This is a genomic window from Aliivibrio sp. SR45-2, assembly GCF_963890165.1.
GTDB lineage: Bacteria > Pseudomonadota > Gammaproteobacteria > Enterobacterales > Vibrionaceae > Aliivibrio > Aliivibrio salmonicida.
The window spans coordinates 115,343-173,013 of the sequence record NZ_CAWPRC010000172.1 but is presented as its reverse complement, the minus strand read 5'-3'; the positions used below and the strand labels follow the sequence as shown (position 1 = coordinate 173,013).

The following is a 57,671-nucleotide window of genomic DNA, read 5'->3' as shown; positions in this document are numbered from 1 at the left end:
ACAAAGATAGCCTTTGTTTCAGAATCGATCGCTGGAACCTTGCTGAACGGACGAGTACGTAATGCAGTCCATGCACCAGAATCAATAAGCTGTTGCTTGATCGCATCACGATCAAGAGAAGCCAACTGATTTGCTGCATAGCTATTAAAAGTAACCTGCTCTTCGCCTTCAACTGCAATTACTACAGATTGAAGTACACGTTTAGCACCACGGTTAATTTCAACAACTTTACCACTTACTGGAGATGTAAAAATAACACCAGGATTCTTTTTATCAGCAAAAAGAATCTGACCTTTTTTAACTACATCTTCAACGCGAGCATGCATCGTAGGACGCATACCAACATACTCTTCGCCAAGCAAGGCGACTTTAGTGATGGAATTACCATCATTAATCACCTGAGTTGGAACTCCTGCTATAGGAAGATCCAAACCCTTTTTTATTGTAATCATACGCACTTGCACTAATTTAATTGGGAAAAAGGATTCTATATAAGACACGACATTACTAATTCATGTTCAGTGTTAATAATTAAAACTATCAACACAATAACAATCTAGTAATATGCTTTTTACATAAAGACGAAAAAAGCTATTTTAAGGCGGAAGATTCTAGCATTTTTTATAGTGTGCATGCCACGCTCAATAGCCAGATTCCCACAATTTTTTGCTCTTCATTGTTAGAAATCATTGAAATGCTTTACGCATTTTAGATCCAGTGCACAATTATTGCTCAAAAATTACAAATACCACCTTAGTGGCAATGACATGGGTAACACGTAAAAAATCAACAAGAAAAAGTAACAATTGTTTACTTAATGTTAAGGAATAAACAATCTTGTTTCATCATTAACTTTTTGATCCACCCATACAATTAGGTGAGCTCGGAACCAATTCAGAATCCAATGCCTGCCATTCTGATTCCGTGTAAGTATGAATGGCTAATGCATGAATATGATTCGCCAATTCATCCGCTAATATTGCATTAATCATTCGATGACGAGCTAATAAGCGCTTATCATTAAACTGATCACTAACCACTATGACTTTAAAATGGCTCTCAGATCCTTCTGGTACATTGTGCATATAACTCTCATTCAATACTTTTAAGTATGATGAAGACAGCTCTGAGTGTAATTTTTGCTCTATTTGTTGCTGAATCATATAAATCCCTTCTTTATTTCAATTCTTCTATTTCCACTTTATACACCATTTGCGACAATAGCCAGAAGCGTTCCTTATTTGAAGATCCTATATATGAAAACTGAATTATGTTTGTTTGATCGTACTCTCAATCTACAGCGTTACCCAAAACGTGCTCAAGAATTATTGCAAGCATGGGATGCCGGTGATGAGTTCATCATTAAGCATGTAGAAGAAGAGCTAAACCTAGAAGACAATAAAAACATCCTTATCTTAAATGATAATTTTGGTGCTTTATCTTGCTGGTTCTCTGAAAAGCACAATGTCACCATGATGACCGATTCGTTTGTTTCTCAACGAGGTACATTAAAAAACCTACAACGTAATCAATGTAACCGCGTACAGTTGATCTCTTCAACGGAGGAAATGCCTCAAGGTTTCGACCTTGTGATAATGCAAATTCCAAAAAACAATCGAATGCTCGCTTGGCAACTTCAACAGCTTCGCCAATCAATGACGGCTGAATGCCCAATTATTGCCGTAAATAAAGCGAAAGAAATACACAGCTCAACACTTGAAGTTTTTGAAGACTATTTAGGGGAAACCAAGACATCATTAGCTTGGAAAAAACACCGCCTAGTTTTCTCAAATGCAAATGCAACCAATCCACTAACCATTGCAGAAGCCGTGTGTTGGAGTGTTGATAATGAAGATATCGATCTGCTAAATTACCCTAATGTGTATTCAGGTGAGCGTTTAGATCAAGGCGCTCGTTTTATGCTTGAACATATTCCAGTTGATGCAGAATTGCGTCATATCATCGACTTAGGTTGTGGCAATGGTGTTTTGAGTGTTAAAGCTGCTCAACTAAACCCAGAAGCACGAATTACCTGCATAGATGAAAGCTTTATGGCTGTAGAATCAGCTCGTCGTAATTTAGAAGTCAATCTAGGTAAAGAACGTCAATTTCAGTTTATTGCGAATAACTGCTTGGATGGATTTAAAAAACACAGTAGTTACTTAGTATTATGTAATCCTCCTTTTCATCAAGGCCAAGCCGTTACTGACCATATTGCATGGCAAATGTTCTGTGATGCTAAGCACATCTTATGCAAAGAAGGGAAATTATTAGTTATTGGAAACCGTCATCTTGATTATGATGATAAATTATGTCGCTTGTTCGGTGAAGAAAACGTCACCACCATTGCTAGCAATTCCAAATTCGTTATTTTAGAAGCCGTTAAAGCTGAAAAATCAAAATAAAAAGGATTCCCCAATGAAAAAGGCCATTATTGCCCTTTCTGCTCTATTTTTAGCAGCATGTAGTGCTCCTTCTGATCCTCAACTGGATATTAAGCCAGTTCCATCATCAAATGCACATCAAATTGTTGATGGCACGACGCTTACTTTGGATAGTAGCGATCTTAGAACTGCACAATACGTCGCTGTTATTGATAACGGGCGCCAGAACGTACAGCCTATTCACGCTAAGCAAAATTTACGTGTAACACTAGAAGATGCGTTATCTACTCAATTGAAAGCTCAAGGGTTTGTAATTACCGTAGACAGTGATAACACCTTACGTTTAGACATCATTGAAGCATTAGTCAGTGTTCAACACTCTCTAATGAGCAATGACATGAAAACAGAAGTGAAACTTCAAATAACCGCTGAAACTCCACAAGGTAAATTTGTTAAAACCTACACTGGTGTTTCTGAGAAAACGGGCGCGATGAGTGCAGATAATGAAGCAATTGAAGGCGTACTTAACGATCTTATCAATGCAGTGTTAGATAAGATTGCCGTTGATGAAGAACTTCAAACCTACATTAAAGGTAATTTTTAATCATGAAACTAACTTCAAAAGTGGCTCTTTTAATTGCCGCACTTGGCTTCACTCAATCAGCATTGGCTGAATCCGTAAAATTTGATACCACACTAGGTAGCTTTACTATTGAGCTCAATGCAGAGAAAGCGCCAATATCTGTCGCTAACTTTATTCGCTATGTCGAAGACGGAAGCTACGTAGGAACGCAATTCCACCGAGTGATCCCTGGCTTCATGGCTCAAGGCGGCGGTTTTGATAAAGACATGCTGAAAAAATCGAATTATGGCCCAATTAAAAACGAAGGTTATAACGGTTTAGGTAATGATACCACTACGGTTGCAATGGCTCGTGCCAATAATCCGGATTCAGCCACTCGTCAGTTTTACATTAACTTAAATGACAACGATTTCTTAAACGCAAATCAACGTCCACCAGGTTATGCTGTTTTTGGTAAAGTAACCCAAGGTTTTGACATTATTCAAAAAATGGCCTCAAAACCAACCAAAGCCCTTGCCAATGGGATGCGTGATATTCCCGTTGAGCCAATTATCATAACTAAAGCAACATTGATTAAATAATCAAGTTAAGATAATCCAATTACAGAGCAGCTTTCGAGCTGCTCTGTTGTTTATGCTGAATTATTTCCCTCTTTTATTCCTATTATAAGAATAACAAGGAGCGTTACATGTCCCATTCGATGCAATGGAAAACCGCAATTAAAAGTTACATGGATAAACGCCTACTTTGGGTTTTTATGCTTGGTTGTTCAAGTGGTTTCCCGTGGGTTCTTATCGGCTCAAATATGTCAGGTTGGCTCCAAGATGCAGGGTTAACTCGTGCTGCTATTGGCTATTTCGGTTCAGTATTTGCAGTTTATGCCATTAATTTTATGTGGGCACCTTTGGTTGACCGTGTAAAATTACCCTTCCTTAATAAAAAATTAGGGCAACGTAAAAGTTGGATTTTCCTCTGCCAAGGTATTGTATTAGTCTCAACCTTCCAAATTGCAGGTTTAAACCCTACCGATAACCTGGTGCTTATCTCAATGTTTGCACTCGTTATTTCAATCGCTTCTTCTACTCAAGACATTGCCATTGATGCCTTCCGTATAGACACATTTCCTAAATCAGAGTCAACCAAAATGCCACAAGCTTCTGCAATGGCGGTTATTGGCTGGTGGACTGGTTACTCCCTTCCTGGGTATCTTGCTTTTGTTAATGCAGATACTATCGGATGGAATAATGTCTACTACGGTATGACCGCGATTGTGGCTCTATTGATGGTCTTCACTTTATTAGTTGGAGAACCAAAAACTAAACGTGATGAACTGCAACATGAAGCAGAAGAACGATACAATAAAGTCATTGGCTCAAAAACGGCTACTTGGTTTTCCGTAACGATCATCGAACCATTTTATGATTTCTTTAAACGTAATGGCGTAAAAACCGCTTGTACCCTGTTGTTATTCGTTTTCTTATTTAAAATTGGCGAAGCCTTTTTAGGAAGAATGTCGATTACATTTTACAAAGAAATTGGATTCAGTAATGAACAGATTGGTTATTACTCAAAATTAATTGGTTGGGGAGCGACCATCTTCTTTACTCTTTTAGGCAGTTTAATTAATGTCCGTTTTGGTGTTATTAAAGGTCTAATGATTGGTGGGGTCGCGATGGCAGCAAGTAATTTGATGTTTGCATTGATTGCAAATGTTGGCCCTAACGAACACTTATTCTTAGCAACCATCATTGTTGATAATTTCACAACGGCTTTTTCTACCGTTGCCTTTGTGTCCTTCTTAACTATTTTAACTGGCGAAGCTTTCTCTGCAACGCAGTACGCCTTACTTGCCTCTTTAGGGAACTTAGGTCGGACGACATTAGCCTCTTTCAGTGGAGAGCTTGCCGACTATCTAAATAGTTGGCCTCTATTCTTCATATTGACAGCGGTAATGGTTATCCCAAGCCTAATTATGTTGCTTATGCTTAAAGATCACTTTAAAGCCCTACTTGATAAGTCTCAAGGTTCTTAAACCAGAGAAGTCATAACAAGTTTGCTACCAAAGCCCCCCTAACCCGGGGGCTTTATTGTTTCCAGATCACAAAATCATGTCAAATTAACGTCAAGTAAGTGATTTTGATCACTGTTTATTTAAAGTTAAATTTATAAACAAGATCAAGATCTACATATAACATCAACATTACATTTTTTGCATTTAAAAAAGTGAACTTTATCTATATTATGTGCACAACTTAAGGGCAAGAATTAAACCTACTTGCTGATTATTAGTAATACATAACTATAGAGATGCCATTATGCGTAAACCCCTTTTAGCTCTATCTGTTCTTGCTACTCTTTCTGCGCCTACTTTCGCTGCAGATTACAGCGACGGTGACATTCATAAGAATGATTTTAAGTTTATGCAGTTTAACTTAATGGGGGCATTCAATGAAAAACCAGGTGATTCTAACCATGATTATCTAGAAATGGAATTTGGCGGCCGCTCAGGTATCTTTGATCTTTATGGTTATGTTGATGTGTTTAACTTAACAAGCAACCCTAGCAGCGACAAAGCAAGCTCTCAAGCTAAAATGTTCATGAAATTTGCACCACGTATGTCTATAGATGGTTTAACAGGTAAAGACCTTTCTTTTGGTCCTGTAAAAGAGTTATATGTTGCATCAGAAATGACTTGGGATGGCGTAAATACAATCGCTCCCGATGAAAATGGTGAAAACGGTACTTTTGGTGTAAATCAACAAAAAATCGGTTTAGGCTCTGATATCATGGTTCCATGGTTTGGTAAAATGGGATTAAACCTATACGGAAATTATGATTCAAACCTTAAAGACTGGAACGGTTTCCAAATTTCAACTAACTGGTTCAAACCGTTCTATAACTTTGATAATGGTTCATTTATTTCTTACCAAGGTTACATCGATTGGCAATTTGGTATGAAAGAAGAATATAGTTCAGCAAGTAATGGTGGTGCTATGTACAATGGTATCTACTGGCACTCAAATCAATTTGCTGTTGGTTATGGTTTAAAATTATATAAAGACATTTACGGAATCAAAGATACTGACTCATTTGAATCATCAGGTGTAGGTCATTACATCGCTGTTACTTACAAATTCTAATCTAAGCTAGAATCTCGATTTTATTAAGGCGCTCATCATGAGCGCCTTTGTTTTTTGTAGTAAACCCATTACACTACTTCCATTATTTATCTTCGACGGATATGAGTGTGAATATCACCATTCTTGGCCCTGGAGCTGTAGGTTCATTGTGGGCATGTTATTTTCAAAAAGCAGGTCATAACGTCTCTTTATGGACAAGAAATACCGTCCCTTCAGATATATCACTGTCTTTGTCTGCACAAGAAAACTCATCTCATCAATTCTCTTGTGACAATCCTGAATCATTACCCCATTGTGATTTACTTTTTATTACAGTCAAAGCATGGCAAGTTAACCTCGCCCTTCTTCCGTTACTTCCTCTTTTATCAAAAGAGACCATATTGCTTTTCATGCATAATGGTATGGGTGCAATTGATACTATGGGAAATGAACTAACGCATCACCCTATACTGCAAGCCACAACGACGCACGCGGCACTAAAACACAATAAAAACCACGTAGAGCATACTGGTGTAGGTGCAACGGTTATTGGTCCATTTAACTCATTAGGTAAGCAATGCTTATTTATGAAAGAGGTGCTCGAACACTCTCTTACTAATGTTGAATGGAATGAATCAATCCAAACCGCACTTTGGAAAAAGCTCGCCATTAACTGCGCAATAAACCCATTAACCGCAATCCATCAATGTAAAAATGGCGATCTACTGCATCCTAAATTGCATAGTGATGTTTTAACTATCTGTAATGAAGTCTATCTGGTGCTTGAAAAAAATCACATTGATTGGTCTTTAAAGGAATTAATCACCACCGTTAATCAAGTGATTACCGCAACGTCTGTAAATTACTCGTCAATGAATCGAGATTGTTTTTATCAACGAAAAAGTGAAATCGACTTCATTACTGGTTATCTTTTACAGCAAGCCAAGAAACATCGTATTTCAATCCCAACCAACCAAGCCTTGTATAATAAAATTAAACAATTAGAAGAGTACTTATTATGACCACCAATATTCTAGTCTGTCTTGCTCCCGGAACGGAAGAACTTGAAGCCATTACCGTTATTGATATTTTAGAGCGCGCTAAATTTAAGGTCACCATTGCTAGTACTGCCTTTGATGGCTCATTAACAATGAAAGCAGCTCAACGAATGACACTAACGGCAGACGTAAAATTAGTCGATGTGGCTGATGAAGAATTTGACTGTATTGTCCTTCCTGGTGGATTAAAAGGCTCTGAAAACTTCCGCGACAGTACATTATTAATTGAGCTACTAAAACAACAAAAAGACGATGGTAAATGGGTTGCAGCAATTTGCGCAGCGCCTGCCATCGTACTCCAACATCATAATATTTATCCTGCCGCTTTAATGACGTGTTACCCAACACTAATGCACCACATCCCAGAACAAAATCGCCGAGTAAAACGTGTGTTTACTGATGTGCTAAATAACCTAATTACAAGTCAAGGCCCGGGTTCTGCACTGGAGTTTGCAATGGAAATTGTGACGCAATTTGGTGGTAAAGAACTGACTGCTCAATTAGCGACAGACTTAGTAACACTACCAACATTAAATTACCATCAAGCCTAATCGGATGCTTGAAATCCCAATGCCAAATAAAATTTCCATTGGGATTTCCTTCTTTTTTCTTTCTCTACACTATGATGCGGCTTCTTTTCTCGTCACTATGAAGGTTACGATAAAAATAAGACTTGCTCCCATTATTTGAATAATCGTAAAACTTTCACTCAACCATAAAAAAGCAAACAGAGCACCGAATATAGGCTCACTTCCCATTAAGATAGAAACCCTAGTCGGCGACATCTTCTTCACGCTGTAATTTTGAGCATAGAAAGCAAATACGGTACAAAATAAAACAAGATAAAGAGCTAACAACCAGAAAGAGAACTCCATTGGAATGGTGTCAATAAATTCAGTACCATGAATAAACAACAATAAAATAATAGAAAGAATCGAGACAACACTTGATTGAACGCTTGTCACCATAATAGGATCAACCTCTTTATCAACCATCACTTTTTTAGTAAATACGACCATAAACCCTCTTAATACGGCCGCCATTAACATTAAAACATCGCCAATATTTATATTAATTTGATGAACGTTAGCATTGGTTAATAAAAACACACCAATGACAGACATAATAGATAAAAAGAAGAGCTTATTCGTGGGTCTATTTTTATTTATAAGCCATTCAACAAATGGAGTAAAAACGACAAACAAACTAATAAGAAAAGCAGCATTAGACGCTGTTGTGTTTTTTATTCCATACGTTTCACACACGAAGATTAAAAATAAAATAAACCCTGTTGGAATAACCGATTTCCAATGCGCTATATTTTTTCGATAAATAACGATGGGTAATAAAATGAGTGTTGTCATAACAAACCGAATCACTAAAAAAACCAACACTCCAGTAAATAAAAGGGCTTCTTTCGCAATCCCATAGCTTGTCCCCCAAAAGATAGCAACAAGTAATAACATCAAAGGAGGAAGGTATTGATTAAGGGGGCCTTGTTGCTCTCTAGTTACACAGCTTTCCATCGCTATTCTCTTTTTTCCTTGTGAGATAACATAACTCACATCCTTATTTGCACTAACATACTGGAAACTGATAGGTTAAATAATCCCCTCTTAAATCAAATCTTTTGTGACTGATGGACATAAATAAGCTAATTACCCTACTACCAGATATGGCTGCCTTTGTAACCGTAGTGGACTCAGGAAGTTTCAGTAAAGCTGCGATCATTCTTGATATGACACCATCAGGGGTAAGTCGTCAGGTTTCTCGACTTGAAAAAGCACTACAAGTGAAGCTATTAGAAAGAACGACTAGAAAACAAATTCTGACCGTTGCTGGACAAGATACTTATAATTATTGTAAAAACATTGTCGATAACGCTCAAGAGGTTGTAAACGTATCTGACAGTAATAACAATAAAATTGAAGGTGAATTAAGGATTGCCACACCGAAAGCCTTTGGTAATAAAGTGCTGCAACCTCTTCTTCGTATCTTTGTTCATCACTACCCACACATTACTCTCAAGATAAAAGTAACCGATCAACCTTGCGATCCTATTCATGACAATCTTGACCTAATTTTCAAACTTACAAACAGTCCTCAAGAAAACTTAGTCGCTAAAAAACTAGGGGATGTAGATTTGCTCCTTTGTGCTTCTCCAGAGTATTTAAAACAAAAAGGAATCCCCAACCATCCTATAGAATTAAGTGCTCACGATTGTTTATACCTTGGTGAAACTCAACATGATAACCAATGGCAATTTGAGAAAGGTAATGAGTGCTTAACCATGACGGTTAATGGCCAATTTATTGTTAACCACACAGGAATGCGATTGGATGCAGTCAAACACCATCTTGGTATCGGTGTCTTTCCTGACTTTGTTGTAAGAGAAGATCTTACTCATGGAAAGTTAATAGAAGTACTGCCAGATTGGAAACTTCAGGGAAATTACACAGGTGAGATAATTATGCAGTTCTTAAGAAGTAATCATATGCCTAATAGGTTGAGAGTATTTATTGATTTTATGGTTCAACAATTTAAAACGCAGACATAAAAAAAGAGAGCTAATTATTCAGCTCTCTTTATCTCATTCTACATAATTAATACGTCGCAAGTTACGGACGGTAAACTTTCACATTTTTGTAGCCATTTTCAATCAACAATAACGCTTGAAGTCGGCTCATTACACCGCGATCACAGTACAATAGGTACTCTTTAGATTGGTCTAAATCACCAAACTGAGTCGCAATTCTAAAGAAAGGCAAGTGTTTAACTTCAACACCTTCTATTTCCAATGGATTTTCATCTTCTTCTTCCGCACTACGGATATCAAGAACAACCACATCAGAACCTAGCTCAGACACCATTTCAACTTCAGGTGCTTGCTCTTGGCTTTCTTTTTCAATCGCACGAATATCCATCACGCGAGCATCGTAAATCACTTGCTCAAGAATAGAGAAATCAAACTTAGCTTCTTCTTTCTCTAATTTGAATTTTTCAGCTTTGATGGTTGGTTTCTTAGAAATAACACCACAATACTCAGGCATTGTTTTAGCAAAATCTTCCGTTCCAATTTCACGAGCAACATTAATGATGTCTTCTTTATCCCAGTTGATTAGCGGGCGAAGGATCAATGTATCAGTGACATTATCAATGTGACGTAAGTTAGTCAGTGTTTGGCTTGATACTTGACCTAGCGCTTCACCAGTAACCATACCTTGGATACCTAACTTCTCAGCAACCATGCCACCTGCACGCATAAACATACGCTTTAGGATAACACCCATTTGACCATCATCAACTTTCTCAAGGATCTCAGCAACCACAGGTTCAAAATCGACCGCAATGAATTTTACTTTTGCAGATGAACCGTATTTCTTCCATAAGAAATGAGAAACTTGTTTAACACCAATTTCGTGAGCAGGGCCACCTAGGTTAAAGAACATGTAATGCACTTTTGAACCACGTTTGATGTGTAAGTAACTCGAAACGCCTGAATCAAAGCCACCAGAGATCAAACTTAATACATCTTCTTGAGTTCCAAGAGGGAAACCACCAAGACCTTTATGGCGAGCAATCACTAAGTTTAGTTTTTCATTTTCAACTTCAAACTTAACGGTAACGTCAGGATTTTTTAATTTTACTTTTGCAGATTCAACCGCCTGATTTAAACCGCCACCTACGTAACGCTCTAGTTCAATCGATGTAAATGGATGAGTACCACGACGCTTCACACGAACACAGAATGTTTTTCCTTCAATGATCTCACGGTTCATCTCTAAACATTGTTCATAGATGTCGTGCATATCAGCAAATGCTGTTTGTTTTACTTCTAACGTATGGTGAATACCCGGAGTATGCGTTACAGCCGTAAGTACTTGATTACGGTATGTGCCATCAAGACCTGAAACTTCAATGTAATCACGACGGTTAATCACTTCAACGCCTTTGGTATCACGTTGAATGATGCTACGTAAATTCGTTTCAAGAATACGAATAAAACGCTTACGTACTGAATCACTTTTAACAAAAACTTCTGGATGTGGCTTAACGATAAACTTCATAAATAGGCTTCACTGGTGTGGTGTAACGATCAAATAAATACGATTAGATTAGATTGGCGATGCCCTAATCTGAGGCGCAAGATTATACCCAAAAAAAAGGCAGGTTGCTAATTCAACCCGCCTTTCCTGTTTAATATCCCTAATTACGTTACGTAATTAGTCTTGTTTAGTTTTGCGCTACAGGTACTTCATCACTTTCATACGGTTTGCCTTGCATGATACTAATTTCAACTCTACGGTTTCTAGCCCGTTGCGCTGCTGTTTTATTAGGACCTAATGGCTCTGTTGATGCCATACCACGAACTCGTAAACGATCGCTATTAAACCCTTTAACTCGCAGCATTTCATGCCCAACCGATACCGCTCTCTGAGCTGATAGATCCCAATTCGAACGGTATAATTCCGACTCTAATGGTTGGTTATCAGTGTGACCAGAAACACGAATAATGCCGGGAACATCTTTAACTAGCTCACCAATCTGACGAATCAACGGGCGAAATTTAGGTTGTAAAAATGCGGACCCCGCAGGGAATGCACCTTTTTCACGAATACGAATAACAAGTTGCTGACCTAAGTTTTCAACTTCTACTGCACCTTCCGCAATTTCACGCTCTAACGCTTTTTTAATTGTCTCTTCTAACTCTTGCTGGCTCTGGTTTTGACTTTGAGATTCAGCGTCACTTTGCGCATTAGTCTGCGTCGATGTAGACGATGATTCTCCACCAGTTAAATTACCAGCTTCGCGTTTTGAACCACCCGCACGATCCGATTCTCCATCATGAAAATCCAATGTTTTCTGAGGAATATCGATCGTTTGCTGCATAATCACTTCAATCGGTGTCGGCTCTGGTCGCCCAGGTCTAAACTCTTGCGCAATCACACTTGTCCCTTTTGGAATGTCTTTTACTTCAAGCACATTCTGAACGCCGAACGCGAATTTCATGGAGCCTGCAATTTGTTTAAATTTCAGTACATCCATTTCCGAAAAAGAAAGCAATAAAACAAAGAAACACATTAATAGCGTTGCTAAATCCGCAAATGTTGCCATCCATATAGGGGAACCAGGAGGACATTTACACTTATCTTCATCTTCCATCATGAGCTCCTAATCTATTCTTCGCCAGTATCAACAACGCGTTTTTTCTCGTTTAAATAATTACGTAGATAACTATCAATAACACGAGGATTTTGACCATCTTGAATCGCAAGAATGCCATCAAGGATCAAACGACGGTTTAGTTTTTCTTGTTCTTTACGTAATTCCAATTTATGTGCAATAGGGAATGCAATCATATTTGAAATAACTGAACCATAAAGCGTCGTTAAAAGTGCGACAGCCATGGCAGGACCAATTGACTTAGGATCATCCATGTTTGATAACATACCGACCAAGCCGATTAGTGTACCAATCATACCCATCGCAGGGGCTACATCACCAAAGGCGGTAAAAACACCAATGCCTTTTTCATGTCGCTCATTCGTCAATGCGATGTCTTTTTGCAGTGTCGCTTTAACGACTTCCGCGTCATGGCCATCAACCAACAAATCAATGCCTTTTTGCATAAATGAATTGCTGATCTCTTTTTCTTCTAATGCAAGAAAACCACCCTTTCGAGCAGCATCAGCCATTTCAACAATGGTGACAATTAAATCAACGGGTTCATCGGTTTTAAAAATAAAAGCTTTAGCCGCAATTTTACCTGCGCCAAAAAATTGACCTACCGTAAACTTCATTAGTACAACAAATATTGAACCACCAAATACAATAAGAACTGATGTAACATCCATAAAGATGGCTAAGCCACCCGCTAGTACCATTGCCATGATGATAAATGCAAAACTACCAACTAAGCCTATTAACGTTGCTAAATCCACAGAGCGCTCCCCTATCTTGCTGCTTGTGTTTATGTATAGTGTGCTAAGCAAAAATTAAGCCACTAATATATGGCAGATTTTTACCGCTTCTTTTTATATCGACCACAATGCAAGATGGTTTAATTTTATTTGTGAAAAAACATGCTTTAAAGCGCGTTAGATTAAAAAGTAACCCTTTATTACTAAATTTTACCTTTATCCTACACTTTCTCATCAGTTCAATTGACCCTCTCCCCTCTCTGAGTTACCTTTCTTGGATCATTTTAAGAGTGAATCATTATGGCTGTAAAAAAACCGGAAAATTTGACATTTGAAGCGGCAATTGAAGAATTGGATTCTGTCGTGAATCAGTTAGAAAGTGGCGACTTGCCCCTTGAAGATGCCTTAAAGAAATTTGAGCGTGGCATTTCATTAGCACGAGCAGGTCAAGAAAAACTGACTCAAGCTGAACAACGTGTCGATATTCTCCTTCAAGCTGATGATAATGCAGAACTAACCCCTTTTGATGCCAATGATGACTGATTCACTAAAACAACAACTGCCTATTTTTCAACAGCGTAACATTGAACATTTAAATCAATGGCTTGAAAAGATTGAAATTCAGCAACAACCGCTTACTGATGCAATGAAATACGCATTATTATTAGGTGGCAAACGCGCACGTCCTTATCTCGTCTATATTACGGCTAAAATGTTAGGCATAGATAGTGAGCATGCAGATGCGCCTGCGGCGGCAGTTGAATGTATTCATTCTTACTCATTAATTCATGATGACTTACCAGCTATGGATAATGACGATTTACGTCGTGGTCATGCAACTTGTCATATTAAATTCGATGAAGCAACAGCCATTCTCGCTGGCGATGCATTGCAAACTTTAGCCTTTGAAATTTTGGCTAACGGTACCCTAGCAGAAGAAGCTGAATCCTCGCGTATTGATATGATACGAGTATTATCTAAAGCATCAGGGGCATCAGGGATGTGTATGGGTCAATCACTTGACCTACAAGCCGAAGGGCAGCGAGTAGATTTAGCCTCTTTAGAGCAAATCCATGCCAACAAAACCGGTGCATTAATGAAAAGTGCCATTCAACTTGGTGCGTTATGTGCTGGTGAAAAAGGCAAACAAATACTTCCACAACTTGAAAAATACGCAGACGCTATTGGTCTCGCCTTTCAAGTTCAAGATGATATCTTAGATATCACAAGTGACACCGAAACATTAGGAAAACCTCAAGGCTCTGATATAGCCTTAGAGAAAAGTACCTATCCTGCTTTATTAGGCCTTGATGGTGCTAAACTGAAAGCAGAACAATTATACCAAACGGCTATCACTGCATTAGATGATATTCCATATAACACGGATGCAATGCAAGCGTTCGCTCAATACGTCATCGAGCGTAAAAACTAAAACAGATAAGCGCTGAATAATTATGTCACTTGATATTTCAAAATACCCAATTCTGGCTTTGGCAAACACACCAGATGAACTACGTTCTTTGCCAAAAGAAAGCCTACCTGCTTTATGTGATGAGCTTCGTGCTTATCTTTTAAAGTCTGTCAGTAAATCGAGTGGCCATTTAGCTTCTGGGCTTGGTGTAGTTGAACTGACTGTCGCTTTACATTACGTCTACAATACCCCATTTGATCAACTTATTTGGGATGTAGGCCATCAAGCTTACCCTCATAAGATCTTAACGGGTCGCCGTGAAAAACTGTCTACCATTCGTCAAAAAGATGGATTACACCCTTTCCCATGGCGCGATGAAAGCGAATATGATGTGCTTTCTGTTGGTCACTCTTCAACCTCGATAAGCGCCGCTCTGGGTTTAGCTATCTGTGCTGAAAAAGAGCAAGCCAATAGAAAAGTCATTAGTGTTATTGGTGATGGTGCTATTACGGCAGGCATGGCGTTTGAAGCATTAAACCACGCCGGTGACATACACCCAGATATGTTAGTTGTCTTAAATGACAATGAGATGTCAATTTCAGAAAATGTTGGCGCACTTAATAATCAATTAGCTCGCGTATTATCAGGCAGTTTATACACCTCCATTCGTGAAGGTGGTAAAAAAGTACTCTCTGGTACCCCTACGATTAAAGAATTACTTAAGCGTACTGAAGAACATATCAAAGGGATGGTCATTCCTGGAACGATGTTCGAAGAGCTAGGCTTTAATTATATTGGTCCTGTCGATGGTCATGATGTAAACGAATTAGTTCGTACTCTTAAGAATATGCGCAACCTAAAAGGTCCGCAGTTCTTACACATTATGACGAAAAAAGGCAAAGGCTATGAGCCTGCAGAAAAAGATCCTATTAGCTATCATGGCGTACCTAAATTTGATCCAAGCAATCACTCATTACCGAAGTCATCAGGTGGAAAACCAACGTTCTCAAACATTTTTGGTGATTTTCTTTGCGATATGGCAAAAGACGATGACAAATTAATGGCCATCACACCTGCAATGCGTGAAGGGTCTGGCATGGTTCGCTTTTCAAAAGAATTCCCAGGTCAATATTTTGATACTGCAATTGCAGAACAACACGCAGTAACGCTAGCCAGTGGTATGGCTATCGCAGGTTATAACCCTATTGTCGCCATTTATTCAACGTTCTTACAACGTGGTTATGATCAATTGATTCATGATGTTGCCATTATGAATTTGCCTGTAATGTTTGCTATCGACCGTGCTGGTCTGGTTGGTGCCGATGGTCAAACCCATCAAGGTGCTTTTGACATCAGCTTTATGCGCTGTATTCCAAACATGGTAATTATGACCCCAAGCGATGAAAATGAATGTCGCCAGATGCTTTATACCGGACATAAACATACTGGACCAAGTGCTGTTCGCTATCCTCGAGGAAGTGCGACTGGTATTGAGGTTAATAAAGAAATGCAAGCGTTAAAAATAGGTAAAGGTCGATTAATCCGTGAAACTAAAATCACAGAAAAAGGCGAACGTGTTGCTATCTTAAACTTCGGCACTTTTTTATCGAACAGTGTAGAAGCGGCAGAAAAACTAGACGCAACGGTTGCCGATATGCGTTTTGCTAAACCGTTAGATGAAGCCTTACTTTGTGAGTTAGTTACAAGCCATGATGTATTAGTGACTATTGAAGAGAATGCAATTTCAGGTGGTGCCGGCTCAGGCGTTATTGAGTTCTTAATGAAAAACCGTCTAATCAAACCAGTACTTCAACTTGGCTTACCTGACCAATTTATTGCTCAAGGAACACAAGAAGAAATGCATGCTGAGTTAATGTTAGATGCAACAGGTATTGAAAAACAAATCCGAGATTATCTGGATTTATAATTCATATCATTTCATAAAAAAATGCCACAACGTTGTGGCATTTTTTATCACTGTAATAAGTACGATTATCTAATTTAATTTCGGTGCATCAAAATCATTTGGTTCATCGCTATAAATACATACATTCCACTTATCGACCAACCCATCTTCAGCAATGCATTGCTGCTCAAAAAATTGTTTAATTTCTTCACGTTGGCAATGAGCTTCAAATACATCGTTATTAGCCCAAATCTCATTGAATGCAATAGGATAGCTTTCTCCTTCAGCAAATGGACTCTGTAACTGACGAGTCACTATATATTGCTGACAACCATCTTCTCGCATAGTGTTAGGTTCTAACGCTTGAAGCACACGAAATAGCTCATTCAATTTACCTTCTTTTGGTAAAAATTGAGCAATGCAATAGACTTTCTTAGACATGGTAATTTCCCTATATTATGGTTGAATAGTAACAATGCGTTGAAAATAAGATTATCATGGTTCTGTGTATATATTACTGGTGAGCCCAATGAAATCAGACGTAGATAAAATGTTGAATAAACATCAAGACCTAACTCATAGTACGGATATGAAAGTAACCTCTCACACTCAACGTGAAGTTGGAGATTGGGTGCTGCATACCGTTATGATTGAAAACTGCAATACTCCGTTTAAATTTAAACGAAGCCAAGCGTACAAATCACTTAAAGGCGCGAATGTAAACATGACTTACTATCCTAGTACTGAGTCTCTTGCCGGTTTTGAACTTGAAATAATGAAAGTCGTTCGAATTAAACGCAGTTAATTTTTTCGTTTTAGCTCTGCTTTATAAAAAACCAAAGCATCTAAAATCGATTTTTCTTTAATTGGCTTAGTTATAATGTAATCCGCACCTGCCGATAAGAATTCGTTTGTCGCGTCTTCTAAAACATCCGCAGTATAAGCATAAATTGGCAGACTCAAATTAAGTGTTTTTCTTATGTATCTTGTGGCTTCTATCCCACTCATTTCTGGCATTTGGTTATCCATCAAAACCAAATCAAATGAGTGCTCTTTAATCATTTGAATCCCTTCAGCCGCAGAAGTTACCCACGTTACATCTAAGCTGTATTTTTGACAGTATGCTTTTGCGATATACGCATTCGATTTATTATCTTCTACCAATAATACTTTCAAATTTATTGGCAATAAATATTCATGATGGCTTGATGCTTCAGAAGGCAGTGCTTTTTTATACTCGATCACTTCAACAGGCAACCTAATCGTAAATGACGTCCCTAAACCCGGCGAGCTAACAACCGTAATCGACCCATTAAGCAAATGCAGTAATTGCTTAACGATCGCCAAACCGAGACCACTGCCACCAAATTTTCTTGTTCCAGTCGATTCCACTTGTATAAATGGGTCAAACACCGATGCTTGGTTTTCAATACCAATACCAACCCCGGTATCCTCGACATCAAAACATAAAAATATTTGTCCATTTTTTGATTCAAGATTTAAGCTCAGGGTGACCTGTCCAAGCTCAGTAAATTTCACACCATTGCTCAATAAATTAAATAGAATTTGAGTTAATCGTACTTTATCAGTATATAAAATCACGTCGGTATCAATTTTATTATTTAGATTAAACGTAATGTTTTTTCCCATACAAAGTGGTGTGTATATCGCACTAATCGTATCGAGTACGTCATCAAGAACAAACTCTTCAAAATTAATATTTAACTTATCTTGCTCTATCTGAGAGAAATCTAAAATATCGTTTAATACCGCTAATAAATGCTCTCCACCTTGATGAATGATTTGAATTTGTTTTTTCTGCTCTAAAGGAAGTTGAGCTTGTTTTAATAAACTAGAGATCCCTAGAATACCATTCAATGGCGTGCGGATTTCATGGCTCATTCTTGCAAGAAAATCAGACTTAACTTGAGTTAATTTTTCAGCGGCTGCTTGCGCTTTATGACTCTCTTCTTTTGCCTCAATGAGCTCAATAAAGATATCTTCAAGTTTTGCGCCTATTTGATCAAATTCAAGGATCCCACTGCCAAGATAATGCTTATTTCCATTTTTTTTCGATACACTTTTTGCGTAAGAAAGAAGCGCGTTTAATGCTAATAAAATTCGGTGTTCAAATAGGCCACGGACTAATACCGCAATAGCAATCAATACAAAAAAAGAAAGAACAACACTATAAATAAAACGCTGTTCAAGTAACGTCACGTTCTCTTTATTTTTTAATGATACGATCGATAAAGAACCATTTAATGATTTTATTTTTAGCGGGGTATAATTTAAGATCTTACCAGCAAAGGTCTCAACACCATTTCCAATACATTCTTCAACCTCTGCATACCTGGCGGTACTTTTCTTTATCGTTGATGAGATTAATTTTTTATTATTAACGATAAAGATTTCTTGGCTACGACTCACCCTCTTTAAACTATGAACAAACGAAATGTTATTATTTAATATTGCGGCATTGTATAAATAACTTCTAACTTCGCCAGTAAAAGAACTAACAACCGGTGTTCGTCTAATGAGGAGATGGGTTATCTTTTTGTCCGTGGTTACCGTTAAATAATACCATGTATTAATATAAATATTTTTATCTATAATATATTTTAAATTTTCAGAGTTCATACCAAGAAACAAGTGATTATCATCACTCCAAAAAACATGATTGTTCGCTTCAAGAAAACGAAAGTCAGGTGAGTTTGAGGGTTCTTTTGCTTCTATATCTGAAAAATACTGTTCTAAATTTAAAATTCGATCATTACCATAATGATCTTTTAATCCGAGACTGCCTGCATCTGTATCTTGCCTAATTTGTAAAATAGCTAGACGATGATTAAAATAATTTTCTAATAGTGCCGATGTTTGTTCTAAATTCCGTTTAACTTCTTCATTAATGGTATTCACGCTTAATTGATAAGTATGAATAGTAATACCTACGGTCAAAATAGAAAATATAATAAAAATAGCACGAAATATTAAATCTGCTAACGACGCTTTTTTCAGTACTTTCCTTTTATCATTCATGCGATCAATCAATTCCTGAGTAACGGAATGCGCATTCTTTAAATTGACGTAACTCTTCTTCTGTCGTTTCTGATGTTACCACTTCAAAATCGCCAGAAAATACAGTTGGTACTTCCTTTCCCTCTAAATCCAGCTTTATCGCTTCAGCCATTGCTACTCCGGTATCGTCATTCATACGCATAACGGTTGCATCTAATCTTCCATCTTCAATCGCCTCTAACTCTAAAGAGCCGCCTCCCCATCCATTAACAAGGGGATTCAAACTCGGCATTTCCCCTAACGCTTCAATTGCACCAAGAGCGATATCTGTTGATGATGCATAAATGAAATCAACATCACTGTTATTTTTCATGATATTTTGAGTCGCTTTATAGGCACTCTCTGCCGTCGCTTCCGTATAATATGACGACGTTAATGTATATTTATTATTATCCATTGATTGTACAAAAACATCACCTCTTGCCGTACTTAAATAACCATACGAATAATAAAGCATTCCGTATTTAGCACCATCAGGAAATCGATTTTTAAAGTAATCAGCAATTAACTTCGTACCAATAATATGGTCAAACCCAACATACAACAATGGTTGGCTATCAGCCCATGCTTTTACTGGTGTCGTTATATTTTGAAGTATTATTTTAATATCAGGGCTTTGAATTACATGCTCCACAAACTTACGATGTCGACTTGTATTTAATGTAAAAATTAAATAATCAGATTTATTATTTATGGCTTCATATAATGATCGACTCTGTTCTTTAAAATCAACATTGAGGCGTGTCGATACTTGTATTAATTCATAATTAATACCTAAAGATTTTAATCGAGATTCAAATGCGACAATATTTCGAGTCCAATAATCAGATGACTGCTCACCTGGATAAATAAAGGAAATTTTAATTGGTCTTTCTTGTTTAATCGTCAATGGAATAGGTTCATTATTAACCATGACTCTTAACTCATTTGTAAGCACTTTTTCTTTTGGGTGCTCTGCTAAATACTCATCATATCCCCAATAACCAACAAGCACTGGGTCAGCGTGAGCAAAACTCACGCTACTTAAACAATAAAAAGTAACAACAAATAGAGTTCTTAACGTTAAACAAGTGTTACTCATTTACAACCAACCAGAATATTTACCAATTAACCACAAGCTAATTAGAGCCATAAATCCAGCGACAATATCATCAATCATAATACCAACGCCGCCATGAACTTTACTATCTAGCCATCCAATTGGCCAAGGTTTTACCATGTCGAAAAATCGAAATAATATAAACCCTGTAAGTAACCATTTCCAATCTGTTACTGATAAATTTAAATAAGGCACAATGCTCATTGTGATCCAAAGACCAACAAACTCATCCCACACAATAGATCCGTGATCATGTACTTTCATATCTGAAGACGTAATATCACAAATCTTAATACCAATAAGAGCAGAAAAAATCACTGCAATTACAAAAAGGTAAAAGGGAAGCTGAGCCAATAATAAATAAAATGGTATCGCAGCAAGGGTGCCCATCGTTCCCGGAATAATAGGAGCCAAACCACTGCCAAAGCCTGTCGCTAATAAATGCCACGGATTTTTTAAACTAATAAGTGCTAATGGATTTGTCATGCTTAACTCCTGAAATGATCGTAACCATATAGGCTCCAATCTAATTGCTTGCCTTCTTTTACTAATTGTACGCCACTCTGTAAATTAGTAAATGGACCCTGTGTAATTTCACCAATTATACTAACGTTTTGATTTAAAAGAGTCGTTATTTTTTTTATTGCTTCGCGATTCTCTCTTGGTGCAGTAAAGCAAAGTTCATATTCTTCTCCACTTATTAATGCCATTTTTTGACACTTCTCATCATCACCATGATGATAAGATTTTAGCTCATTAGAGATAGGCAAAAGAGTAACTTCTAATAATGCATTCACGTTTGATTGTTTCAGTATATGGCCTAAATCAGAAATTACACCATCAGAAATATCCAGTGCCGAATGGCATAAATGACGTATTTCTTGCGCTAATTCGATTCGTGGTGATGAATAATAATGTCGATATTCAAGCTCTTTTGCTAAGGGTAATTCAATATCATTTGTCTGTTCAAGAATAACCTCAAGGCCTGCAGCGCTATCACCTAATGTTCCGGTCACATAAATATCATCACCGCAGAGTGCACCTTTACGAGTCATCGCTTCACCCTTTGGAACAATACCCTGAACTGTAATCGTAATACTTAATGGCCCTTTTGTTGTATCTCCGCCGATCAGTTGCACGTTATGCAATTTTGCTAAACCAAAAAAGCCGTCACAGAACCCTTTAAGCCATTCTTCATTTGGCTCTGGTAATGTTAATGCCAAAGACACCCATGTAGGTTTTGCTCCCATCGCAGCTAAGTCACTCAGATTTGAAGCAAGCGCTTTGTAACCAACATTGACAGGGTCAGCAGTTAAAAGAAAATGAGTTCCTGCAGCTAAAGTATCTGTCGTAATGGCAACATGGTGGTTTTCTGGTACTGACACTAAAGCGCAATCATCTCCAATACCAAGTTCTACGTCTTTTCTTGATAAGTTCCCTTCAACAAAGAACCGTTCAATTAAATTAAATTCACTGGTCATATTATTAAGTATTCTTATCTTGTATTTAAGGTATAAAAAAGGCCAGCAATTAGCTGACCTTTAGTATTAATTAGTATGCTAATTCCAACTTACTTTTTACGTAATGTTGGAGCCGCTTTATCTAATACACCATTTACAAATTTGTGGCTATCTTCTGCTGCGAACACTTTTGCAAGTTCAATCGCTTCATTGATAACTACTTTGTAAGGTACATCGTCACGATTCATCATTTCATAGATAGACATACGTAATAACGCAAGCTCCATCTGATCAAGATCCTGAAGTGGACGAGATAAGTATGGACGCATTTTACCGTCTAACTTAATGTGGTTAAGAGCAACACCTGAGAAAAGATCGCGGAAGTACGCTACATCAGTCTCTGGAGCTTGTAGTTTAGGCTCTTTTGCATGATGCTCTTCTTCATCATACTTATCTGCAGTTAAAAACTGTTCTTCAATAGCAGCAACATTTTCTTTGCTTATTTGCCATGAATAAATTGCTTGAAGCGCAAATTGACGTGCATTACGACGTGCGGCTGGTTTCACACTAACTCCCATTAGGATTCTATTTGAGACAGAACATTAATCATTTCGAGTGCGCTTAGTGCAGCCTCCGCCCCTTTATTACCAGCCTTGGTACCGGCGCGCTCGATTGCTTGATCGATTGTATCAACAGTCAAAACACCAAATGCCACTGGAATGCTATATTCCAAAGATACTTGTGCTAGACCCTTATTGCATTCACTACATACGTATTCAAAATGTGGTGTACCACCACGGATAACAGAACCCAATGAAACAATTGCATCATATTTTGCTGTTTTAGCTACTCGTTGAGCAACTAATGGTAATTCTACGGCGCCAGGGCAGCGAACAACAGTGATGTTTTCTTCAGATACTTGACCAAAACGCTTTAGAGTATCGATAGCGCCTGAAAGTAGACTTTCATTAATAAAGCTATTAAAGCGAGAAATGACAATTGCAATTTTCGCATTAGGAGCAGCAACGCCGCCTTCAATTACGTTCATAAGCCTTCCTGTATCTATATTATTCCAATTAAACTGGGTAACTATTTTCAACTACATATCATAGTGAGAATCGGCGAATTCTATCACAGCTTTGTGACAAATATCTAATTATTTGGGCTCTATTTACACAATAGAGCCCATCAATACGCTTATTTTGAAACGTATTCTACTACATTCAGACCAAAGCCTGATAATGAATGGTAACGCTTTGAAGAAGATGACAGCAGACGCATGTCTGAGATACCCATGTCCGCTAAGATTTGTGAGCCAACACCAACGCGACGTGACGTACCTTGCTTCTTCGCCATTGTAGGCGACTCACCGTTATCTTGACGCTCTAATACTTTGATTTTATGTACAATACTGTCCGTTGACTCTTCATTACCAAGAATAATAAGTACACCACCTTCGGCCGCTATACGTTGCATTGCCGTTGGTAATGTCCAGCTACGTTCTGCACAACGATCTGAATGAAGGATATCGGTGAAGGTGTCTTGAAGGTGAACTCGTACTAATGGCGCAATACCTGATGTATTTTCTTTTTTCATTGCATAATGAAGCTGATTATCAATCGTGTCACGGTAAGTCACTAGATCAAAATCACCAAACTCTGTTGGTAATTTACACTCAGCAACACGTTCAATCGTTGTTTCGTTGTTATTACGGTATTCAATTAAGTCAGCAATCGTGCCTAATTTAACATCGTGTTTTTCAGCAAAAATTTCCAGATCAGGACGACGAGCCATCGAGCCATCATCATTTAGGATTTCAACGATAACACCTGCAGGTTCAAAACCGGCTAAACGAGCTAGATCACAACCAGCTTCAGTGTGTCCCGCACGAGTTAACACTCCGCCTTCTTGTGCTGCAAGAGGGAAAATGTGACCTGGCTGAACAAGATCAGCAGCAACAGCATTTTTAGCAACGGCAGCTTCAACAGTACGAGAACGGTCTGCTGCAGAAATACCCGTAGTAACCCCTTCAGCGGCTTCAATAGAAACAGTAAAGTTAGTTGTAAATTGTGCGTTATTGTCTTGCACCATTGGTGGCAGACCTAACTTTTCACAACGATCTTTTGTCATTGTTAAACAAATTAAACCACGACCATGTGTTGCCATGAAATTGATCGCTTCTGGTGTAATTTTTTCTGCTGCAATGATTAAATCGCCTTCATTTTCACGATCTTCATCATCCATCAGGATAACCATCTTACCTAAGCGAATATCTTCAATAATGTCTTTTGCTGAGCTAATTGCCATGTGAAATACCTTTAATATATTAGTTAGGTTAAATGGTTAATTTAAGAAACCTGATTTTGCCAAAAGATCCATCGTAACAGAAGACTGAGGTTGCTCTTCTTTCTGTCCGATCACAAGTCTTTCTAAATATCGTGCAATTAAGTCCACTTCTAGATTCACTTTTTTTCCAACAGTGAATGTATCCATCGTCGTTTCCGATGCAGTGTGGGGCACAATAGTAAGTTTAAATGCATTTTTACGTAAATCATTCACGGTCAAACTGATGCCATCGATCGTTATTGAGCCTTTTTCTACCACATATTTAGCTAAATCCTGAGGTAATTGGATCCAAAACTCGACCGCTCTGCCTGTTTGGTGACGTTCAATTATTTCCCCTACCGCATCAACATGGCCAGAGACAATGTGTCCACCAAAACGAGTTGTCGGCAACATCGCTTTTTCAAGATTGACTTTATCGCCTGCTTTATAATGGACAAAACCAGTACGCTTTAATGTCTCTAAAGATAAATCAGCGGTATAACTATTTTTTGTCATCGCTACGACGGTTAGACAAACGCCATTAGTCGCAATACTGTCGCCTAATTTCACATCGCCCATGTCTAATTTGCCAACATTAACTGTGACACTAACATCTTCACCTTTAGGCGTGATGGCTTGAAGTGTACCGATTGATTCAATAATTCCTGTAAACATACGTTACCTTACTATTGTTGCTGTAATTCGAATATCTTTGCCGACCATTCGAATATCACTAATGTCTAAATTAATTGCTTCAGACATCGCTTCTAATCCGATGAGGTTCACTATACTTCGGCCATCTGCACCCATTAACTTTGGCGCCAAATAGATAATAAGTTCATCGACCAGACCTTCGCAAATCATACTTGCAGCAAGTGTTGCACCAGCTTCAACCCAAAGATGGTTTACATTATGTTCTTGGGCTATTTTTTGTATTACATCAGACAATACTAATTGTTTATTATTATCAAAATCACAATACAAGTGACTTTCTGGATGGCTAAGAGGATGTGAAGGTTGGTGAGAAACGGTAACCACTTTTCCAGTTGTGTTAAACAGAGCAAGTTCAGAAGTAAGTTGATGTTGACGATCTAAAATGACACGTAATGGCTGCCTTACCTCTGCTTCTAAATACGATTCTTGAATTGAAGACGGTAAATCACTCCAACGAACATTAAGGGAGGCATTATCCTCAATAACCGTTTTTGCCGTAGATAGAATCGCTCCGGCTTGTGCACGATAACGCTGTACATCTTGTCGTGCTTCTTTCGATGTGATCCATTGACTTACACCATTTTTCAGCGCTGTTTTACCATCTAAGCTGGCCGCCATTTTTAATTGAACAAACGGTTTTCCCGTTTCCATTCGAGTTAAAAATGAAGGATTCAGTGCACGAGACTCCGTTTCTAATAAGCCTGACGCGGTCTCTATTCCTGCGGCTTCTAACATCGCTAAACCTCGGCCCGCTACTTGTGGGTTTGGATCAACCATGGCACAAATAACTTTGACTACGCCAGCTTTTATTAACCCTTCAGCACAAGGGGGGGTTCGACCATAATGAGAACACGGTTCTAAAGTAACGTAAGCCGTTGCCCCCTTCGCATTCTCACTTGCTTGGCGTAAAGCATGAACTTCAGCATGAGGCTCACCCGCTTTAAGGTGTGCCCCTTCACCAACAATAAGACCATTTTTAACGAGTACGCAGCCCACATTTGGATTCGGTGCCGTCGTATAAATACCGCGCTTGGCTAATTGAATAGCGCGCTGCATCATCAGGTGATCTTGAGGAGTAAATTTCATTTTATTTCTCTAGTTTTGCAATTTCTTCGCCGAACTCTTTAATGTCTTCAAAGCTACGATATACGGATGCGAATCGAATATACGCCACTTTATCGAGTTCCTTTAGTTGATCCATAACGAAATTGCCGATCATCTCCGAAGGTACTTCACGCTCACCAGTTGCTCTTAGCTTTGATTTAATTGTATTTAAAGCAAGCTCAACCAAATCAGCACTTACGGGACGTTTTTCTAATGAACGATACAAACCACCCGATAATTTATCTTCATCAAACGGTTCACGATTGCCATTAGACTTAATCACTTTAGGCATAACAAGTTCAGCGGATTCAAACGTAGTAAATCGTTCACTGCACGCCAAACATTGGCGACGACGACGAACTTGATGACCATCAGAAACCAATCGAGAATCGATAACTTTTGTGTCTGTAGCACTACAAAATGGACAATGCATTCTTGCCTCCTATTATTTTTTGTTTAGTGTACAAGAAAAGCGGATCGGTGCCTATCACCGAGACTAAGAAGACGTAACTAATACAAGGTTTTTACTTATTCTTTACTAAAGGTTTCCAACTTGTTGCCGATATGTCGGCATACCCATAATAATTAAAAGGTTACTCGATGAAGTTATCTATTCTAAAAAGTATAAAAACTCGCTTATTGCTCATATCACTCTTACCAACCTTAATCATTACTCTATTTTTAACTCAACTACTCACTCAAGAAAACCAAAAAGTTCATGACGCTAATTACTCGTTAGAAGCCGTTTCTTTATTTAACTTACTGGATAATGTCGCCCATAACTTTGCCGTTGAACGAGGAATAACCGCAGGGTATCTCGCCTCCCAAGGGAAATCAGGTAATAGTAAGCTCATTGAACAAAGAAAAAAATCAGACTCCGCTGAACAGGCATTACGTAACTTCACTCCTGATTTTTTAGAAAAAACGATTGTTTCATCTTTACTCTTTGAGGTAACCCAGCAATTAAATAATAAAAATAGCATTCGCTCTCAAGTCGATAACTTTTCAATTACGCTCTCTCCATTTGTTTATTATTCAACACTTAATCAACTCTCTCTTGATTCTATCTCTATTATTGTATCAAAAATAAATTCGCCAATATTACGCAGCGAAATGCAAGGGTTATCCGCATTATTACAAGTCAAAGAAGAAGCAGGAAAAGTGAGAGGGGCTTTAAATGGTGCATTTGCAGGTAAGACATCAAGCCTTGATAAATATGCTGACATTAGCAGTTACCTTTCAACTGAATATTTTTCTATTCGCCAAGCTAAATCGATTCTTTCTGCTGACTTTGTGCAACAGTTAAACAACGCGATGTCTTCTAATACCTGGAAAAAAGTAACGGATACGCAGTCGATTTATCTGTCTCAAAAAAATACATTGGCAACATTACAAGGACCAAGCGCAAATGTTTGGTTTCCAATGGCCACTCAACGTATTGGCCTTATCAAAACGATCACGGATAATCTATCAAAAAGTCTTAATATCGCTGCAACAAAAGAAATGTCACAATCAGCATTCATTCGAAACGGCTACATAGCGGTTGCTCTGTTCCTCATATTACCTATTATTTTCATTAGTCTTTTTACCGCGAAATCAATCAATAGCCGAATGACTTCGTTTAGCCTTCGTATTAATGAAATATCTGCCAGTAAAAACTTAACACTCACATTGGAAAACAACAATGAGAATGAGTTCGATGCTATCGCAAGAGATATTAATTCATTACTTGAAAATATAGCACTCCCACTACGTTCAGCGCATAACGTCGCCTCTCAAACACAAAATGAACTAAACTTACTAAGTGAACACTTGAAACAAGCGACGCAATCAAGTCAAACAACGCTGACTCATTGTGACAGTATCGCGACAGCTATGACTGAAATGGCACAAACAAGCTCTGAAATTGCAGGGGTTACCAACAGCGCTCATGAAACAACAACACAAGCAACCGCGAACGCAACAGAATGTAAAAACCAAACTCTAGCCACAACAGAGACGGTTAACGAACTGCATAGCAGTATTATTAATACTCACCAACACGTTGAACATTTAGAAAAACAGACACTCAATGTGTCTGAAATATTAGATACGATTACAGCGGTCTCTGACCAAACCAATTTACTGGCCCTTAATGCGGCAATTGAAGCGGCCCGTGCCGGAGAACAAGGACGAGGATTTGCGGTTGTTGCGGATGAAGTAAGAAAACTCGCTCAACGTAGCCAAGAAGCCACTCATGACATTCGTCAACTACTTGATGGTATTGGGGTTAATGCAAAACAATCCTTTTTATTAATGGAAGAAAGTAAGTTATTGAGTGAAACAACTCAGGAAAGTGTCACGGATTCAGCTCAATACATAGAGTCACTTAATCATTCGGTTTCTGAAATAGATAATTTTAACACCAGTATTTCAGCGGCTACATTAGAGCAATCAGAAACAGCAAATGCGGTTAATTCTGATATTGATGAATTGGCCTCTCTCGCTAGCAGTACGAATGAATTAGTTCATCATCTTGAACATGAAATGAAGCAACTTGAAACGAAAATGAGTGAATTAATCACTCAAATTAATACCATAACCGTCTAAAAATCATGGTACGAATTCTCGTTTTATAAGTTAGAAACTCGCATTCATTTTATTAACAAGATATATTGAAGACATAATTTTGCTTAAGGAATAGTCAACATGAAAAAAATCAGTCTAGCGTGTGCTTTTGCACTTGTTTTAGCCGGTTGTAGCAGCGCGCCAAAACAACAAGACAATTACCAAGATGCGTCTTTTGAGCTATGTAATACAGAAGTGAAAGTCTATTCAGTAAGTGATGATGGTCGCGTTCGTATCATCTGTAGCGATGGTTCTAAATTCCAACTGAACACAGAAAAAACATTAGATGTCATGAGAGATATCAATGTTGACTATTGTACAGGTGAAGGTCTAGGCAAATTTAATGAAACAAGCCGTTACTATACTTTCCAATGTAAGTCTGGCGCGTTGATTAATATTAATAAGTAATTTTCAGCTTAGATAACAGATAGTAAAAAGCCCTCAAACGATAATCGTTCGGGGCTTTTTTAATCACACAATTGGCTAACTATTAATTAGGCAAAGCATTAATCGTTAACGGATCTATCTCAGGTTTATCTAAACGTAATCTCGTTAATGCATTGAATCCTGCATCACTGATCCCGCCAGAATATACTTTAGTTCCATCAGCATTAGTTACTGAAGTTTCACCCACATTCCATGTCATGAAAAAATCTCTTAAATCATAACCTGATACGTAAGAGCTGCATACCATCATTAAATCACCCGCGTTTAATCCAGTATCACTAGAACTACAATAATTTACGCCATTATCACCTTGTTGATCACCTCGAGCTTTTCTGTGCATTAATTTAACCATATTCCAACCTTGATCTTGATTGTAAATCGTCGGTTGAACATCACCATCAACATACCAATCATCAATTTTAAAATGGCTTTCTGCCCAAATTTTCAACTGACCAAACATAACTAAACGAAGTCCAGCATCGCCTTGACTCCATGCGTGACCATCATTAGAACTTAACCAAATAGGCGCTTTTTGAATACTCGTTCTAATTCGATCCATTTCAGGCTTGTCATTACGACCGTCTAATTCTTGCATATATAACGCTAGAATATTATTCGTCACTTCAGTACTGCCAGGAACAGAAAATGGTGCAGAAGCTAGGTTATGACCAACTTCATGCCATACCAACCAATCATCAATTGCATTCGTTGGTGGCTTCGTTGCGTCTACGTTAAATGAACTGCTCATTACAGGATAACCTGAGTGCGCTGCACCAATAGAAATTTGCACATCATTAACAAAACGATGGCGGAACTCTTTTAATGCAGGGTAAGTAAAGCGACGATGTTGGCCACCTTCACTCACTTCATCACGCCCATAAAAATCACTTGCTGCATTAGCAAAGCGGTTCATATTATAACTAAACTCATTAAGATCAGCTGTCTTAACGTTATTAAGAGCAGTCGTATAAATAAATGAGCCCGTATCTATTTCAGCAATTGGAGCCGTTGATGACTCAGGGGCATTTATCCACTCACCTTTTGCGCTATCAGGATCCTTTTTCCACCACGCTGCTTTTTCAACACCAATAAGATTAAACGATGCAATCGTTGAACCTCCACTCAGAACCTCAGTTGGCTTAACATAAATTAGACCACCATAAGGCACTTTAAAGGTCAGTAATGTTCCATCATAAGCATAACTAGTTTGCATTCTTGGTGGACGATTTAGACTGGTTTCATGCTGAGGTTTACCCGTTAGATCATCCGCCATCATGACGGTGATCGTTGCCGAAACCCCGCCATTAATAGTGATATCGCTAAGTTGGGGCGCCCATAACCCCGTAGATTGATTATTTCCTGCAGAATAACTGACCGCTTTACCTGCCGTCTCGATATTTACGGTCTCTGTGATCGTTGAAGCGACGGTTCTACCTGGGTACTTAGTCGTATCAACCGTGATTTCATGATCCCAGAAAGAACGACCTAACATAATACGAGTTAGTGGTTTTTCCATGTAGTTTAGTGGGTAACTTGGATTCATTTGCCCAACAAGTTCACCTTCACCATAAATCATTCCATTTTTAATTAACTTAGTCGCTAAATCATCAGGACACGTTAATCCATTGCCATGCGCATTATTCGTGTAGCAATTAAGAAAACCTACCGCAGTTTTAAAGCCGAGTTCATCTTGAACGTTTGAATCATAAGCATAAGCGTTGTCATTCCACATCCAAATAGAAAGATTATCGTAAGTTTGATTTAACTCGACGGAAGATAAACGAATGCCTTGCTTACCTTTGGTGCGGTAATAAAGCTCATGCTCCATTAGTGCATTAAAGTTATCACCAAGGTTTGCCGCTTTAACCATACTTTCTACAACGTCTTGACTCATTTGATAGCGATCAAAATCTGCACGTCCGTACGACCCACGAACTTCTATACCATCACCTTGACGAGTTTCTATGCAGTTAAACTCATATTCATAACCATTAGAGCATAAAGGAGTGCCTTTAAACGCTGTTTGTAATTCAGAGATTGCAGCCGCTCTTTCTTCTTCATTTTTAACAAAAATACGAGCAAATTTGGTTTCCATTACTGGAACACCATTTTTATCTAATACTGGCTGACCTTTATCATCACGTTTGATCATTTCATAGGTTGGGATTTCAAATTTGATCTTAGTTTCATCTTTGATCCACTCGACCGAACCATCCTGAGTAACTGTATAAGGTTGCTTTCCGTCCACATCTTGGAAACGTTCAAGAACCACCATTTCATACTGACTCTTTACATGAAGATTTGGGGATGGTACTTGACAATAATATGACGAGCCACAAAATGCTTGCGATGTGGGCGTTACGTTACTTCCACCTAATGATACACCTGCAGAGTCAGCTAAACGCCCAATAGGTTCAGGGTTAGTGATTCTATCGATAGCGTCCATAAATAGAACGCTACCACCATCATTAATGTACGTAATTAAAGCGGTAATATCATCTTGACTCAGGTTTGGATTCTCTAAATCAGCAATAAAACGATGACTCATGCCATCACCTTGGGGCTTCGGAGGATAAGCTTGAAGAATTAACAACGGTGTTTCTGATGCCGATAAATGCCCTGAAAAACCATCTTTAGTTAACATTTCAACAGAAGAAAAGCCAAAAGATGGATTAACAAAGAAATCATATGCAGTTCCATGAGAAGTACCAGAACGTAAAGCTGTAGCAACGTCTATATTGGAAGCAACATTGATGCCATTGATTGTCTTATCATTATTTAACCATGTAAATAAATTAGAGAAAAAGGTCTTCATACTGCCGTTATCATTACGAGGATCATTTGCTAGATCAAATGACGATGTACATGATTTTTTGACACTATCAATACGTAAAGCACCATTAGCCCAATAGTTATCAGGGCACGAAATGATACTCGGGTACATGCTATTCCCCATAAATACCACTTTACCCGCACCAATTTCACCGGCGGTAACGAATGGGAAACCGAACGTTGCATTATCTTTCGATACAACAGGGATAGCTGGCATCTTATCTATTCCTGGGTATTCCGCAATATAAGGACGACCTTCACGAGTCCATGCTTGCTGCTGACCAAATGGGATGTCTTTATTAATATCAGCACGAGGCATCATTATTGGAAATGCTCGATTAGATAAATTTAATGCGCGCATTCCTCGAGTGTAACCTGTCGCACCATAGAAACTGCCGTTGTCATTAAATACATGGAAACTGCCAACCCCCTTGAATATTGCAGTGAGAGAGTCGGTAACATAGGTACCACTATCTACAGCAAATACATGTGGATAATCTGAAAAATAAAATGATGACCCTTGCGGTTGTAACTCTGCATCAATAGCGGCAGTTAAACCATGTTCAAATTGTGCATCAAATTCATTCGGAATCGAGAACTGTGTGCCTTCAATCATTCCACCGCTAGGTAAATTCAGATTAATTAATTCATTGATTACGTTAGGATAAAGAGAGAAAACCTCTTGTGCTCGATTTGATATAAGCAGTGTATTATTACTATTTTCTGCATATCGAGTGATTAATGACTGAATATTTGATTTTACAATTTCATTATCGCTGACATCTGTAATTTTATAGTTAATTTGGTTGCCGGTTACACTACCAAATTCAAAAGTATCAATACTAAAGGTAAGTTTGTCACCCCACAGGTATTCAAATTCACCATTGTCATCCGTGATCCCAATAGCATTAGTAGAAAAGAAATTAACCCCAGCTAATGGTGTACCATTATCATCTGTTAATTTACTTTTAGTTAACACCTGTGCTGCTGAACTTGGTTTATAAGCGTAACTGTCTTCTGCGCTGGCTGATACAAACCCACTATTGAGGTCATTACTTGTACCAGGTGTGACAACTGGCGCTATTTCAGCATCAACATGAGAACTAGGTGCTTTACCGACGTCATCAGTGGCTTCTTCTTCTTTTGACTCCAAAAATGCATTTACAGAGTCATTATTGCCCAAATCTGAATAGATCTCTTGAATATCAATAGAATCAAAGTCATCTAAACAAATGCGATCTTGATGCTCACATGTGGAAATGGATTGTAGAATTTTCGTTACGTTAACCCCTTTACTGTCTTGAAGATCAAAAGAAGCAGGCACGATTGTATTAACCAAATCGATTGATTTAACCTTAGGAAAAGAAGCTTTAAAACGACCTAACTCTACCGCACCAAAAGAACAGTTAAATTCATTCCCTTGTTTAACGGTAAATGTACTTGTATTTTTATCTAAAACTACGCCGTTACAGCTGACTTCACCGGAAACGGTTTTACCCGAAGCCATCAAGGTACCAACGTATGTCACCGGAGGAATAATATCCGTTGGCGGTATCGGTTCTGGCGTTGGTTCAGGATTAGGCTTTGGAGGTGTCACCGAACCACCGCCAGTTCCTACATCAGGAATCGGTCCTGATGTATCTATATTCTCGTCATTACACCCAGCAAGCAGCATCGATATTAACGACGCTAATAATAATTTTTTACTCATGACTCAACCTTTTAAAAGTGCCGAAACTAATCGTCCAGTTCACTAAGGCCGAAACATATCACATTTATTTTCACTCAATCTTATAAATAATACAGAAATAGAATCAAAATCATGAATGTGAATTATATTTACATTGAATTACTGAATGTTATGTAGTTATCTTCTCCCATATGAACATTAATCACATAAAGAAATACAACCCTCAACAGTTCATTAAATTTTAGGCAATAAAAAAGGCCAACCTATAACAGGCTGACCTTTTCAATTTTTAAAACTGAATTAAAAATTAAGCGTATACAGGTAGACGCTTACAAATTTCTAATACTTTCGCTTTTGTTGCTTCGATAACAGACTCATCACCCATGTTGTCTAGAATGTCACACATCCAGCCAGCAAGGTTCTTCGCGTCTTCTTCAGAGAAACCACGACGAGTAATTGAAGGAGAACCAACACGGATACCAGAAGTAACAAATGGGCTACGTGGATCGTTTGGTACTGAGTTTTTGTTAACGGTAATGTTAGCTGAACCCAGAGCCGCATCGGCTTCTTTACCAGTGATGTCTTTGTCGATTAAATCAACCAAGAACAGGTGGTTTTCAGTAGAGCCTGAAACGATGTTGTAACCACGAGCAAGAAACTCTGCAACCATTGCTTTTGCATTAGCAACAACACGAACTTGGTATTCTTTAAATTCTGGTTCTAGTGCTTCTTTAAATGCCACCGCTTTACCAGCGATAACGTGCATTAGAGGGCCACCTTGACCACCAGGGAATACTGCTGAGTTCAGTTTCTTGTAAAGATCTTCGCCTTCGTTAGAAAGAATAAGACCACCACGAGGACCAGCCAATGTTTTATGCGTTGTTGTTGTTACTACGTGAGCGTGTGGTACTGGGTTAGGATAAACACCAGCAGCAATAAGACCCGCTACGTGAGCCATATCTACGAAGAAGTAAGCACCAACTTTGTCTGCGATTTCACGCATACGCGCCCAATCACATACTTGAGAGTAAGCAGAGAAACCACCGATGATCATCTTAGGTTTATGTTCTATTGCTAGCGCTTCCATTTCTTCGTAGTCAATTTGACCCGCTTCATCAATACCGTAAGGAATGATGTTGTAAAGCTTACCAGAGAAGTTTACTGGAGAACCGTGAGTTAAGTGACCACCGTGAGCAAGGCTCATACCTAACACGGTATCGCCAGCGTTTAGTAGTGCCATGTAAACGGCATTGTTCGCTTGAGAACCTGAATGCGGTTGTACGTTTGCGTACTCTGCGCCAAACAATTCACATGCACGGTTGATAGCCAGTGTTTCCACTTTATCAACGAACTCACAGCCACCGTAGTAACGCTTACCAGGGTAACCTTCAGCATACTTGTTTGTTAGTTGTGAACCTTGAGCTTCCATCACTCGTGGGCTAGTGTAGTTTTCAGAAGCAATCAGCTCGATATGCTCTTCTTGACGTACCGTCTCTTCCTGGATTGCTGCAAACAAGTCTGCATCGTAATCTGCAATGTTCATATCACGCTTAAGCATCTGTATCTCCTGACTCAGATAAATATAAAACCCAAAAATAGCCCAATGACGCAAACGATTACGTCACTAGCCTTAACTGGTCGTTATTCTACATAATTTGATCTGGATCAGATAGCCTCAATTGTACTTTTCTTTGTTATTTTTGTTGGGGATTACTCATTATCAACATGAAAGATATTCATTAAGTGTCAATTTTTAGCTTTACACTGTGTAAAGGGTTAACTACAAACTACGCCGGATATTTGTAGCCAACAGATTGCATAAAATCCATCTCACCCTATGCTAGCCTGCATTATTTTGTTGGTATCGATATTATGGAAAAAATCAAACACACTCACAAAGAAGATGTCATTGCGATTTTAACAGGGACATTTTTAGTCTCTCAAGGGATCTTCTTTTTGCAAGCCGCTAATTTATTAACAGGCGGAACGACAGGCTTAGCATTGCTGTTAAGCCAAATGACAGACATCAGTTTTGGGGTTTTATACTTTGTATGTAACCTCCCTTTTTATGCGCTAGCTTGGAATCGATTCGGTAAGAAGTTTGCACTAACAAGCTTAATTTCAGGTGCACTCGTTTCTATCATGACCGATCATCTAAATATGATGATTTCAGTTGACCATATTAATGATATTTATTGTGCAGTTGCTGGCGGTTTATTGATGGGGTTAGGTATGCTGATATTATTTAGACACCGTTCAAGTCTTGGTGGCTTTAATGTCTTATGTTTATTCATTCAAGAGAAATTTGGCATTTCAGTGGGCAAGGTTCAAATGGCAATTGATTTCTGCATTTTAAGCGCCTCTTTCTTCTTTATTACGCCTTCGTTATTACTGATTTCCGTTCTTGGTGCTATCGTATTAAACATTGTGCTTGCAATGAATCACAAACCAAATCGTTATATTGTGACTTACGGGTCGTAGTTTCCTCATAAACAAAAGTGACATGAAATGGCCATGTAATGTCAACTACGTGGCCATTTTCAGATCCAACAATTACTGTATTACGGTGCACTCTTTAAGAACAACGCGACCTAACTCAAGAATTGCAGAATCCCCCTTCCCATGAAAGACAATCGTCTTACTCACATCAGGCATTCCATCATCTGAAATGTATTTCATCCCTGATGCTGATACTGCTCTTTTTAATGCATAATCTTCTTTTGGTAATTGCAGCAACGCTTTATCCTCATTAAATGTTATTTGAAAATTACGTCCTGCTTCGCACGTATAGTGCACGGGTTGTGCCGTTCCCATATCTGGCATCGTCGTCGAACAACCAGCAAGCGTCATCACAGCAGCCAAAGCGAATAATTTTTTCATACCTTCCTCAATCGTTTTATTTTTACTGATTATAGAATAAATGAACTCAAAAAAGAGGGTTCAAAATAGATATTTATTCAACTCATCCGTTAAATAACAGCCACTACTCCCCCCTGATATCTGTTATTCATATAGGTGACAAGCAACATCATGCTCAGCACTATCAATACACTGTCTTTGTGGTTCTATCTCAACGCATCTTTTTTCAGCTTTTGGGCATCGAGTCGAAAAACGGCACCCTTTAGGCGGGTTAATTGGCGAGGGTACATCGCCTTTTAGTATGATTCTTTTTTTTCCTCTAAGTCGAGGATGAGCAACCGGAATCGCAGACAATAACGCTTCTGTATAAGGATGTTTAGGTGAATGATATAAATCCTCTGAATTGCCGTACTCAACAATCTTCCCTAAATACATAACCGCCACTTTATCTGAAATATGTTTCACTACAGAAAGATCATGAGCAATAAATATAAGGGCTAAATTCATCTCCTTTTGAAGATCTAATAACAGATTAATGATTTGCGCTTGTACTGATACATCCAATGCCGATACCGACTCATCACACACTATCAATTTTGGTTTTAAAGCAATGGCTCTCGCAATACCAATTCGTTGTTTTTGTCCCCCAGAAAACTCATGTGGATAACGAGTAATCGCACTGGGTGATAATCCCACTTTAACTAACAGATCCTTTACCCACTCTTTGCGCTCTTTCGCTGTCCCTATACCGTGAATAATGAAAGGTTCTTCTAAAATCATTTCAATAGTATGCCTTGGGTTTAACGATTCTGTAGGATCTTGAAAGATAATCTGCATGTCTTGACGCAGAGATCGCATTGCTTTACTTCCAAGATCAGTAATGTCTTCTCCTTCAAAAAAAATGTTACCAGCCGTTGGTTCAAACAACTTCAGCAAACTGCGCCCTAGTGTGCTTTTTCCACATCCAGACTCCCCAACTAATCCTAACGTCTCACCTTCATTAACACTCAGAGATACGCCATCCACAGCATGTACAATGTATCCTTTATTAAATACACCTTTACCTGAAATGAAATGTTGTTTTAATCCCTCAATTCTTAATAACTCCGTCATAGTGTCCCCTCTGATTTATTCTCAATCAACTGACCAGAAAAGTGACAGCTCACATTATGCAACGGTGAAATCTGAGTCAATTCAGGTACCACCAAATCACATTCGTCTTGTTTGAATTTACAACGAGTAGAGAAGCGGCACCCTTGAGGCATTTCATTTAATGATGGTACGGTACCCTGAATGGTTTCAAGCTCTGCTTTAGGTTGTAAACTTAAGCTTGGCATTGAGGACATTAATCCTTGAGTATAAGGATGCAGAGGATTATCAAATAACTCAAAAATGTCAGCTTGCTCAGCCACTCGACCAGCGTACATCACCACCACTTCGTCACAGATTTCAGCCACAACACCAAGATCATGAGTAATAAAAATGATCGACATCCCCGTCTCGTCTTGCAGTTTTTTCATCAACGTTAAAATTTGCGCTTGAATCGTGACATCAAGTGCCGTCGTTGGCTCATCACAAATCAATATATCTGGCTCACACGCTAATGCGATTGCGATCATCACTCGCTGCCTCATCCCCCCTGATAAACTATGAGGGTATTCATGTAAGCGAGATTCAGGAGATGGCATACCTACTTTTTCAAGCATTTCGATAGAATACGCTAAACGCTGTTTTTTGTTTAAATCAGAGCGATGCAATTCCAACACTTCATTGAGTTGTTTCCCAATCGTATGTACCGGGTTTAGTGCCGTCATTGGATCTTGAAAAATCATCGAAATGTGATTGCCACGCATTTCATATAATTGACTTGGACTAAGTTGAACTAAATTTGTATTACCATATAAAATCTGTCCAGATACGACATTGCCGTAAGGCTTAGGCAATAAGCCCATAATAGACAATGCTGTTACGCTTTTTCCACAACCTGATTCCCCAACAATGCCAATGGTTTTCCCTTTAGGGACATCAAAACTGACACCATCAAGTACTCGAATGATCCCTTCATCGGTTTCAAATTCAGTGATCACATTTTCCACTGACAATATGATTTGTCTATCCATGCGCATCTTCACTATTTTATAGTTATAATTTATAGGTTTCATCAATAATAATAACGGGCTCAAATGCCTTACCTGATTTCATCGCCGCTTTGGTTTCCTTTTTTATCGATGCATCAATCCAGAACGTACTGAAGGTTTGAGAAAAACCCCAACCATGGAATAAATAACCCGTTTGTTTGGTTACCATTTTTTCGGGTAACTTCATCCAACGCCAATAACCAGAACGAGCGTAAGGCACCATATAACCGGGAACAATAACATTAGCATCTGCAATCGCTTGTTGAATTTCGCGAGACAATGCCTGTTTTTTATCAATATCAAATTCGTTTTTAAATGAATCGATTAAGGTATCCAGTTCAGGTGACGTAAAATTAGTAAAATGATTGGTTTGCGGTTTATTTGCATTGTCTGAATGAAAATATTCCCAATACGCAGGGATCTCACTGGTTCCCATATTATGAAAAGAAATGTCGTGCTTCTTCTCAAGTACGTATTTAAACATGCTTGAACCATCGATCAGGTTTAACTCAAAATCGACTCCAGCAAGCTTGGCTTGTTCACGTAATACCGCAATTCGAGGAGTATGAGCTTGAGCGGAATACGTGATGGCGAAACTGAGTCGTTCACCCTTGGCGTTTATTCGAATGCCATCAGGGCCTATTTTTTCAAATCCGGCTTTCTCAAAATATTCGATGGCTTTTTTCGCATCAAATGTAGGTGCATTGATGGTGGTATTATCGTAGCCAATATGACCAAATCCCATCCCATTGGGTTTACGTGAATAGTCCCCTCTCAACACTTTGGCGATCATCATGTCAAAATCGGTGGCATACATAATGCCTTTACGAATGTTCATGTCATTCAGCATCGGTTTTGCTGTGTTTAGCCATAACCCACCCGCACCAACAGGGGCTTGGTTATATACCCAAGCCTTCTGAATATACCCATTTTGATAGTTTTTACCGTTCGATTTCTCATGCCATAAATCGGGACGAAGTAACGTAAAAGAATCTAAATTTCCTTTTTCAAAATGCTTTAATGCGATGTCATCATCACGGATCACTTTGATATTGATTTTCTCTACGTTGTAGCGATTCTGGTTGTATTTATTTTCGTAGCCCCACCAATCTTCACCCACATGTTTAAAAACAATATTTTTTCCTTTTTTGATTTTATCGATGTAATAAGGTCCTGTAACCGGTTCTGGTTTAAAGTTATATTTACGAACAAATTTATCGTCAATACCATCGTTGTTTTCATCGAGTTTTGGCTTGCCATAGAAATGCGCAGGACGGGGCATTAAATTAGTATATTGAATCAACTCATCACGATTACGTTCTTTGGCTGAAACAACCCCAATAGTATGAGCGTCATAAGAAATAACATCGGCGATTTCATTGGTAAAAAAATCGTTATACCACGGCGCGACAATGTCTTTTGAGCGCATTAACGTCAGCATGAATTGGTAATCATCCGCGGTTACCGGCTTTCCATCACTCCATATTGCTTTTGGATTTAATTTGAAATACATCGTTTTATTATCGTCACCAAACGCCCACGATGTCGCCAAGCCAGGCAGCCACTCACCCGTATTTGGGTGTTGAATTAACGGCGGTAAATTGGCCTCTACAATCCAAGAACGAAAAGCACCATTTGAATCGGGACCAACCGAGCGAAATGTCTGCGGAAAACTCAACGAATACGTACGATAAGTGCCACCAAACACGGCCTCTGGTGAAGCAAACGTCGGCGCTAAATCATTCGTTTTCCATTCTAAATTTGTCGGTAATTCAGCAGAAAAAAGTCCGACGCTAAATAACGCTGCAGATGCCGAAAATAACGTCATTTTATTTTTTATTGTCATAGATTCCTTCCTATTATTTATTCTTTTTGGCTTACACATAACGCGTGTGTTTTTTAGGGTCAAAAGCTTCTCGTATTCCCTCACCAATAAAAGTCACCATAATCAATACTGTAACAATAGCAGTCACGACCGAACTTGCTATCCAAGGAGAATCTAAATTGGATTTACCTTGCTGTAATAATTCCCCCCAACTTGGAGTGGGTGGCATAAGCCCTAATCCTAAATAATCCAAAGCGGTTAACGCGGTAATATTAGCCACAATCGTAAATGGTGCTAATGTCACTATAATCACCATCGTATTGGGTAAAATGTGATGAAATAAAATTCGTGAATTTGAAGCCCCTAACGCTTTCGCAGCCATAACGTACTCACGAGATTTCTCTTTATAGGTCATTGTTCGCATGTACCATGTCATCCCCATCCACCCAAACATGACATTAATTAGTGTGAATAGCATGAAGCTAGGTTTCATTATGGAAACAAGGATCATGATGACGTATAAAAAAGGCACCATTGACCATATTTCAATAAAGCGCTGAAAAAACAGATCAAACTTGCCCCCAAAGAACCCCATTGCACAGCCAACCGATACACCTATCGCATATGAAATGACTAGAGTAATAAGCGCAAAGCCTATCGCAATCCTAAAGCCATAAACCAACCGCGATACAATATCTCGCCCAATGGTATCGGTACCCAAATAATGCTGTGTTTCAACACTAGGCGCGGTAGGCGGAAAATCCCCTGAGAAATCTTGTTCATAAGGATTCCAAGGCACAATCGGCATAACAACAAAATCACCATTATCTTGTTCTTTAAATTCAGTTTTTAAGTCTCGGTAATTCGTTTCATGGACATAATCTAATCCAAACATTTCGCCTGATTTAACATCACCGTACGTTGGAAAGTGCCACTCACCTTGGTAACTCACCAGTAAAGCTCGACTGTTTACAAAAACTTCAGCAAAGATCGACAATACGAGCAATAAGAGCAGAATAATGAAAGACCAATAACTGCGTTTTATCGCTTTAAAGCGCTGTATTTTTTTCTGCGTTAATGGACTTACTTTTAAGATAGACGACATAGTTAGGCTCCAAACTTAACGCGAGGATCAACCACCGCCACACACACATCAGATAAAATATTCCCTATCATCAGCATCATTGCGTTAATAGCGAACAACCCCATCACAACCGGGTAATCTCGCTCCATGATCGCTTCATAACCCAGCAACCCAATACCATCAATATTAAATATCACCTCAATCAAAAATGATCCCGTCATAAAAAACATCAACGAATTACCAAAATGACTCGCGACCGGAATTAGACTGTTTCTTAATGCGTGTTTACGTACGGCCGTTTTAAATGGCAACCCTTTTGCAATGGCTGTTCTTACATAATCGGCCGCCAAATTTTCCATCAAATTGTTTTTCATCGTCATTGTAAGCAATGCAAAATCACCAATCAGATAACAAAATAGAGGCAAAACCGCATGCCACATAATGTCTTTTATTTGTTCTATCGCACCGTAGTCATCAAAATCATCACTGACAAATCCCCCCATCGGGAACCACTCCATTTGATAACTAAATAAACTAATTAAGAAAACGCCAATGACATAACCGGGCAAAGCGAAGCCAACAAAAATAGCAACAGAGGACATAGAATCGAGGATGGAACCGTGCTTTAAGGCTTTAAAGTAACCCAGAGGAATTGAAATAAGGTAACTGAGTAAAAAGGTCATTCCTCCATAAAATAAAGACACGGGTAATCGTTCAGAGATCATGTCCCATACGGGTTCGTAATAGCGGGTGGATTCACCGAGATCAAGAACAACCAATTTTGTTAACCAATCATAATAAGCTTCAAACACGGGCTTATCTAATCCATAAAAGGCGTTAAGTTCTGCGATTTGCTCTTCAGATAATGCATTATTTCCATCAGTAACGCTGCTGGTTCCCCCAGTTTCAGAACTCCCTTGCATTTGTAAACTCAGCAGCATTCTTTCTACTGGTCCACCAGGCACAAATCGGGTTAGCGCAAAAATGAGTAAGGTAATACCGATGAAAGTAGGGACAACCAATAAAAGCCGTCTAAATAAATAAGATATCATCCGTGACTAGTACTCCATGTCCAAGGCGCAGACTCCGCTGCTTATCATTATTTTTTATAATAGTTTTATTAAGTTAGCTCAATAAATAGAGAATCACAATGAAGGCTAGTGAGAATGCAATCAAGTTAACAGTTTGCAGAACTCTCATGGAAGGGAGAATGAGAACGTGTTTGGCACTATTAAAATAAAAGTGCCCCACATAAACGTTAAAGCGATAATGTATCGACAATCAGAAAAAGAAGTTAACGCCGAGGATTATTGAAAAGGTACTTCGGTTAAGTGAGCCAAAATATCTTGTTGTTGCTCATCCGTTAGCTGATCCCATGTATTTATCGAATCGTTTGACTGAGCAGATTGAGTAGGCAACGTTTTTATGGTTTCTTCATCTGAAACCATGCTGTTTTTATCTAATTTATTCATATAAATCACCATACCCTTTTGCTCTTTAATTAAGACTTAACGCAACATTGTACTTAAAGTACTTTGCATTCATTTTACTACTGAGTCAATAGTATAAAAAAACGCCCATCGTTTTCACCATGAGCGTTGCCATCTTAATCGTTAACTATGTATGGTTTCAGGCTAGCTCTCCCGCACCTTTTAACGATTGCTCACTGTTTTCTACTAAAATAGCGGTCGCTGTTTTTTTCAAACTTTCCCAATCAGCATCATCAACCTGAATGCCATGACTCCATGCATTTTCTTGTGATCCATTCAGCTCAGCCGAATTAATATGAATGCTGTACCCTTCAGATAAAGCAACCACATCAAAATCTCGTACTGATAATTCAATGGTCATGTCATTTAATTTTCCACTGTTGAGCTCAACGTCATCTGACAAAAACAATTCAGGTGATACACACCCTCGATTTAAAACATACAAGGTCCGTTTAGGGCTAGTGCCATTTTCCCACTCGGCTTTACAAGCGATGCCTTTTGCTGCCAACTTCACCAACTCACTGTAGGCGAGCCAACGGTTATGGCATTTGGTTAATGTGATGCTTAAGCGTTTACGTTTCACCATTTTTTCAACCGCGTAATCAACAATCACAGGTAAATGGCAAGCCACACTACAACCGTGTAAATCCACCACTAAATTACCTGATTTGGTCATGGTTATTTCGACAGGACAATCCTCCTCAACCGTTAAAAATTTGGTCGCATTATTAAAATGTCTGACGCCATTCAACCCAACCATTTGCAGATCTGCCACCATATTGGCAATAACATCGGCTTCTCCGCACGTTCGGCGCATGCCTAAGAATGCCTTATTAGTTACCGCTACTAATTCATTGTGTGACACGATCATTGGCCTTCTCCTGCGTTTGGCAATAACGGGAATAACCATTCCCCATCATGAACTTCATCTAACAAAGGCGCGCCTTGAAAAAAAGTAACTCGAACCCAGCGATCGGATCGTGGATCAAACTTCGTTGCACCAAAGACGGCTAATTTACAACGTAATAAATGCATTGGTAAAGACGACTTATGTAGTACATTCATTTGAATATCACCTAACGCTTTATGTCCTAATGTCCATACTCTGCGGCTTATTGCGCGATATTGAGGATGCTCTACTAAGAACTCAGCTAAAGACATTGATGCCTCACATTTCAATAATGCGTGATAAAGACGATACACTTGACGGCCAATATCAAGAGGCAATTCTCTGTCTTCGCCTTTCTCTTCACCTCGAACCCCAAGACGCGGTTCTTCTTTATCTTGTGAGCGATACCAAAACCAATAATTATTTTCAGGTTTAGTAAAGTCCGTTTTAATTGCCCACTGATAGCACGCTTCTACGGTCGTGATTAAGTCTTGAATCTTTTTTCCACTAGGTAACGATAGATTTTCATTGCAGTTCATTTGTTCTTCAAAACTATCAACTAATTCAGGATAGATTTCCATCAAGCAAGAGAGCAACATTTCTTGAGCTTCTAAGCTCATACCATTCGAATGGGTAACGACATCTTCCCAAGTTGAACTTTTCGCCACGATGTTATCTAAACCGGCAATCAATTCATTAAGCTCAGAAACCGCACGATGATTTAGCGCATCTTGGTGTTCATTAATCGTGATCACTTGCTGTAAATGTCTTACGCCTTTGTGCAATAACGTTTGTAATGGCTCTTTTCTCTCTCGCATTACAGGCGCATTAAGTACCGCAGATAACGCCATTTCTCGTGCGAACATCCACTGATCAACAATGCAAGGATGGTTAATTAAATAAGGAGCCATCCCTAACCCTGTCGCATTACCAACACCAAGATAGCGTTGCAACTCACGATCGAGAGTAACGGCATTCACTCCCCCTTGCTCTGTCGCTAAATAATGAACCCAGTCCAAACTGAACTGACGTAATAAATAAACAGCACACATTTGAGCGCTAAAAGACTGATTAAAATCAGCATTGTTTTCTAGCAATTTAAAGTCTGCAATACCAAATTTACCATTACCATAAACCGCGGTCGTTCTTAAAATATACCCCACCTCTGCAAGCTCTTTTTGATTGGGTTGTTCGCCTCTAGATAAATGAGAGACAAGATGTTCAAACACTCGAACACTTTTATTTGCTCTTGCTAACACCAAGACATTATTTGGGTTTCTACCCGCTTCTTGCAATGGAACATTGGCTCTTAATTGGCTTAACAAATCGACATTTACCTCTCCAAGAACCAAAGCAAACGTTACATCCCACTTTTCAGCAATAACACGATCATTACGCTCTCCATCTGCAATTTCGTCACAAAAAACAACCAAATGATACGTATCATTCGGTGTCACTAATTTATAAATAACATGACCAAAACCTTGGGGTGATAATTTCCATTCATGCTTAGTGACTTGCCACTCTTGCTGTGCCATTTTACGTATTAAGCTACGAACAAAACTGATTCTATTTTGGTGCATTGCACCCAGTCTGTCCGGTGCCATTACAATCTCAGGTTTACGCAGATGAGTTTCAGCGTATGTTGAACGATGTGCATCCATGTTGCTCACCACCATTTCTAATTATAGGTGTATTGATAGGGGCTCTTTTATTAGAATTTAGTTCATTATTAGAGCCAAGTTGAGCGGCAAACACCGCTCTTGCTTCACGTTATTAGATGGGTTTACAACCCTTGTTCTTTTGCCATCTTCATGGCGATCCGTGGTGCATCCCAAAGTGAGGGCAACAAGATTAAAGAGACAGGAACAGCGGTAATGACAATAAAGGATTGCAATGCTGATATACCACCAGATCCAAGAGAGATAAGGATTAACGCCGTAACTCCCATCATCACGCCCCAAAAGGTTCTGATAATGGCATTTGGCTCTGTTTCTCCACTGATAACCACACTGATGGTGTACGTCATTGAGTCCCCCGTGGTCACAATAAAGATGGTGGTTAAAATTAGAAATAGGATTGACGTTACCATTGGCATTGGCAATTGAGAGGTCACGGCCAATAAAGCCCCCGGTAAGTTAAACCCTTCAAAAGCCGAGCTCACACTGCCTGGATTTGCAATTTCAAAAGCCAACCCTGAGCCACCAACTATCGTGAACCAAAAGCACGTCACAAGCGGTGCAATAATACTAATGGTAGAGATCAATTGGCGAATACTGCGACCGCGTGATATACGAGCAATAAAGATCGCCATCATTGGTCCGTACCCTAAGAACCATCCCCAGAAAAAGACCGTCCACCAACTTAACCAGCCTTCATCACCACGATAAGTTGCCATCGGAATGAAATTATCAATCATGCTGCCCACCCCTTGGATGTAGCCATTGACGATAAAGTTAGTTGGACCAAAAATAAGCACATAAACCATCAATGCTGACGCTAAAATAACGTTATAACGGCTAAGCATTTGCATGCCTCGATTCAAACCACTTAACGCAGAAATCGTGTATAGAGCGATCGCGAATAATATGATGATGAGCTGTGTGGTAAAACCATCTGGTATATCAAACAGAGCGTTTAACGCATAGCTCACCTGTAGACCTAAGAAACCAATCGGACCAATTGTCCCTGCCGCAACCGCCACAATACAACACGCATCAATCAATGCACCGGTGTGGCCAGTCAGTACGCGTTTACCAAAGAGAGGATAAAGTAAAATTCTCGGTTTAAGCGGTAACCCTTTATCATAATGAAGATGCATAACAACAATGGACGTTAAGCTCCCCACGATTGCCCATGCTAAGAATCCCCAATGCATAAAAGATTGTGATAACGCATTAACCGCCGCTTGCTGTACGTTCTCTTGCGCGCCATATAACGGTGGTGCACTAACAAAATGAGCTATCGGCTCAGCAGCGGCCCAGAATACGCCTCCCCCCGCCAATAAAGTACAAAAGATGATCGCCATCCAGCGGAATCCGTCCATTTCAGGTTTATCGATCCCCCCCAAAATAACTCGACCGGTACGTCCTGCCGCCAACCCTAAACCAATAAGGAATGTCAGTAATAATAATATTTGCCAATAAGGACCAAAGACACTCACCGCCCATGCAAATCCACTATTAACAATGGTCGACAGTAATTCAGCATTCACTAACGCAAGTGAGACAAATAAAGCGATAAAACCACCGCTATACCATAAGGCGGGGTTATCAAGCCCCAGTTTTTCTGCCGTGGATTCATTCTCTTTTATTGACGAATTCTTGCTTGAACTTTTCATGTTATCGGTTACATCAGACATACTCTGGCTCCAGTATTCAATTTGCAGCTGCAAAGGTGTGCTTGCTACCTACCCTATTATTGTTGTATTGAGTAGGTGCTCCATGTATGGGTTTCGTTTTACGAAATAGGCTCTAGTCCTTGTTTTAAAAAGTTAAACCAGTTTTCACCCAGTACTTTTCCGGCCTCAGATTCACTGAATCCATGACGCATTAATCCGTTGTAGATATTTTCCATTCCGGCACTGCCACAAAACCATGGGAGTGCATCGGGCCATCCTGAATTACTGGCGGACCCCTCTCCATAATTCATCGCTTTTGACCAACGACCATTACGCATCCATTCCAATACTTCTTGTGGTTGGTTTAAGCACAAATCACTGCCGATCCCTAAATGATCAATACCAACCATATCCGCCGTTTTTGCCACCATTTGGCAGAAATCATCTAACGTACACTCACTGCCATTGGGAAGATGGAAGGGATATAAGCTAAAACCTAACAGTCCACCACGCTCTGCCAATGCTTTGATCACCGTATCCGATTTGTTACGCAATGCATCATGAGCAAACGTAGGGTTAGCATGACTAATACAGATTGGACGTGAAGAGAGAGCAATCGCTTCAAGCGTCGATCGCTCTGCACTGTGTGACATGTCGACCACCATTCCAACTCGGTTCATCTCTTCAATGACTTGCTGACCAAACCGAGTAATGCCCGTGTCATTTTTCTCATAACACCCAGTCGCCAATAAACTTTGGTTGTTATACGTCAATTGCATGATGAGCAACCCTTGCTGACGCATCACTTCCACTAAACCAATTTCATCATCAATCGGAGAGCAGTTTTGAGCACCAAAGAAAATACCCACCTTGCCTTCTGCTTTCGCTACGTCAATATCAGCCATAGAGTGCACTGGCATAATGAGATCCGCATTCTGCTCAAAACGTAAGTTCCATTCAGCAAAGCGACTTAACGTGTCACGTGCATTTTCGTGGTACACCATGGTGGCATGAACCGCCGTAATGCCACTGGCTTTTAAGGTTTGAAAATATTCGCGATCCCAATTGCAGTACTGCAATCCATCAATCACAATCCGTTGCTGATACATAATGCACTCCTTATTTCATTTCGGTTTCATCTATTTACGTAGATTGTCCATCCATTTTAATAAGGACGTTGGTAAGCGGTTTTCACTACGGTATAAAATTCTTTTGCGTATTGACCTTGCTCTCGAGGGCCAAAGCTTGATTCTTTACGACCACCAAATGGAACATGATAATCCGTACCTGCGGTTGGTAAGTTGACCATGACACACCCTGTTTGAGCTTGTTGTTTAAACAACGAACTGGTACGTAAACTTTGTGTGATAATACCGCCAGTTAACCCAAAACGCGTGTCATTGGTGGTGGCGATAGCCTCTTCTAAATCAGCCACTCGGATCACACTTGCCATTGGTGCAAACACTTCTTCTTGGTTCATTTCCCATTTATTATTGGTATTAATAAACAGCGTTGGAGACATGTAATAGCCTTCATGCTCAAGACTTAAACGCTCACCACCAAACGCCAATTCTGCGCCACTTTGACGTGCGTTTTCCATCCAACCAAAGTTCGCATCCAATTGATTACCATCAACTACCGGTCCCATGAATACGCCCTCTTCCAATGCATGCCCCACTTTAAGTTGGCTCATTCGTTTGATTAACGCTTCAACGTACGCATCATGAATGCCATCCATAACAACCAAACGAGATGACGCGGTACATTTCTGACCCGCCCCTGAAAACGATCCGGCAATGGTGGCTTCAACCGCAATGTTAATATCGGCATCATCTGCAATAACGAGTGCATTTTTACTGCCCATTTCTAACTGACAACGCACAAAGTTTGGAGCGGTTGCTGTTGCTACTTTACGACCAGTATCAACAGAGCCCGTAAAGCTCACACCGTTTATCTCTTTTGAGTTAATCAGTGCGTTACCTACTTGAGAACCATTGCCTAACACCAGATTGAACGTCCCTTCTGGTAAACCTTGACGGTGAATAATTTCAGTTAATGCCACGGCACTTGCAGGTGTTAGATTTGCAGGCTTCCAAATGACGCTATTACCAAATGCCAATGCTGGTGCAATTTTCCAAGCAGCGGTTGCGGTTGGGAAATTCCAAGGCGAAATAACCGCAATCACCCCAACAGCTTCACGCGTCACTTCAACAGAAACACCCGGTCTTACAGAATCGGCACTGTCTCCGATTTGACGTAACACTTCAGCAGCAAAATATTGGAAGAACTGACCCGCACGATAAATCTCACCACGACCTTCCATAAAAGGCTTACCTTCTTCACTCGAAAGTAAACGGCCTAATTCATCACAACGTGCAATTAACTCATCACCAATCGCTTGTAATACGGCTTGCTTACGCTCTAGTGGTGTTCTTTCCCACTCAGGCTGTGCTTTTTTGGCCGCTGAAATCGCATCTTGAACTTGGCTTTCACTGGCTTGAGCAAAATGACCTAAATGTTGGCTAATATCTGATGGGTTAATGTTCGCAATCGTACTGATGCCCGATTGCCATTCTCCGCCGATGTACAACGATTTTTCTGCTGAGATATTTTGTGCTTGAACTGTCATGCTGCTTTCCTTGTCTCTGAGATCCACTGCCTTTAAGTCTGGCAATAAATGATGTTTATACAAATTTAATCAAAACTACTTTCCCGCTATTTTGGTTCAACCGCTGCATACACAACAAATTCAACCAACATTTCTTCGCGAGCTAACCCCGCAACAATCATTGCTGCACGGTTTGGATAAGGGGCATTAAAGTATTCTGCGTACACTTTATTTACGGTTGCTAAGTACGCTCTGTCAGTCACATAAATCAGTACCTGAAGTACAGAATCTAACGACTCTCCTGCACATTCCAAAGTGTGTACTAAGTTTTTAAACGTTTGGTGAGTTTGAGCTTCAATCCCTCCCTCAACGACCGCGCCTGATTGATCAATCGGAATTTGAGCCGTATATAGCGTGCCGTTGTTAACAATTGCCCACTCAAGAGGCGCTTTAGAGGCAAATAAATCGGTTTTTACTGAATGCTTTTTCATTTTAGTCTCACGCTCTCATTCGTCATGTAATCACAATGTTTCAATACGGTTAAATATTGCACATTGACAGATGATAAATCTAACGGTAAATTTCTTACGTTCGATAAGAAAAACTTATCACTTTAGTGAGAGTTCGATAAATAAAGGGCTAACAAGGCGGTCGATAAAATGAGCATTAAATTACAACAATTAAAACATTTTACTTTAGTCGTAGAAGAAGGCGGGTTTCGTGCCGCCTCTGGCCGTGCAAATCGATCGCAAGCCGCACTATCAACCTCAATTAAAGAACTCGAACGAATTTTAGAACAACCTTTATTTGAAGCCGGAAACAAATCAAAACTAACGCCTTTTGGGGAAATTTGTTTTCCAAAAATAACTCAGTTTTTAGACGTCTATGACCGACTCACGAATGATTTACGTGCGGATGCCGCAGGACAACAAGGGCGAGTTCGAATTGCCAGCGTTCCTTCTGTTGCCGCAAAATTAATCCCAAGTGTGCTAGGCGCATTCAGTGAAAAATACCCTAACGTAGAAGTCAGCCTAATTGATGACAATGCCGCAGGTGTAGAAGCTCGCTTACTGTCTGGAGAGGTCGATTTAGCGCTAGGAAATTATTCACAATTGGAAGAAAAAGCCATTCACTTTACCCCGTTGATAAGCGATCCTATTGGTGTTGTCTGCTTAAAAGACAATCCTATCGCCACTCATCCTGAAGGGATTGAATGGAAAACATTACTTGAACAAACTTTCATTAGAAACGGAACTTGTACATTGCTTAACTCGACGCCAGCTCGAGTACTCAGTGAGCAAGCTTTATATTCTGTTGAAAACATTACCTCCTTATTTTCAATATTAGAATTAGGAATAGGAATAACCACACTTCCAAAATTAGCCTTCCCAACCAATGAGACTCGTTTAGTGTGGATCCCTCTTATCGATCCTCCATTAGAGCGACAAATTGGTATATTTCAACTCGCTGACAGGACTATTTCGCCACAAGCACAGCAGTTTTATGATCTTTGCATTCAATATTTAAATTATAAATAACAATTTATTATTTATATATAATAGAGACAACCAAATATATTATTAAGTGAATAAGATCACAATATTCATTTTTCATGGTTATATTTTATAAATAACTACCCATAATAATAGTCACAACCCATTACCGTAAATATAAGATGATAATATTATATAGAATTATTTTTTCAATCAGCCTTTTAACTTTTTCAATATTTCCATCAATAAGTTTAGCCGGACTTAATTATGACCATAATTACTACACCAACACGGAGATAACCGACATATTAAAAAAAATGGAAGACCCTTTCACCGAAGAAAGCATCGATAGTTATTACCAATTATTTTCAGAACTTCAATCTTCATCAATGGAGCAAGAATATGTGTTATCTTTTGAAGAAACGGATGCACTTAAACGCTACCAAGACGCTGACTATCAAGCAATTAGAAAAGCGTTAATTACCAGTAACAATACTGAAGAAACCTCCGAACTCATTACTCATATTGATTCTGCATTTCAACAAGGTGTAAAGTATTCAGGGGATGTGTATCGTGGTGAATCAACATTAATGGCTTATAGTGAGGGTTTAATTAGTGTCGGTGATATCGTTAGTCCTAGTAGTTATGTTTCAACCTCGGTATCAGCAAGATCGTCTCAAGCCTTTTACAAAGGGCAAACCTCAAAGTTTGAATTAAAAGAAGGCGACGCGGCGATTGTTATGCCAAATATTAGAATGGATGAACTAGAAGTGTTGATTAATAGGAATAGTACATTTGAGGTAACGGCTATTAACATCACTCAGGAAGGGAATCACGTTATATATAGAGAAATTAGTTTAAACGATATCGGAGAACGACCAATTAAAGACATGCACACTGGAGAAAATATATCAGCATCAGAAGCATGTCTGTTTTAAAATAAAAACAATCCATCAGTAGTAAATGACAAAATCCATAATATATATACCACAATATTTTAAATTAACTATTAATAGCCATAAACTTATTTATTCCATTAAATAAAAATAGGTCTCCTCATAATTAGGAGACCTTTATTTTTAAATACAGAAAAGAGATGAACGGGCACGTAAGGATATTTCATCGCCACTAAAACTGTCATAAATAACAACATCAGGTTCGATACTCAAATGACGTCCAGGATTTTTTATCTCCTTTAATTTAATGAAGTTGTATTCTATCGAATGTCGTTCAATCGCTTCTACCTGAAAATACGTATTGGGTTTAACCAGAATTTCAGCTTCATCAGGCTTAAAGGTGTAATTGTTAATAGCCCTACCTGACGATTTTAAATCAATTTTAAATTGAGCAGCAGAAAGAGAGACTTCTTCATTCGTTGCTGAAGCAGAAAAATTTCTCGCAAAACCAGGGTTTGTACTCGTTGATAGAAAGGCTTTCTCATGCAAAATATCACCAACATTGAGTTTTTCTAACAAGCTATCTTTGATTGAAGATCCTCGATATACCGTTCCCCGATAATTCGGGAGTTTATTAAGAGCCCCTCGTAAGCTATCTACCTTTCCTTTGACACTTTCATATATCCATGGCGTCGAAAAGTCCGTTGGTTCTCCTGTTCGTACAAATGTATTAATGACATCATGATCAACTCTGCCATACGCTTTCATAGCCGAGTACTCATTTGGGAGTAATTTTTTTGCAGCCTTAATATGGTGAACCTCTACCCAATCCATTAGATTTTCTGCAATTTTCTCTTCTTCAAAGAAAGTCAATTCCCTTCCTTTAAACTCTGCGAAATCTTCGGATTGCACTAAAAATGACATAAACGTAAAAAGGATAACTACCACAATTTTAAACATTCGTATATTTCCTAAATTAATGAATTAACGACAGAACATCTGCTGCCAACGAGAAGGAGGCAGCTGCTCACCTGAATATAAATTGAACAGTCGATCGCTTCCCATACGAACCGATCTTGGCGACACCGTTTCTAATGAGATGTAATTATTAAGAGCGCCTCGTTCAATACCTGTCACCTTGAAATAACTGTTCGGAGAAATAACCACTTCGGCCTCTGAGCTATAGTCTGAAATGGATGCAATTGAAAAACTGCGTCGATTTGTCTCAATATGAAAAAGAGCCCTTACTGTGCGATTACCTGAATTAGGAGGCACAACGGCAAAACGTCGAGCAACTTCAGGTATAACAGAGGTAGACAAAAAGCCTGATTCATACATAACATCGCCTACCTCTAGCTGTTCTATCATCGCTTTATTTGACCATGTACCTCGATAAGTTGTGCCACGATACTCTGGCATTTTGTTTAACCCAGATTTCAATGTACGAACAAAACCTTTGATCTCTCTACCCGATGAACCCCACGATTTCGTTTCAGCCGCATGTAAATATTGATTGGCCGTCCGGTACCCTGATATAGAAAAATCTTCCAAAGCTTCCGCTTCTGCATTGCTTAATAATTTAGATTTCCAATTGGCATTACTTTTAGACCAGTCCTTAAACCCTTCAGAAAGTTCCGTTATGGCCTCTTTCGAACGAGTGGGTTGTTTGAAAACCTCAAAAGGAGACGCAAAGGTAAACGCTGCCCACGCCCATAAAATCAAAAGAATATATTTTTTCATTGCCTATTCTCCTGAGATTATTGGTAAGAGAGGCTATTGGGACTGATACCACATTCAATCCCAAACTCAGTTTGTTTTCTCGATCCCCATCCAATCACCGCCTGGCTCGTTAATTGTTGACGCGTTAAATTATCCAACCAACTCGATATAGGTGATAGCCAATACAATGATTCATCACCTGAAATAGCAAGTAAGGTTTCTTTTAGGGGCATAAAGTTGATGTCACACGTTCTATTTGAACGGTCATTAAGTGTTTGATTGACGTCTACAAGTTGTGTGATCTTTTGGCCTAACTCTGAAGAAGGGTCATACAAAGCATTAATAGAATTAACCAAACGAGCATCGTAACTGTCTGGAATTAAATCAGACACTAAATAACGTAAAATATAAGCAGGCAGCATCTCTGAAAATAAAACGGGGGTTTCTTCCATTTCAGGAGCGTGACGCCCAACACTGGTATGTTGTGAATGAACAATTGCGGCATAACGTTGAAAGTCACCAACCTGAGAAAGTAACCAATCAGGCCCATTTTGTTCACCTAATTCAACCGCTTCAATCAAACGCGATTTTACAATCCCTTTTGCTAATGGGAGTGCATTACCCGATAAATTAGTCACATCAAGGGTTGAGTTTTTCAATGCAGAGGCAATCAATGGCGCGTATTTTTCCATATCAAAACTGCTCGGATAAGCGTAACTATAAAACTGACTGCCTTGCGTGGCTTTCCAATCGCTTTCTAAAGCGGGTTTAATTAATTCATCCAGTTTTTCCAATCGTTTACGATGAATGTACGCTCCTCGACCCGAGTAATCCGCCAACCAACGAGCAATATGAGCAAGAGAAGAAGTTCGAGACAGATTTTCTTTGGCTAAATATGACGAACTCCATCCTGAACATTCTCGCTCACCTATGCATTCACTCCCCAGTTGGGCGTGTGAATCAAACAACCAACGATAGATTTCAGCTTTATTTTCTCGGCTCTGAACCATCTGATTTTGTTGTTCTGAATAATCGAGAATTTGTTGCTCAAGCCATTGTTCTTCAATTTCTGAATTCCAACCCTCTTTAATCAATAGGTTAAGCCTGGTAGCAAATACCTCGTAATACGTTTCACGTAACGGCATTTTTATTTGGCTAGTCACATCATCTTGAGAAGAGTCAAATCGACGTGTTTCTGCTGGCTCCCACGTATATTTTAGACACCCCCTAAAATTAGGGTCTCCCGCTAAAACACCAACACTAGAACAGTACTTATAGGTCTCTTGCAGTACTAAAACCTTAGAGGAAAGCTCTCTTGACGTTGCAGGTCGATACAGCAAACTTCTCGCCATCTCATCAACCGCATAGCGACTTGCTTGCTCTTTAAAAAACGCATTCGCTTTTTCTACCGAACCCGAATCAAAAAGCCGATTAATTAGCGCTAAACCATCATTTTTCATTGAGTTTTGTAATTTCATACTCGTAATACGAACATGATTATCGGCCGTTTCAGCAATCTTCTTCTTTGCGTTCAATGTACGTGTATAAAGTTGAGTTAGCGCAAGATGGTTCAAACCATTCAACTGCCCATTACGTATTTCATCCAGCTTAGTCACCGCTTGATCAAGAATGTATTGCTGACAATGTTGCAGCGCGGCTAATGTACGATTTGCGACACGGGCGGAAGGAACCGAAGGTGGACGATTATTATTTTCTTGTTGGTTAGGATAAATAGCAAATAAAGCGTCAGTTTCTGTTCGGCACGTACTTGCTATATCAGACGAGAATAATCGTGACCCCTCTTTATTTATTCCTAATTGAAAATGAAGTGTCTTTTCCAATTCCTGATCTACAGCACTTATCAATTCATTGGCAAGTAATGCTTGTGCCTTGACCGTTTCTTGATAATGCAGTTGGTATTTTAATGCAACATCAGAAGCATAGCTTTTTACTATTGATTCAAGAGTTTTGTGCTGATTACTCGCCAATTCCGCCCAGTGTTTCTTATCCCTTAAATCTTGCTGCGTCACAATATCATCATGAATAGTAAAACTGTAATGATTACCAGAAGCCATGCTGTCCCAACGATTACTAATAATGTAACGATCAACAGCACGCTCAGGAAGTTTGAGAACCCCAAACCAATCCACTAAACCCATAACGGTTGCAAAACGATCGTAGGATGTCCGAGATTCATCTTCAAATGTATCCGCGACATCACGCGCCCAAAGGCCTACTGCAGCAGCTTCTCCAATTGGTCCTAACGCCTCAAGTGCAGCACTGCCTGCTTCAGATGCAGATCGTCCAATAGTAGACAATAAGCGCGAAGCTTCTTCTGTTTCTACAGCAAAAGAGCTCGCAGGGCCGGTTTCGAGTAAAGAAGAAGTGTCGCTGTAAACGTGGGTGGCTTCGCTTAGATTCGGTTTTAAACTTGAGAAATGGTCTGGTACTTTTGGGAAAAGATCCTCTGGCATAATTTCATCACTAAAAGAACGGTAATTTTTCTTACTTAAATTATTAAACGACTCTTTATCAAGAACGTTGATTTCATCGCCTACCCGGCACAGTTCTAAAGCGGAAGCGCCCGTTGAGAACAAGGAACAAACAAGCATCAAATTATTTAATTTCATATTATTAATTATTCTTATATTTTTGAAAAAACACTCAATAAGCAAACTAGAAAACTAGAAAATGGACTTCAAGCTTATTGAGTGAATTAAAAACGAAAAAAGGGGCTTATAAATCTAGAGGGGAATGATTAGCAACAACTAATCTATCTAGGACATGTGCAGGTATGCGATGAATAAATTCTGCTAAATCCACTGACAGTGGGCCAGTAAATCCTGCTCGGCACATAGAGCTTGGATACTCACCAACAATGAGCAACTGTGGTGTTGCACCATTCCATTGCAATTTAGCTTCGATATCAAGATCGCTAATATTAATACCGCAATTGTATGTTCTTGACGTTAATATTCCATTTTCAATTTGATATCCACCAACCAATGGTACTGGCGTTTTATCTTTAGGAAAAACAATCTCGGTTTTTGTTCTCGCATTATTTTCAGAATCAGGAAAGACAATAGCGTTTGCAAAAGCAGAGATTGAGGTAGAAAAGGCAACTAAGCCAATAAGTGTACTCGTTTTCATAGTAACTCCGTTAAACTTGCTCTAAATGAAAATGAGAACTTATATCAATTAGATGTATTCATCAATAAGCCGAAGTCTCAATAGCTTGTAAGACATTCACCATTTTGATGAGTTAACGTCGAAAAATAAAATTAAATGCCGAGAGTAATCAATCAGTTGTAATTTTATAAAATTTAACTATTAATAAATCAATTACTTGACCTTTGTTCCAATAAAGATCAAAAAAAACGCCTATAGATTTCTCTATAGGCGTCTGAAATTTCATTGTATCGGTATTAATTAAGCAAACAGAAACTTAGGCACATCCGCAATACTATCAAGTACCGTTGTTGCTAATGCTTCGCCTTCTTCTGTTACAGGTTTACCTGTACGAACAAGAATACGTGTACCAACGCCAGCCGCTTGAGCTGCCATCATGTCTTCTTTCTTATCACCGATCATC

At 39.0% G+C, this 57,671-nt stretch carries 54 protein-coding genes (2 of these 54 running past the window's edge); 17 read left to right on the top strand and 37 right to left on the bottom strand.

Annotated elements, in window-relative coordinates; all coding sequences use genetic code 11:
- A protein-coding gene (locus AACV33_RS15905; RefSeq protein WP_012549719.1) for a Na(+)-translocating NADH-quinone reductase subunit A crosses the window boundary here: on the bottom strand, positions 1-452 show its 5' end (the start). It extends 889 nt beyond the left edge of the window; only the first 452 of its 1,341 coding nucleotides appear in the window; its start codon is at positions 450-452; its stop codon lies beyond the left edge, outside the window.
- Between the two features lie 396 nt (positions 453-848).
- Positions 849-1,163, bottom strand: coding sequence for a transcriptional regulator BolA (gene bolA / locus AACV33_RS15900; protein WP_012549718.1), 315 nt, complete (start codon positions 1,161-1,163; stop codon positions 849-851).
- Positions 1,164-1,256: 93 nt separating this feature from the next.
- Here bolA and AACV33_RS15895 point away from each other — a divergent pair, with 93 nt between their 5' ends.
- From AACV33_RS15895 to AACV33_RS15865, 7 genes are all read left to right on the top strand, one after another.
- Positions 1,257-2,405, top strand: coding sequence for a methyltransferase (locus AACV33_RS15895; RefSeq protein ID WP_017023094.1), 1,149 nt, complete (start codon positions 1,257-1,259; stop codon positions 2,403-2,405).
- Between the two features lie 13 nt (positions 2,406-2,418).
- Positions 2,419-2,988 carry a YajG family lipoprotein gene (locus tag AACV33_RS15890; RefSeq protein WP_017023093.1) on the top strand — a complete coding sequence of 190 codons (570 nt, stop codon included), beginning with the start codon at positions 2,419-2,421 and terminating at the stop codon, positions 2,986-2,988.
- Positions 2,988-3,548, top strand: coding sequence for a peptidylprolyl isomerase (locus AACV33_RS15885; RefSeq protein ID WP_182699436.1), 561 nt, complete (start codon positions 2,988-2,990; stop codon positions 3,546-3,548). Before AACV33_RS15890 ends, AACV33_RS15885 begins: the two co-directional genes overlap by 1 nt.
- Before the next feature lie 107 nt (positions 3,549-3,655).
- The gene (locus AACV33_RS15880; RefSeq protein WP_182699428.1) at positions 3,656-4,999 is read left to right on the top strand and encodes an AmpG family muropeptide MFS transporter; all 1,344 of its coding nucleotides are present in this window, start codon (positions 3,656-3,658) and stop codon (positions 4,997-4,999) included.
- Positions 5,000-5,282: 283 nt separating this feature from the next.
- Positions 5,283-6,107, top strand: coding sequence for a nucleoside-specific channel-forming Tsx family protein (locus AACV33_RS15875; protein ID WP_023603644.1), 825 nt, complete (start codon positions 5,283-5,285; stop codon positions 6,105-6,107).
- A 107-nt stretch (positions 6,108-6,214) separates the two neighbouring features.
- A complete protein-coding gene (gene panE / locus AACV33_RS15870) occupies positions 6,215-7,108 on the top strand; it encodes a 2-dehydropantoate 2-reductase (protein ID WP_339379727.1) in 894 nt (297 codons plus the stop codon).
- A complete protein-coding gene (locus tag AACV33_RS15865) occupies positions 7,105-7,695 on the top strand; it encodes a DJ-1 family glyoxalase III (RefSeq protein ID WP_182699427.1) in 591 nt (196 codons plus the stop codon). The genes panE and AACV33_RS15865 overlap by 4 nt, the downstream gene beginning before the upstream one ends.
- A 69-nt stretch (positions 7,696-7,764) precedes the next feature.
- On the opposite strand, the gene AACV33_RS15860 is transcribed toward AACV33_RS15865, so the two are convergent.
- Positions 7,765-8,670 (bottom strand): DMT family transporter, encoded by a 906-nt coding sequence (locus AACV33_RS15860; protein WP_039799137.1) that lies wholly within the window; start codon positions 8,668-8,670, stop codon positions 7,765-7,767.
- A 113-nt stretch (positions 8,671-8,783) separates the two neighbouring features.
- Here AACV33_RS15860 and AACV33_RS15855 point away from each other — a divergent pair, with 113 nt between their 5' ends.
- Entirely contained in the window at positions 8,784-9,701 is a 918-nt protein-coding gene (locus AACV33_RS15855) for a LysR family transcriptional regulator (RefSeq protein ID WP_065611388.1), read from the top strand.
- 61 nt (positions 9,702-9,762) lie between these two features.
- Here the strand turns inward: AACV33_RS15855 and thiI are convergent, their stop codons facing one another.
- From thiI to pomA, 3 genes are all read right to left on the bottom strand, one after another.
- Entirely contained in the window at positions 9,763-11,211 is a 1,449-nt protein-coding gene (gene thiI, locus AACV33_RS15850) for a tRNA uracil 4-sulfurtransferase ThiI (protein ID WP_017023085.1), read from the bottom strand.
- A gap of 166 nt (positions 11,212-11,377) precedes the next feature.
- A complete protein-coding gene (locus AACV33_RS15845) occupies positions 11,378-12,307 on the bottom strand; it encodes a flagellar motor protein MotB (RefSeq protein ID WP_017023084.1) in 930 nt (309 codons plus the stop codon).
- Between the two features lie 14 nt (positions 12,308-12,321).
- Positions 12,322-13,086: a flagellar motor protein PomA gene (gene pomA, locus AACV33_RS15840; protein WP_012549707.1), complete on the bottom strand. Its 765-nt coding sequence runs from the start codon at positions 13,084-13,086 to the stop codon at positions 12,322-12,324.
- A 279-nt stretch (positions 13,087-13,365) separates the two neighbouring features.
- On the opposite strand from pomA, the gene xseB reads away from it, so the two are divergent.
- The 3 genes from xseB to dxs are packed head-to-tail and all read left to right on the top strand — an operon-like array spanning position 13,366 to position 16,403.
- Positions 13,366-13,608: an exodeoxyribonuclease VII small subunit gene (gene xseB, locus AACV33_RS15835; protein WP_012549706.1), complete on the top strand. Its 243-nt coding sequence runs from the start codon at positions 13,366-13,368 to the stop codon at positions 13,606-13,608.
- A complete protein-coding gene (ispA, locus tag AACV33_RS15830) occupies positions 13,601-14,497 on the top strand; it encodes a (2E,6E)-farnesyl diphosphate synthase (protein WP_182699434.1) in 897 nt (298 codons plus the stop codon). Before xseB ends, ispA begins: the two co-directional genes overlap by 8 nt.
- Positions 14,498-14,519: 22 nt before the next feature.
- Positions 14,520-16,403: a 1-deoxy-D-xylulose-5-phosphate synthase gene (gene dxs, locus AACV33_RS15825; protein WP_182699426.1), complete on the top strand. Its 1,884-nt coding sequence runs from the start codon at positions 14,520-14,522 to the stop codon at positions 16,401-16,403.
- Positions 16,404-16,472: 69 nt separating this feature from the next.
- Here dxs and AACV33_RS15820 read toward each other — a convergent pair whose 3' ends face one another.
- Entirely contained in the window at positions 16,473-16,823 is a 351-nt protein-coding gene (locus AACV33_RS15820; RefSeq protein WP_017023081.1) for a putative quinol monooxygenase, read from the bottom strand.
- A gap of 88 nt (positions 16,824-16,911) precedes the next feature.
- Between AACV33_RS15820 and AACV33_RS15815 the strand changes: the two genes are divergently transcribed.
- The gene (locus AACV33_RS15815) at positions 16,912-17,187 is read left to right on the top strand and encodes a hypothetical protein (RefSeq protein WP_012549702.1); all 276 of its coding nucleotides are present in this window, start codon (positions 16,912-16,914) and stop codon (positions 17,185-17,187) included.
- Here AACV33_RS15815 and AACV33_RS15810 read toward each other — a convergent pair.
- The 10 genes from AACV33_RS15810 to nrdR form a co-directional block, all read right to left on the bottom strand.
- Entirely contained in the window at positions 17,184-19,421 is a 2,238-nt protein-coding gene (locus tag AACV33_RS15810; RefSeq protein WP_182699425.1) for a LuxQ periplasmic sensor domain-containing protein, read from the bottom strand. The two genes, AACV33_RS15815 and AACV33_RS15810, sit on opposite strands and share 4 nt — an antisense overlap.
- Before the next feature lie 4 nt (positions 19,422-19,425).
- Positions 19,426-20,541: a substrate-binding domain-containing protein gene (locus AACV33_RS15805; protein WP_182699424.1), complete on the bottom strand. Its 1,116-nt coding sequence runs from the start codon at positions 20,539-20,541 to the stop codon at positions 19,426-19,428.
- Positions 20,542-21,045 (bottom strand): phosphatidylglycerophosphatase A, encoded by a 504-nt coding sequence (gene pgpA, locus AACV33_RS15800; protein ID WP_012549700.1) that lies wholly within the window; start codon positions 21,043-21,045, stop codon positions 20,542-20,544.
- A 2-nt stretch (positions 21,046-21,047) separates the two neighbouring features.
- Entirely contained in the window at positions 21,048-22,040 is a 993-nt protein-coding gene (gene thiL / locus AACV33_RS15795) for a thiamine-phosphate kinase (protein ID WP_017023078.1), read from the bottom strand.
- A gap of 89 nt (positions 22,041-22,129) precedes the next feature.
- Entirely contained in the window at positions 22,130-22,597 is a 468-nt protein-coding gene (gene nusB, locus AACV33_RS15790; protein ID WP_012549698.1) for a transcription antitermination factor NusB, read from the bottom strand.
- Positions 22,597-23,067: a 6,7-dimethyl-8-ribityllumazine synthase gene (gene ribH, locus AACV33_RS15785; protein WP_012549697.1), complete on the bottom strand. Its 471-nt coding sequence runs from the start codon at positions 23,065-23,067 to the stop codon at positions 22,597-22,599. The genes nusB and ribH overlap by 1 nt, the downstream gene beginning before the upstream one ends.
- A gap of 149 nt (positions 23,068-23,216) precedes the next feature.
- Entirely contained in the window at positions 23,217-24,326 is a 1,110-nt protein-coding gene (gene ribBA, locus AACV33_RS15780; protein ID WP_065592103.1) for a bifunctional 3,4-dihydroxy-2-butanone-4-phosphate synthase/GTP cyclohydrolase II, read from the bottom strand.
- Positions 24,327-24,362: 36 nt separating this feature from the next.
- Positions 24,363-25,019: a riboflavin synthase gene (locus AACV33_RS15775; RefSeq protein WP_017023076.1), complete on the bottom strand. Its 657-nt coding sequence runs from the start codon at positions 25,017-25,019 to the stop codon at positions 24,363-24,365.
- A gap of 3 nt (positions 25,020-25,022) precedes the next feature.
- Complete coding sequence (gene ribD, locus AACV33_RS15770) at positions 25,023-26,144, bottom strand: bifunctional diaminohydroxyphosphoribosylaminopyrimidine deaminase/5-amino-6-(5-phosphoribosylamino)uracil reductase RibD (protein WP_182699423.1); 1,122 nt, start codon at positions 26,142-26,144, stop codon at positions 25,023-25,025.
- Between the two features lies 1 nt (position 26,145).
- Positions 26,146-26,595: a transcriptional regulator NrdR gene (gene nrdR / locus AACV33_RS15765; protein WP_012549693.1), complete on the bottom strand. Its 450-nt coding sequence runs from the start codon at positions 26,593-26,595 to the stop codon at positions 26,146-26,148.
- A 167-nt stretch (positions 26,596-26,762) separates the two neighbouring features.
- Between nrdR and AACV33_RS15760 the strand changes: the two genes are divergently transcribed.
- Both AACV33_RS15760 and AACV33_RS15755 read left to right on the top strand, forming a co-directional pair.
- Complete coding sequence (locus AACV33_RS15760) at positions 26,763-28,751, top strand: methyl-accepting chemotaxis protein (protein ID WP_182699422.1); 1,989 nt, start codon at positions 26,763-26,765, stop codon at positions 28,749-28,751.
- Between the two features lie 99 nt (positions 28,752-28,850).
- Positions 28,851-29,177 (top strand): hypothetical protein, encoded by a 327-nt coding sequence (locus tag AACV33_RS15755; protein ID WP_012549691.1) that lies wholly within the window; start codon positions 28,851-28,853, stop codon positions 29,175-29,177.
- A gap of 82 nt (positions 29,178-29,259) precedes the next feature.
- Here the strand turns inward: AACV33_RS15755 and AACV33_RS15750 are convergent, their stop codons facing one another.
- Entirely contained in the window at positions 29,260-33,759 is a 4,500-nt protein-coding gene (locus AACV33_RS15750; protein WP_182699421.1) for an SslE/AcfD family lipoprotein zinc metalloprotease, read from the bottom strand.
- A gap of 286 nt (positions 33,760-34,045) precedes the next feature.
- Positions 34,046-35,296, bottom strand: coding sequence for a serine hydroxymethyltransferase (gene glyA / locus AACV33_RS15745; RefSeq protein WP_017023072.1), 1,251 nt, complete (start codon positions 35,294-35,296; stop codon positions 34,046-34,048).
- A 314-nt stretch (positions 35,297-35,610) separates the two neighbouring features.
- Here glyA and AACV33_RS15740 point away from each other — a divergent pair, with 314 nt between their 5' ends.
- Entirely contained in the window at positions 35,611-36,219 is a 609-nt protein-coding gene (locus AACV33_RS15740) for a YitT family protein (RefSeq protein WP_012549649.1), read from the top strand.
- 72 nt (positions 36,220-36,291) lie between these two features.
- On the opposite strand, the gene AACV33_RS15735 is transcribed toward AACV33_RS15740, so the two are convergent.
- From AACV33_RS15735 to AACV33_RS15675, 13 genes are all read right to left on the bottom strand, one after another.
- On the bottom strand, positions 36,292-36,618 hold the full coding sequence (locus AACV33_RS15735; RefSeq protein ID WP_017023071.1) for an MliC family protein: 327 nt from the start codon (positions 36,616-36,618) through the stop codon (positions 36,292-36,294).
- A gap of 123 nt (positions 36,619-36,741) precedes the next feature.
- On the bottom strand, positions 36,742-37,710 hold the full coding sequence (locus tag AACV33_RS15730; protein WP_182699420.1) for an ABC transporter ATP-binding protein: 969 nt from the start codon (positions 37,708-37,710) through the stop codon (positions 36,742-36,744).
- Positions 37,707-38,717 (bottom strand): ABC transporter ATP-binding protein, encoded by a 1,011-nt coding sequence (locus AACV33_RS15725; protein WP_182699419.1) that lies wholly within the window; start codon positions 38,715-38,717, stop codon positions 37,707-37,709. The genes AACV33_RS15730 and AACV33_RS15725 overlap by 4 nt, the downstream gene beginning before the upstream one ends.
- Before the next feature lie 22 nt (positions 38,718-38,739).
- The gene (locus AACV33_RS15720) at positions 38,740-40,581 is read right to left on the bottom strand and encodes an extracellular solute-binding protein (protein WP_370527101.1); all 1,842 of its coding nucleotides are present in this window, start codon (positions 40,579-40,581) and stop codon (positions 38,740-38,742) included.
- Between the two features lie 31 nt (positions 40,582-40,612).
- A complete protein-coding gene (locus AACV33_RS15715) occupies positions 40,613-41,656 on the bottom strand; it encodes an ABC transporter permease subunit (RefSeq protein ID WP_182699432.1) in 1,044 nt (347 codons plus the stop codon).
- A gap of 11 nt (positions 41,657-41,667) precedes the next feature.
- Entirely contained in the window at positions 41,668-42,696 is a 1,029-nt protein-coding gene (locus tag AACV33_RS15710; protein WP_023603662.1) for an ABC transporter permease subunit, read from the bottom strand.
- Positions 42,697-42,951: 255 nt separating this feature from the next.
- Entirely contained in the window at positions 42,952-43,116 is a 165-nt protein-coding gene (locus tag AACV33_RS15705; protein WP_175365425.1) for a hypothetical protein, read from the bottom strand.
- A 157-nt stretch (positions 43,117-43,273) separates the two neighbouring features.
- Positions 43,274-44,005, bottom strand: coding sequence for a DUF3726 domain-containing protein (locus AACV33_RS15700; protein ID WP_023603664.1), 732 nt, complete (start codon positions 44,003-44,005; stop codon positions 43,274-43,276).
- Positions 44,002-45,687, bottom strand: a complete 1,686-nt coding sequence (locus AACV33_RS15695; protein WP_255458473.1) for a hypothetical protein — start codon at positions 45,685-45,687, stop codon at positions 44,002-44,004. The genes AACV33_RS15700 and AACV33_RS15695 overlap by 4 nt, the downstream gene beginning before the upstream one ends.
- Positions 45,688-45,809: 122 nt before the next feature.
- Positions 45,810-47,384 carry a BCCT family transporter gene (locus AACV33_RS15690; protein ID WP_023603666.1) on the bottom strand — a complete coding sequence of 525 codons (1,575 nt, stop codon included), beginning with the start codon at positions 47,382-47,384 and terminating at the stop codon, positions 45,810-45,812.
- 98 nt (positions 47,385-47,482) lie between these two features.
- Entirely contained in the window at positions 47,483-48,472 is a 990-nt protein-coding gene (locus tag AACV33_RS15685; protein ID WP_023603667.1) for a membrane dipeptidase, read from the bottom strand.
- A 56-nt stretch (positions 48,473-48,528) separates the two neighbouring features.
- Positions 48,529-49,992 carry an aldehyde dehydrogenase family protein gene (locus tag AACV33_RS15680; RefSeq protein WP_182699417.1) on the bottom strand — a complete coding sequence of 488 codons (1,464 nt, stop codon included), beginning with the start codon at positions 49,990-49,992 and terminating at the stop codon, positions 48,529-48,531.
- Positions 49,993-50,078: 86 nt separating this feature from the next.
- The gene (locus tag AACV33_RS15675; protein WP_012549661.1) at positions 50,079-50,462 is read right to left on the bottom strand and encodes a RidA family protein; all 384 of its coding nucleotides are present in this window, start codon (positions 50,460-50,462) and stop codon (positions 50,079-50,081) included.
- A gap of 168 nt (positions 50,463-50,630) precedes the next feature.
- On the opposite strand from AACV33_RS15675, the gene AACV33_RS15670 reads away from it, so the two are divergent.
- Both AACV33_RS15670 and AACV33_RS15665 read left to right on the top strand, forming a co-directional pair.
- Positions 50,631-51,509 carry a LysR family transcriptional regulator gene (locus AACV33_RS15670; protein WP_017023058.1) on the top strand — a complete coding sequence of 293 codons (879 nt, stop codon included), beginning with the start codon at positions 50,631-50,633 and terminating at the stop codon, positions 51,507-51,509.
- Positions 51,510-51,781: 272 nt separating this feature from the next.
- Entirely contained in the window at positions 51,782-52,402 is a 621-nt protein-coding gene (locus tag AACV33_RS15665; protein WP_182699416.1) for an ADP-ribosyltransferase, read from the top strand.
- Between the two features lie 141 nt (positions 52,403-52,543).
- Here the strand turns inward: AACV33_RS15665 and AACV33_RS15660 are convergent, their stop codons facing one another.
- The 5 genes from AACV33_RS15660 to gmhB form a co-directional block, all read right to left on the bottom strand.
- The gene (locus AACV33_RS15660) at positions 52,544-53,320 is read right to left on the bottom strand and encodes an ADP-ribosyltransferase (RefSeq protein ID WP_182699415.1); all 777 of its coding nucleotides are present in this window, start codon (positions 53,318-53,320) and stop codon (positions 52,544-52,546) included.
- A 24-nt stretch (positions 53,321-53,344) separates the two neighbouring features.
- Entirely contained in the window at positions 53,345-54,100 is a 756-nt protein-coding gene (locus AACV33_RS15655) for an ADP-ribosyltransferase (RefSeq protein WP_182699414.1), read from the bottom strand.
- A 17-nt stretch (positions 54,101-54,117) separates the two neighbouring features.
- On the bottom strand, positions 54,118-56,709 hold the full coding sequence (locus AACV33_RS15650; protein ID WP_182699413.1) for a hypothetical protein: 2,592 nt from the start codon (positions 56,707-56,709) through the stop codon (positions 54,118-54,120).
- Between the two features lie 106 nt (positions 56,710-56,815).
- Positions 56,816-57,229, bottom strand: coding sequence for a hypothetical protein (locus AACV33_RS15645; RefSeq protein ID WP_017023053.1), 414 nt, complete (start codon positions 57,227-57,229; stop codon positions 56,816-56,818).
- A gap of 279 nt (positions 57,230-57,508) precedes the next feature.
- Positions 57,509-57,671: the final stretch of a D-glycero-beta-D-manno-heptose 1,7-bisphosphate 7-phosphatase gene (gene gmhB / locus AACV33_RS15640; RefSeq protein WP_017023052.1), read on the bottom strand. It continues 389 nt past the right edge of the window; only the last 163 of its 552 coding nucleotides appear in the window; the start codon falls outside the window, past its right edge; its stop codon occupies positions 57,509-57,511.

Coding starts and splice junctions, on each gene's coding strand:
- bolA (WP_012549718.1), bottom strand. CDS start 1,163: ATGATTCAGCAACAAATAGAGCAAAAATTACACTCAGAGCTGTCTTCA.
- AACV33_RS15895 (WP_017023094.1), top strand. CDS start 1,257: ATGAAAACTGAATTATGTTTGTTTGATCGTACTCTCAATCTACAGCGT.
- AACV33_RS15890 (WP_017023093.1), top strand. CDS start 2,419: ATGAAAAAGGCCATTATTGCCCTTTCTGCTCTATTTTTAGCAGCATGT.
- AACV33_RS15880 (WP_182699428.1), top strand. CDS start 3,656: ATGTCCCATTCGATGCAATGGAAAACCGCAATTAAAAGTTACATGGAT.
- AACV33_RS15875 (WP_023603644.1), top strand. CDS start 5,283: ATGCGTAAACCCCTTTTAGCTCTATCTGTTCTTGCTACTCTTTCTGCG.
- AACV33_RS15865 (WP_182699427.1), top strand. CDS start 7,105: ATGACCACCAATATTCTAGTCTGTCTTGCTCCCGGAACGGAAGAACTT.
- AACV33_RS15860 (WP_039799137.1), bottom strand. CDS start 8,670: ATGGAAAGCTGTGTAACTAGAGAGCAACAAGGCCCCCTTAATCAATAC.
- AACV33_RS15855 (WP_065611388.1), top strand. CDS start 8,784: ATGGACATAAATAAGCTAATTACCCTACTACCAGATATGGCTGCCTTT.
- thiI (WP_017023085.1), bottom strand. CDS start 11,211: ATGAAGTTTATCGTTAAGCCACATCCAGAAGTTTTTGTTAAAAGTGAT.
- AACV33_RS15845 (WP_017023084.1), bottom strand. CDS start 12,307: ATGGAAGATGAAGATAAGTGTAAATGTCCTCCTGGTTCCCCTATATGG.
- xseB (WP_012549706.1), top strand. CDS start 13,366: ATGGCTGTAAAAAAACCGGAAAATTTGACATTTGAAGCGGCAATTGAA.
- ispA (WP_182699434.1), top strand. CDS start 13,601: ATGACTGATTCACTAAAACAACAACTGCCTATTTTTCAACAGCGTAAC.
- dxs (WP_182699426.1), top strand. CDS start 14,520: ATGTCACTTGATATTTCAAAATACCCAATTCTGGCTTTGGCAAACACA.
- AACV33_RS15820 (WP_017023081.1), bottom strand. CDS start 16,823: ATGTCTAAGAAAGTCTATTGCATTGCTCAATTTTTACCAAAAGAAGGT.
- AACV33_RS15815 (WP_012549702.1), top strand. CDS start 16,912: ATGAAATCAGACGTAGATAAAATGTTGAATAAACATCAAGACCTAACT.
- AACV33_RS15810 (WP_182699425.1), bottom strand. CDS start 19,421: ATGAATGATAAAAGGAAAGTACTGAAAAAAGCGTCGTTAGCAGATTTA.
- AACV33_RS15805 (WP_182699424.1), bottom strand. CDS start 20,541: ATGAGTAACACTTGTTTAACGTTAAGAACTCTATTTGTTGTTACTTTT.
- pgpA (WP_012549700.1), bottom strand. CDS start 21,045: ATGACAAATCCATTAGCACTTATTAGTTTAAAAAATCCGTGGCATTTA.
- thiL (WP_017023078.1), bottom strand. CDS start 22,040: ATGACCAGTGAATTTAATTTAATTGAACGGTTCTTTGTTGAAGGGAAC.
- nusB (WP_012549698.1), bottom strand. CDS start 22,597: ATGGGAGTTAGTGTGAAACCAGCCGCACGTCGTAATGCACGTCAATTT.
- ribH (WP_012549697.1), bottom strand. CDS start 23,067: ATGAACGTAATTGAAGGCGGCGTTGCTGCTCCTAATGCGAAAATTGCA.
- ribBA (WP_065592103.1), bottom strand. CDS start 24,326: ATGGCAATTAGCTCAGCAAAAGACATTATTGAAGATATTCGCTTAGGT.
- AACV33_RS15775 (WP_017023076.1), bottom strand. CDS start 25,019: ATGTTTACAGGAATTATTGAATCAATCGGTACACTTCAAGCCATCACG.
- ribD (WP_182699423.1), bottom strand. CDS start 26,144: ATGAAATTTACTCCTCAAGATCACCTGATGATGCAGCGCGCTATTCAA.
- nrdR (WP_012549693.1), bottom strand. CDS start 26,595: ATGCATTGTCCATTTTGTAGTGCTACAGACACAAAAGTTATCGATTCT.
- AACV33_RS15760 (WP_182699422.1), top strand. CDS start 26,763: ATGAAGTTATCTATTCTAAAAAGTATAAAAACTCGCTTATTGCTCATA.
- AACV33_RS15755 (WP_012549691.1), top strand. CDS start 28,851: ATGAAAAAAATCAGTCTAGCGTGTGCTTTTGCACTTGTTTTAGCCGGT.
- AACV33_RS15750 (WP_182699421.1), bottom strand. CDS start 33,759: ATGAGTAAAAAATTATTATTAGCGTCGTTAATATCGATGCTGCTTGCT.
- glyA (WP_017023072.1), bottom strand. CDS start 35,296: ATGCTTAAGCGTGATATGAACATTGCAGATTACGATGCAGACTTGTTT.
- AACV33_RS15740 (WP_012549649.1), top strand. CDS start 35,611: ATGGAAAAAATCAAACACACTCACAAAGAAGATGTCATTGCGATTTTA.
- AACV33_RS15735 (WP_017023071.1), bottom strand. CDS start 36,618: ATGAAAAAATTATTCGCTTTGGCTGCTGTGATGACGCTTGCTGGTTGT.
- AACV33_RS15730 (WP_182699420.1), bottom strand. CDS start 37,710: ATGACGGAGTTATTAAGAATTGAGGGATTAAAACAACATTTCATTTCA.
- AACV33_RS15725 (WP_182699419.1), bottom strand. CDS start 38,717: ATGGATAGACAAATCATATTGTCAGTGGAAAATGTGATCACTGAATTT.
- AACV33_RS15720 (WP_370527101.1), bottom strand. CDS start 40,581: ATGACAATAAAAAATAAAATGACGTTATTTTCGGCATCTGCAGCGTTA.
- AACV33_RS15710 (WP_023603662.1), bottom strand. CDS start 42,696: ATGATATCTTATTTATTTAGACGGCTTTTATTGGTTGTCCCTACTTTC.
- AACV33_RS15705 (WP_175365425.1), bottom strand. CDS start 43,116: ATGAATAAATTAGATAAAAACAGCATGGTTTCAGATGAAGAAACCATA.
- AACV33_RS15700 (WP_023603664.1), bottom strand. CDS start 44,005: ATGATCGTGTCACACAATGAATTAGTAGCGGTAACTAATAAGGCATTC.
- AACV33_RS15695 (WP_255458473.1), bottom strand. CDS start 45,687: ATGGATGCACATCGTTCAACATACGCTGAAACTCATCTGCGTAAACCT.
- AACV33_RS15690 (WP_023603666.1), bottom strand. CDS start 47,384: ATGTCTGATGTAACCGATAACATGAAAAGTTCAAGCAAGAATTCGTCA.
- AACV33_RS15685 (WP_023603667.1), bottom strand. CDS start 48,472: ATGTATCAGCAACGGATTGTGATTGATGGATTGCAGTACTGCAATTGG.
- AACV33_RS15680 (WP_182699417.1), bottom strand. CDS start 49,992: ATGACAGTTCAAGCACAAAATATCTCAGCAGAAAAATCGTTGTACATC.
- AACV33_RS15675 (WP_012549661.1), bottom strand. CDS start 50,462: ATGAAAAAGCATTCAGTAAAAACCGATTTATTTGCCTCTAAAGCGCCT.
- AACV33_RS15670 (WP_017023058.1), top strand. CDS start 50,631: ATGAGCATTAAATTACAACAATTAAAACATTTTACTTTAGTCGTAGAA.
- AACV33_RS15665 (WP_182699416.1), top strand. CDS start 51,782: ATGGAAGACCCTTTCACCGAAGAAAGCATCGATAGTTATTACCAATTA.
- AACV33_RS15660 (WP_182699415.1), bottom strand. CDS start 53,320: ATGTTTAAAATTGTGGTAGTTATCCTTTTTACGTTTATGTCATTTTTA.
- AACV33_RS15655 (WP_182699414.1), bottom strand. CDS start 54,100: ATGAAAAAATATATTCTTTTGATTTTATGGGCGTGGGCAGCGTTTACC.
- AACV33_RS15650 (WP_182699413.1), bottom strand. CDS start 56,709: ATGAAATTAAATAATTTGATGCTTGTTTGTTCCTTGTTCTCAACGGGC.
- AACV33_RS15645 (WP_017023053.1), bottom strand. CDS start 57,229: ATGAAAACGAGTACACTTATTGGCTTAGTTGCCTTTTCTACCTCAATC.